This window comes from Clostridium sp. CM036 (genome assembly GCF_055081135.1).
This window is the reverse complement of sequence record NZ_CM143652.1, coordinates 3000001-3057671: the sequence shown is the minus strand read 5'-3', so window position 1 is coordinate 3057671 and position 57671 is coordinate 3000001. Positions and strand designations below refer to the sequence as shown.

General features: G+C 35.6%; 62 protein-coding genes, 6 tRNA genes, 6 rRNA genes and 1 other annotated feature (2 of these 75 only partly in view). Of the genes, 4 read left to right on the top strand and 70 right to left on the bottom strand.

What is annotated here, in order from left to right; translation table 11 throughout:
* From ACWJKE_RS14525 to ACWJKE_RS14255, 55 genes are all read right to left on the bottom strand, one after another.
* A protein-coding gene (locus ACWJKE_RS14525) for a DNA-directed RNA polymerase subunit alpha (protein WP_216302374.1) crosses the window boundary here: on the bottom strand, positions 1–49 show its beginning. 899 nt of this gene lie to the left of the window's left edge; the window shows 49 of its 948 coding nt (coding positions 1–49); its start codon is at positions 47–49; the stop codon falls past the left edge of the window.
* 63 nt (positions 50–112) lie between these two features.
* Complete coding sequence (gene rpsD / locus ACWJKE_RS14520; protein ID WP_165414261.1) at positions 113–733, bottom strand: 30S ribosomal protein S4; 621 nt, start codon at positions 731–733, stop codon at positions 113–115.
* A gap of 57 nt (positions 734–790) precedes the next feature.
* Positions 791–1183, bottom strand: a complete 393-nt coding sequence (rpsK, locus tag ACWJKE_RS14515) for a 30S ribosomal protein S11 (RefSeq protein WP_165414260.1) — start codon at positions 1181–1183, stop codon at positions 791–793.
* Between the two features lie 15 nt (positions 1184–1198).
* A complete protein-coding gene (gene rpsM / locus ACWJKE_RS14510; RefSeq protein WP_216302373.1) occupies positions 1199–1567 on the bottom strand; it encodes a 30S ribosomal protein S13 in 369 nt (122 codons plus the stop codon).
* Between the two features lie 129 nt (positions 1568–1696).
* Positions 1697–1810: a 50S ribosomal protein L36 gene (gene rpmJ, locus ACWJKE_RS14505; protein ID WP_021122033.1), complete on the bottom strand. Its 114-nt coding sequence runs from the start codon at positions 1808–1810 to the stop codon at positions 1697–1699.
* 15 nt (positions 1811–1825) lie between these two features.
* Complete coding sequence (gene infA / locus ACWJKE_RS14500; RefSeq protein ID WP_125002904.1) at positions 1826–2044, bottom strand: translation initiation factor IF-1; 219 nt, start codon at positions 2042–2044, stop codon at positions 1826–1828.
* A gap of 7 nt (positions 2045–2051) precedes the next feature.
* Positions 2052–2333, bottom strand: a complete 282-nt coding sequence (locus ACWJKE_RS14495) for a KOW domain-containing RNA-binding protein (protein ID WP_216302372.1) — start codon at positions 2331–2333, stop codon at positions 2052–2054.
* 14 nt (positions 2334–2347) lie between these two features.
* A complete protein-coding gene (gene map / locus ACWJKE_RS14490; RefSeq protein ID WP_216302371.1) occupies positions 2348–3094 on the bottom strand; it encodes a type I methionyl aminopeptidase in 747 nt (248 codons plus the stop codon).
* The gene (locus ACWJKE_RS14485; RefSeq protein ID WP_216302370.1) at positions 3091–3744 is read right to left on the bottom strand and encodes an adenylate kinase; all 654 of its coding nucleotides are present in this window, start codon (positions 3742–3744) and stop codon (positions 3091–3093) included. Before ACWJKE_RS14485 ends, map begins: the two co-directional genes overlap by 4 nt.
* A gap of 22 nt (positions 3745–3766) precedes the next feature.
* On the bottom strand, positions 3767–5047 hold the full coding sequence (secY, locus tag ACWJKE_RS14480; RefSeq protein ID WP_220286293.1) for a preprotein translocase subunit SecY: 1281 nt from the start codon (positions 5045–5047) through the stop codon (positions 3767–3769).
* Positions 5048–5488, bottom strand: a complete 441-nt coding sequence (gene rplO / locus ACWJKE_RS14475) for a 50S ribosomal protein L15 (RefSeq protein WP_165414254.1) — start codon at positions 5486–5488, stop codon at positions 5048–5050.
* An 18-nt stretch (positions 5489–5506) separates the two neighbouring features.
* Positions 5507–5686: a 50S ribosomal protein L30 gene (gene rpmD / locus ACWJKE_RS14470; protein WP_216302368.1), complete on the bottom strand. Its 180-nt coding sequence runs from the start codon at positions 5684–5686 to the stop codon at positions 5507–5509.
* Positions 5687–5698: 12 nt separating this feature from the next.
* Positions 5699–6196 carry a 30S ribosomal protein S5 gene (gene rpsE / locus ACWJKE_RS14465; RefSeq protein WP_165414252.1) on the bottom strand — a complete coding sequence of 166 codons (498 nt, stop codon included), beginning with the start codon at positions 6194–6196 and terminating at the stop codon, positions 5699–5701.
* 17 nt (positions 6197–6213) lie between these two features.
* Complete coding sequence (rplR, locus tag ACWJKE_RS14460; RefSeq protein ID WP_165414251.1) at positions 6214–6576, bottom strand: 50S ribosomal protein L18; 363 nt, start codon at positions 6574–6576, stop codon at positions 6214–6216.
* A gap of 20 nt (positions 6577–6596) precedes the next feature.
* Positions 6597–7136: a 50S ribosomal protein L6 gene (rplF, locus tag ACWJKE_RS14455; protein WP_216302367.1), complete on the bottom strand. Its 540-nt coding sequence runs from the start codon at positions 7134–7136 to the stop codon at positions 6597–6599.
* Between the two features lie 201 nt (positions 7137–7337).
* Complete coding sequence (gene rpsH / locus ACWJKE_RS14450; RefSeq protein ID WP_165414249.1) at positions 7338–7736, bottom strand: 30S ribosomal protein S8; 399 nt, start codon at positions 7734–7736, stop codon at positions 7338–7340.
* A 32-nt stretch (positions 7737–7768) separates the two neighbouring features.
* Entirely contained in the window at positions 7769–7954 is a 186-nt protein-coding gene (locus tag ACWJKE_RS14445) for a type Z 30S ribosomal protein S14 (protein ID WP_165414248.1), read from the bottom strand.
* 15 nt (positions 7955–7969) lie between these two features.
* Positions 7970–8512, bottom strand: coding sequence for a 50S ribosomal protein L5 (gene rplE / locus ACWJKE_RS14440; RefSeq protein ID WP_165414247.1), 543 nt, complete (start codon positions 8510–8512; stop codon positions 7970–7972).
* Positions 8513–8534: 22 nt separating this feature from the next.
* The gene (rplX, locus tag ACWJKE_RS14435) at positions 8535–8858 is read right to left on the bottom strand and encodes a 50S ribosomal protein L24 (protein ID WP_216302366.1); all 324 of its coding nucleotides are present in this window, start codon (positions 8856–8858) and stop codon (positions 8535–8537) included.
* 17 nt (positions 8859–8875) lie between these two features.
* On the bottom strand, positions 8876–9244 hold the full coding sequence (gene rplN, locus ACWJKE_RS14430; protein ID WP_165414246.1) for a 50S ribosomal protein L14: 369 nt from the start codon (positions 9242–9244) through the stop codon (positions 8876–8878).
* Positions 9245–9280: 36 nt separating this feature from the next.
* Positions 9281–9535 carry a 30S ribosomal protein S17 gene (rpsQ, locus tag ACWJKE_RS14425; RefSeq protein WP_165414245.1) on the bottom strand — a complete coding sequence of 85 codons (255 nt, stop codon included), beginning with the start codon at positions 9533–9535 and terminating at the stop codon, positions 9281–9283.
* Positions 9536–9556: 21 nt separating this feature from the next.
* Positions 9557–9769, bottom strand: coding sequence for a 50S ribosomal protein L29 (rpmC, locus tag ACWJKE_RS14420; RefSeq protein WP_165414244.1), 213 nt, complete (start codon positions 9767–9769; stop codon positions 9557–9559).
* The gene (gene rplP / locus ACWJKE_RS14415; protein WP_165414243.1) at positions 9759–10202 is read right to left on the bottom strand and encodes a 50S ribosomal protein L16; all 444 of its coding nucleotides are present in this window, start codon (positions 10200–10202) and stop codon (positions 9759–9761) included. The genes rpmC and rplP overlap by 11 nt, the downstream gene beginning before the upstream one ends.
* Positions 10203–10227: 25 nt before the next feature.
* Complete coding sequence (gene rpsC, locus ACWJKE_RS14410) at positions 10228–10893, bottom strand: 30S ribosomal protein S3 (RefSeq protein ID WP_216302365.1); 666 nt, start codon at positions 10891–10893, stop codon at positions 10228–10230.
* Positions 10894–10909: 16 nt separating this feature from the next.
* Positions 10910–11245, bottom strand: a complete 336-nt coding sequence (gene rplV, locus ACWJKE_RS14405) for a 50S ribosomal protein L22 (RefSeq protein ID WP_165414241.1) — start codon at positions 11243–11245, stop codon at positions 10910–10912.
* A 20-nt stretch (positions 11246–11265) separates the two neighbouring features.
* Positions 11266–11547 (bottom strand): 30S ribosomal protein S19, encoded by a 282-nt coding sequence (gene rpsS / locus ACWJKE_RS14400; protein WP_165414240.1) that lies wholly within the window; start codon positions 11545–11547, stop codon positions 11266–11268.
* A gap of 63 nt (positions 11548–11610) precedes the next feature.
* Entirely contained in the window at positions 11611–12444 is an 834-nt protein-coding gene (gene rplB, locus ACWJKE_RS14395) for a 50S ribosomal protein L2 (protein WP_165414239.1), read from the bottom strand.
* 56 nt (positions 12445–12500) lie between these two features.
* Positions 12501–12794 (bottom strand): 50S ribosomal protein L23, encoded by a 294-nt coding sequence (rplW, locus tag ACWJKE_RS14390; RefSeq protein ID WP_165414238.1) that lies wholly within the window; start codon positions 12792–12794, stop codon positions 12501–12503.
* A complete protein-coding gene (gene rplD, locus ACWJKE_RS14385; protein ID WP_216302364.1) occupies positions 12794–13414 on the bottom strand; it encodes a 50S ribosomal protein L4 in 621 nt (206 codons plus the stop codon). Before rplD ends, rplW begins: the two co-directional genes overlap by 1 nt.
* Positions 13415–13437: 23 nt before the next feature.
* Positions 13438–14067, bottom strand: coding sequence for a 50S ribosomal protein L3 (gene rplC, locus ACWJKE_RS14380; RefSeq protein WP_165414236.1), 630 nt, complete (start codon positions 14065–14067; stop codon positions 13438–13440).
* A gap of 119 nt (positions 14068–14186) precedes the next feature.
* Positions 14187–14495 carry a 30S ribosomal protein S10 gene (gene rpsJ / locus ACWJKE_RS14375; protein ID WP_071614633.1) on the bottom strand — a complete coding sequence of 103 codons (309 nt, stop codon included), beginning with the start codon at positions 14493–14495 and terminating at the stop codon, positions 14187–14189.
* A gap of 409 nt (positions 14496–14904) precedes the next feature.
* Complete coding sequence (tuf, locus tag ACWJKE_RS14370) at positions 14905–16098, bottom strand: elongation factor Tu (protein WP_216302359.1); 1194 nt, start codon at positions 16096–16098, stop codon at positions 14905–14907.
* Between the two features lie 45 nt (positions 16099–16143).
* Entirely contained in the window at positions 16144–18207 is a 2064-nt protein-coding gene (fusA, locus tag ACWJKE_RS14365; protein WP_216302363.1) for an elongation factor G, read from the bottom strand.
* Positions 18208–18281: 74 nt separating this feature from the next.
* Positions 18282–18752 (bottom strand): 30S ribosomal protein S7, encoded by a 471-nt coding sequence (rpsG, locus tag ACWJKE_RS14360; protein WP_165414408.1) that lies wholly within the window; start codon positions 18750–18752, stop codon positions 18282–18284.
* A 143-nt stretch (positions 18753–18895) separates the two neighbouring features.
* Positions 18896–19276 carry a 30S ribosomal protein S12 gene (rpsL, locus tag ACWJKE_RS14355; RefSeq protein ID WP_165414407.1) on the bottom strand — a complete coding sequence of 127 codons (381 nt, stop codon included), beginning with the start codon at positions 19274–19276 and terminating at the stop codon, positions 18896–18898.
* A 117-nt stretch (positions 19277–19393) separates the two neighbouring features.
* Complete coding sequence (locus ACWJKE_RS14350; protein ID WP_165414406.1) at positions 19394–19636, bottom strand: ribosomal L7Ae/L30e/S12e/Gadd45 family protein; 243 nt, start codon at positions 19634–19636, stop codon at positions 19394–19396.
* 121 nt (positions 19637–19757) lie between these two features.
* The gene (gene rpoC / locus ACWJKE_RS14345) at positions 19758–23291 is read right to left on the bottom strand and encodes a DNA-directed RNA polymerase subunit beta' (RefSeq protein WP_216302362.1); all 3534 of its coding nucleotides are present in this window, start codon (positions 23289–23291) and stop codon (positions 19758–19760) included.
* 20 nt (positions 23292–23311) lie between these two features.
* Positions 23312–27025 (bottom strand): DNA-directed RNA polymerase subunit beta, encoded by a 3714-nt coding sequence (gene rpoB / locus ACWJKE_RS14340; RefSeq protein WP_165414404.1) that lies wholly within the window; start codon positions 27023–27025, stop codon positions 23312–23314.
* A gap of 258 nt (positions 27026–27283) precedes the next feature.
* On the bottom strand, positions 27284–27643 hold the full coding sequence (gene rplL, locus ACWJKE_RS14335; RefSeq protein WP_165414403.1) for a 50S ribosomal protein L7/L12: 360 nt from the start codon (positions 27641–27643) through the stop codon (positions 27284–27286).
* A gap of 117 nt (positions 27644–27760) precedes the next feature.
* The gene (gene rplJ, locus ACWJKE_RS14330) at positions 27761–28261 is read right to left on the bottom strand and encodes a 50S ribosomal protein L10 (RefSeq protein ID WP_165414402.1); all 501 of its coding nucleotides are present in this window, start codon (positions 28259–28261) and stop codon (positions 27761–27763) included.
* A gap of 34 nt (positions 28262–28295) precedes the next feature.
* Positions 28296–28432, bottom strand: a sequence feature (ribosomal protein L10 leader region).
* Between the two features lie 37 nt (positions 28433–28469).
* The gene (rplA, locus tag ACWJKE_RS14325; RefSeq protein WP_216302361.1) at positions 28470–29159 is read right to left on the bottom strand and encodes a 50S ribosomal protein L1; all 690 of its coding nucleotides are present in this window, start codon (positions 29157–29159) and stop codon (positions 28470–28472) included.
* Positions 29160–29217: 58 nt separating this feature from the next.
* On the bottom strand, positions 29218–29643 hold the full coding sequence (rplK, locus tag ACWJKE_RS14320; protein ID WP_071614644.1) for a 50S ribosomal protein L11: 426 nt from the start codon (positions 29641–29643) through the stop codon (positions 29218–29220).
* Positions 29644–29719: 76 nt separating this feature from the next.
* Positions 29720–30241 carry a transcription termination/antitermination protein NusG gene (gene nusG, locus ACWJKE_RS14315; protein ID WP_216302360.1) on the bottom strand — a complete coding sequence of 174 codons (522 nt, stop codon included), beginning with the start codon at positions 30239–30241 and terminating at the stop codon, positions 29720–29722.
* A gap of 46 nt (positions 30242–30287) precedes the next feature.
* Entirely contained in the window at positions 30288–30512 is a 225-nt protein-coding gene (gene secE, locus ACWJKE_RS14310; protein WP_165414399.1) for a preprotein translocase subunit SecE, read from the bottom strand.
* A gap of 38 nt (positions 30513–30550) precedes the next feature.
* Positions 30551–30700, bottom strand: coding sequence for a 50S ribosomal protein L33 (gene rpmG, locus ACWJKE_RS14305; protein ID WP_125002828.1), 150 nt, complete (start codon positions 30698–30700; stop codon positions 30551–30553).
* 191 nt (positions 30701–30891) lie between these two features.
* Positions 30892–32085 (bottom strand): elongation factor Tu, encoded by a 1194-nt coding sequence (gene tuf, locus ACWJKE_RS14300; protein WP_216302359.1) that lies wholly within the window; start codon positions 32083–32085, stop codon positions 30892–30894.
* An 81-nt stretch (positions 32086–32166) separates the two neighbouring features.
* Positions 32167–32242: transfer RNA gene (locus tag ACWJKE_RS14295), tRNA-Thr, on the bottom strand.
* 9 nt (positions 32243–32251) lie between these two features.
* A tRNA-Gly gene (locus ACWJKE_RS14290) sits at positions 32252–32326 on the bottom strand.
* A gap of 69 nt (positions 32327–32395) precedes the next feature.
* Positions 32396–33013 carry an RNA polymerase sporulation sigma factor SigH gene (gene sigH / locus ACWJKE_RS14285; RefSeq protein WP_165414377.1) on the bottom strand — a complete coding sequence of 206 codons (618 nt, stop codon included), beginning with the start codon at positions 33011–33013 and terminating at the stop codon, positions 32396–32398.
* A 99-nt stretch (positions 33014–33112) separates the two neighbouring features.
* Positions 33113–33622, bottom strand: coding sequence for an NYN domain-containing protein (locus tag ACWJKE_RS14280; protein ID WP_216302358.1), 510 nt, complete (start codon positions 33620–33622; stop codon positions 33113–33115).
* Between the two features lie 8 nt (positions 33623–33630).
* On the bottom strand, positions 33631–34416 hold the full coding sequence (gene rlmB, locus ACWJKE_RS14275) for a 23S rRNA (guanosine(2251)-2'-O)-methyltransferase RlmB (protein WP_258280778.1): 786 nt from the start codon (positions 34414–34416) through the stop codon (positions 33631–33633).
* 312 nt (positions 34417–34728) lie between these two features.
* Positions 34729–35535: an FAD-dependent thymidylate synthase gene (gene thyX, locus ACWJKE_RS14270; RefSeq protein ID WP_462959363.1), complete on the bottom strand. Its 807-nt coding sequence runs from the start codon at positions 35533–35535 to the stop codon at positions 34729–34731.
* Positions 35535–35957 carry a Mini-ribonuclease 3 gene (locus ACWJKE_RS14265; protein ID WP_216302356.1) on the bottom strand — a complete coding sequence of 141 codons (423 nt, stop codon included), beginning with the start codon at positions 35955–35957 and terminating at the stop codon, positions 35535–35537. The genes thyX and ACWJKE_RS14265 overlap by 1 nt, the downstream gene beginning before the upstream one ends.
* A gap of 548 nt (positions 35958–36505) precedes the next feature.
* Positions 36506–37612: a PIN/TRAM domain-containing protein gene (locus ACWJKE_RS14260; RefSeq protein WP_216302355.1), complete on the bottom strand. Its 1107-nt coding sequence runs from the start codon at positions 37610–37612 to the stop codon at positions 36506–36508.
* 117 nt (positions 37613–37729) lie between these two features.
* Positions 37730–38203, bottom strand: a complete 474-nt coding sequence (locus ACWJKE_RS14255; RefSeq protein ID WP_462958907.1) for a CarD family transcriptional regulator — start codon at positions 38201–38203, stop codon at positions 37730–37732.
* 146 nt (positions 38204–38349) lie between these two features.
* On the opposite strand from ACWJKE_RS14255, the gene ACWJKE_RS14250 reads away from it, so the two are divergent.
* Complete coding sequence (locus ACWJKE_RS14250; protein WP_216302353.1) at positions 38350–38754, top strand: nucleoside triphosphate pyrophosphohydrolase family protein; 405 nt, start codon at positions 38350–38352, stop codon at positions 38752–38754.
* Between the two features lie 37 nt (positions 38755–38791).
* On the opposite strand, the gene disA is transcribed toward ACWJKE_RS14250, so the two are convergent.
* Positions 38792–39856: a DNA integrity scanning diadenylate cyclase DisA gene (disA, locus tag ACWJKE_RS14245; RefSeq protein WP_216302352.1), complete on the bottom strand. Its 1065-nt coding sequence runs from the start codon at positions 39854–39856 to the stop codon at positions 38792–38794.
* 14 nt (positions 39857–39870) lie between these two features.
* Positions 39871–40023, bottom strand: coding sequence for a hypothetical protein (locus ACWJKE_RS14240; RefSeq protein ID WP_258875989.1), 153 nt, complete (start codon positions 40021–40023; stop codon positions 39871–39873).
* Positions 40024–40606: 583 nt separating this feature from the next.
* On the opposite strand from ACWJKE_RS14240, the gene ACWJKE_RS14235 reads away from it, so the two are divergent.
* From ACWJKE_RS14235 to ACWJKE_RS14225, 3 genes are read left to right on the top strand one after another with little or no spacing between them, the layout of a single operon-like run.
* Positions 40607–41503 carry an ABC transporter permease gene (locus ACWJKE_RS14235; RefSeq protein ID WP_220319770.1) on the top strand — a complete coding sequence of 299 codons (897 nt, stop codon included), beginning with the start codon at positions 40607–40609 and terminating at the stop codon, positions 41501–41503.
* Complete coding sequence (locus ACWJKE_RS14230) at positions 41466–42221, top strand: ABC transporter ATP-binding protein (protein WP_216302349.1); 756 nt, start codon at positions 41466–41468, stop codon at positions 42219–42221. The genes ACWJKE_RS14235 and ACWJKE_RS14230 overlap by 38 nt, the downstream gene beginning before the upstream one ends.
* A gap of 13 nt (positions 42222–42234) precedes the next feature.
* On the top strand, positions 42235–43194 hold the full coding sequence (locus ACWJKE_RS14225) for an ABC transporter substrate-binding protein (protein ID WP_220286291.1): 960 nt from the start codon (positions 42235–42237) through the stop codon (positions 43192–43194).
* Between the two features lie 277 nt (positions 43195–43471).
* Here ACWJKE_RS14225 and ACWJKE_RS14220 read toward each other — a convergent pair whose 3' ends face one another.
* From ACWJKE_RS14220 to ACWJKE_RS14160, 13 genes are all read right to left on the bottom strand, one after another.
* Positions 43472–45913, bottom strand: coding sequence for an ATP-dependent Clp protease ATP-binding subunit (locus ACWJKE_RS14220; protein WP_462952676.1), 2442 nt, complete (start codon positions 45911–45913; stop codon positions 43472–43474).
* Between the two features lie 299 nt (positions 45914–46212).
* Positions 46213–46449, bottom strand: a complete 237-nt coding sequence (locus ACWJKE_RS14215; protein ID WP_216302346.1) for a hypothetical protein — start codon at positions 46447–46449, stop codon at positions 46213–46215.
* Between the two features lie 280 nt (positions 46450–46729).
* The gene (gene fusA / locus ACWJKE_RS14210; protein ID WP_462958906.1) at positions 46730–48808 is read right to left on the bottom strand and encodes an elongation factor G; all 2079 of its coding nucleotides are present in this window, start codon (positions 48806–48808) and stop codon (positions 46730–46732) included.
* Between the two features lie 276 nt (positions 48809–49084).
* Positions 49085–49159, bottom strand: a tRNA-Asn gene (locus tag ACWJKE_RS14205).
* 5 nt (positions 49160–49164) lie between these two features.
* A 5S ribosomal RNA gene (rrf, locus tag ACWJKE_RS14200) occupies positions 49165–49281 on the bottom strand.
* An 89-nt stretch (positions 49282–49370) separates the two neighbouring features.
* Positions 49371–52296 (bottom strand): 23S ribosomal RNA (locus tag ACWJKE_RS14195).
* 292 nt (positions 52297–52588) lie between these two features.
* A 16S ribosomal RNA gene (locus ACWJKE_RS14190) occupies positions 52589–54106 on the bottom strand.
* A gap of 686 nt (positions 54107–54792) precedes the next feature.
* Positions 54793–54868, bottom strand: a tRNA-Ala gene (locus ACWJKE_RS14185).
* Between the two features lie 5 nt (positions 54869–54873).
* Positions 54874–54950: transfer RNA gene (locus tag ACWJKE_RS14180), tRNA-Ile, on the bottom strand.
* A 6-nt stretch (positions 54951–54956) separates the two neighbouring features.
* Positions 54957–55073, bottom strand: a 5S ribosomal RNA gene (gene rrf / locus ACWJKE_RS14175).
* A gap of 39 nt (positions 55074–55112) precedes the next feature.
* Positions 55113–55187: transfer RNA gene (locus tag ACWJKE_RS14170), tRNA-Asn, on the bottom strand.
* A 5-nt stretch (positions 55188–55192) separates the two neighbouring features.
* Positions 55193–55309, bottom strand: a 5S ribosomal RNA gene (gene rrf / locus ACWJKE_RS14165).
* 89 nt (positions 55310–55398) lie between these two features.
* Positions 55399–57671: ribosomal RNA gene (locus ACWJKE_RS14160) — 23S ribosomal RNA — on the bottom strand; it runs 653 nt beyond the window's last position.
* Together the 16S, 23S and 5S rRNA genes with 4 tRNA genes alongside form the textbook arrangement of a ribosomal RNA operon.

The following is a 57671-nucleotide window of genomic DNA, read 5'->3' as shown; positions in this document are numbered from 1 at the left end:
CTTCAGCTGTTTCTACACATTCTATTTTTGGCTTTTCTATCTCTAACATAATAAACCCTCCTCTTTTTTAATTGGCAACCTATTATGAGGGCAACTGATTCTATATTAATGACTATTTGCTGTATAACTCGACGATTAACGTTTCATTAACAGGAACATCTATATCTTCCCTAGTTGGTTGTGCTAAAACTTTTCCTTCAAATTTCTCTAAGTTAGCTTCTAACCAATTTGGTAAAGCTTTAGGATTTTCAATGAAAACCTTAAACTTCTCAGTAGCTCTGCTCTTTTCACATGCAGATACTACTTCATTTGCTGTTAAACTGTAAGAAGGAATATCTACCTTTTTACCATTAACTAAGAAATGTCCGTGAGTTACTAGTTGCCTAGCTTCTTGTCTTGAATTTCCGTAACCCAATCTATAAACTACATTATCAAGTCTAACTTCTAAAAGTCTTAATAAGTTTTCACCTGTTATTCCTCTTAACTTGTCAGCTTTTTCATAGTATCTTCTAAATTGACTTTCAAGCACTCCGTATATTCTCTTAGCCTTTTGTTTTTCTCTCAATTGTAATCCATAATTAGACATTTTTTTCTTACTCTGTCCATGTTGTCCTGGTGCATAGCCTCTTCTGGCAAATGCACATTTATCTGTAAAGCATCTATCACCCTTAAGGTTTAGCTTCATGCCTTCTCTTCTACAAAGTCTACAAGTAGCTCCAGTATATCTTGCCATTCAAATTACACCTCCTATTTACTCTACTAATTAATCTACTAATTACTATATTAAGTACTATACTCTTCTTCTTTTCGGTGGTCTACATCCATTATGTGGAATTGGAGTAACGTCTTTGATTAATGTAATTTCTAATCCAGCCGCTTGAAGTGATCTAATTGCCGCTTCTCTACCTGCTCCTGGTCCTTTAACGAATACGTCAACACTCTTTAATCCGTGCTCCATAGCTGCTTTTGTAGCAGCTTCTGCTGCCATTTGAGCTGCAAATGGAGTACTCTTTCTTGATCCTCTAAAACCTAATCCACCTGCACTTGCCCAAGATAAAGCATTACCAGCTGCATCTGTAAGTGTAACGATGGAATTATTGAAAGTAGACTTTATGTGTGCACAACCGTGCTCAACATTTTTTCTTTCTTTTTTTCTTCTACTTCTTTTAACTTTTTGAGCCATTACATTCCCTCCTTACTATTTCTTCTTACCCGCCATTGTTTTCTTAGGGCCTTTTCTTGTTCTAGCATTAGTTTTAGTTTTTTGTCCTCTTACTGGAAGACCTTTTCTATGTCTTATTCCTCTATAACATCCAACTTCCATTAACCTTTTTATATCTAGTGCAACTCTTCTTCTTAAGTCACCTTCAATAATAAAGTTCTTAGTGATGTATGTTCTTAATTCATTAACTTCTTCTTCAGTTAAGTCCTTAACTCTTGTGTCAGGATTTACTCCTGTTGTTTTAAGGATTCCCTGTGATTTAGTTAAACCAATACCAAATATATATGTTAAACCTATTTCAATTCTTTTTTCCCTTGGTAGGTCAATACCTGCTATTCTTGCCATTTACTGTTTACACCTCCCACGTAATTGTTGTTATAATTTATCACATCTATAATTAAAAACGATATGATAAACATTTATTAATATATTAGCTTTGATATTTAATTCAATATCATTTGTAAATAAAACCGATTAACCTTGCTTTTGTTTATGTTTAGGATTTTCACAGATAACCATTACTCTTCCTTTTCTCTTTATAACCTTACATTTTTCACACATAGGTTTAACTGATGGCCTTACTTTCATAGCTAACCCTCCTTATTACTTGTCTCTCCAAGTTATTCTCCCACGAGTCAAATCATATGGGGAAAGTTCTACTGTAACCTTGTCTCCTGGTAATATTCTTATGAAATTCATTCTTAACTTTCCTGAAATATGAGCTAATATTTTATGCCCACTCTCAAGCTCAACTTGAAATATTGCATTGGGCAAAGTTTCTAATACCACACCTTGCATTTCAATTATATCATCTTTTGACATAAGGTAATTAAACCTCCTTACCAATATCTGCAGACTGCAAAAATATTTTAATTTTAGAATTAGTAACCTCTTTATTAGATAAAATTATATCTCTAATTTCCTCAGCTACTGTGTGAGTAAATTTTAGATGTTTAACCTTCTTTTTCTTAGGCTTCTCAATCTTTCTTAACTCTCCATCAGAAATATACACATATTCGTTATTTAGTATTCCTACCACAATAAAATTTCTATGCATATCCCTTCCCGCTTTAGAATGTACTACCTTACCTATAAGGCTATTTTTCTCCAAATCATTCACCTCTATTAGTTCAAAGTTAATATTTCAGGACCATTTTTTAAAATAGCAACAGTATTTTCATAATGTGCAGATAAACTGCCATCTCGCGTTACTACCGTCCACTTATTAGACTTTACTTTGACATAATGCTTTCCTATATTTATCATAGGTTCAATTGCAAGTACCATACCATGAACTAACTTAGGTCCTCTATTTGGAACACCATAATTAGGAATTTCTGGTTCCTCATGCATTGACTTACCAATTCCATGACCTACAAAATCCCTAACCACAGAATATCTATGGCCTTCAGCATAACACTGAATTTGCGCAGATATATCTGATAATCTATTACCGATTATAGCTTTTTCAACACCCTTAAAGAAACTGTTTTTAGTGACCTCAATGAGCATTGTAGCTTCATTGGATACTTTTCCTACTGGAAAAGTTCTAGCAGCATCTCCATGATAGCCATTTAATATGGCACCACAATCTATGCTAATTATGTCTCCTTCAAGTAAAATACGGTTAGATGGAATCCCATGAACCACTTCATCATTAACAGATGTACATATGGAAGCTGGAAATCCACAATAACCCTTAAAAGATGGTTTAGCACCTTGTTTTACTATGAACTCTTCAGCTAATTTATCCAGTTCTGCAGTGGTTATTCCAGGTTTTATTACCTGTTCAATTATTACAAGAGCTTCTGAAACCACTTTACCCGCACTTCTCATGTATTGAATTTCCATATCACTTTTTATGTTTATCATTTTTTTATTTCTTCTAAGATACCACAGATACTTTCAAACACGCTGTTAATTTCTAGCGTCCCATCAACTACTGATAGTAAGTTTTTATCATCATAGTACTTTATCAATGGTTGTGTTTGAGCCTCATATATGTCTATCCGTTCATTAACGGTTTCTTCAGTGTCATCAGCTCTTTGTACAATATCACTTCCACACAAATTACATTTTCCGTCCACTTTCGGCGGATTGAATGTAATATGATAGCTAGCACCGCATGTAAGACAAACCCTTCTACCAGTCATTCTACCTAGAATAAATTCTCTAGGCACCTTTATTAATAACGCTGTATCAAGGGTGTTACCCTTTCCGTCTAATAAAGTTTTTAAGGCTTCACCTTGATTAACAGTTCTAGGATAGCCATCTAGTAAAAATCCATTACTACAATCTTCATTATTTAACCTATCCTTGATTATATCTATAGTCAATTCATCTGGGACTAAGTGCCCCTTATCAATATGTTTCTTAGCTTCAATTCCAAGAGGGGTTTTTTCTGAAATATTCTTCCTGAATATGTCCCCTGTTGATATATGTGGTATGGAAAATTTATTACTTATGGATTTTGCTTGCGTTCCTTTTCCGGCTCCCGGAGGACCTAACAAGATTATTCTCATAGTATCATCTCCTGGTAATAATTTATTTAAGGAATCCTTGGTAATGCCGCATTACTAATTGTGATTCAAGTTGTCTTAAAGTCTCAAGAGCAACATTCACCATAATTAATAACATTGTACCTCCAAAATATATTCCCTTAAAGTGAGTATATCCCTCTATAAAAATAGGGAATATTGCTATAACAGCGGCAAAAGTTCCTCCCAGTATCGAAATCTTAGTCAATACCTTATCGATATAAGTTGCTGTATTCTCACCCGGTCTAATTCCTGGTATGAAACCTGATGATTTATGCATATTTTCAGCCATTTCATCTGGTTTAAATGTTACCTGAGTATAAAACCATGTAAAGAATACTATTAATACAAAATACACCAATGAATACTTCCAACTGTTTCTTTCAAATATGCTCCAAGGACTTCCTACAATGAACTTTGCAATTGAAGATGTCGGTTTAATCTGTGCTATTGTTTCTGGGAATGTCATTACTGACATTGCAAAAATTATACCGATAACTCCAGATGCAGTTACACCAATTGGAATATGAGTTGATTGTCCTTTAAAAACCTTGTTTCCAACAGCTTTTCCAGCATATTGAACTGGAATTCTTCTTTCACCTAAACTTGCTATTACTACTGCAACTAATAATGCTATAGCAACTACAATAAACATCATAACCTCTACAAAATTTACAGTGCCTGCCTTCTGAAGTTCAGCAATTTTATACACCGTTGAAGGTAATCCAGATACAATATTAATAAAAATTATTAATGAAATACCATTACCTATACCTTTACCTGTGATTTGTTCACCTATCCACACCAAAAATGTTGATGCAGTAGTCATCGTTAGTATCACTAAAAATATGGCTAAACTAGATGTATCTGAGAATGCTCCAGTACCTGCAATAACTGCATACATACCGAGGGCCTGTAAAGCACCCAGCACTATTGAAACATATCTAGTAAGATCTTGTATTCTCTTACGTCCTTCAAGCCCTTCTTTAGAAAGTTGCTCTAAATACGGGACTGCTATTACGAGTAACTGCATTATAATTGATGCGTTTATGTATGGACCAGCACCCATAGCAAAAATGCTAAATTTACTTAATGCACCACCTGACATCATATCATAAAAACTAATTAAAGTTCCACCATTACTAGTTAAGTCTACAAGTTTGCTAGCATCTACACCAGGAACAGGAATATAAATACCCATCCGCATAATTGCAACCATAAGTAGCGTGAATATCATACGCTTTTTTAAATCAGGAACTTTCCAGGCATTACGTAGGGTTGATAACATTTATATCACCTCAACTTTTCCTCCAGCTGTTTCAATTTTCTCAGCTGCTCCTTTAGAAAATCTTGATACTTTTACAGTTAATTTCTTTTCTAAATCACCATTTCCAAGTATCTTAACTCCGTCATATGCTTTTCTTATGACTCTTCTCTCTAATAGCAATTCTGTTGTAACTTCTGTACCATCTTCGAACATATTCAGTCTATCTACATTTATACAAGAATATTTTTTCGCAAAAATATTTGTGAACCCTCTTTTAGGTAATCTTCTGTATAAAGGCATCTGACCTCCTTCAAATCCTGGTCTTGTTCCTCCACCTGATCTAGAGTTTTGTCCATCTTGACCTCTTCCTGCAGTTTTTCCCCATCCTGAACCAGTACCTCTACCGATTCTCTTAGGAGATTTTTTGGAACCTTCCGCAGGTCTTAAATCTTGAAGTTTCATGTCAACACCTCCTCTTTTTTATACTTGCTCTACTTTTACTAGATATATAATTTTGTTTATCATACCTTTGATCTGAGGAGTTTCCTCGTGCTCAACACTATTTCTTATTTTTTTTAATCCTAAAGCATTAACTGTAGCTATGTGTTCTTTCTTTCTACCTATTAAGCTTTTAACCAATGTTATTTTAACTTTAGCCAAGGTTTTCCCCTCCTATCTTAAAATTTCTTCTACGGTCTTGCCTCTTAATTTAGCAACGTCTTCTACTGTTCTTAAACCTGCTAAACCTTCGATAGTAGCATTAACCACATTTCTTGCATTACTAGAGCCTAAAGATTTAGCTCTAACATCCTTTAATCCTGATAATTCTAGAACTGCTCTAACTGGACCACCAGCTAAAATTCCTGTACCTTCAGCACCTGGCATTATGTGTATAACCGAAGTACCAAACTTTCCATCAATAGTATGTGGAATAGTTGTTCCAACCATAGCTACATTTATTAAGTTCTTTTTAGCATCTTCTATTCCTTTTCTAATTGCTTCAGGAATTTCTACAGATTTACCCATTCCAACGCCAACGTGTCCGTTTTCGTCTCCAACAACAACTAGTGCGCTGAATCTGAAGTTTCTTCCACCTTTAACAACCTTAGCAACTCTGTTTATATTAACTACTTTTTCTTTAAGATCTAATGTGCTAGGATCTATTTTCATGTGTTTCCCTCCTTCTCTTAGAATTTAAGTCCAGCTTCTCTTGCTCCCTCAGCGAGAATTTGCACTCTACCGTGGTATACATATCCGCCTCTATCAAATACTACTTCTTCTATTCCTTTTTCAAGCGCTCTTTCAGCAATCATTTTTCCTACTAATTTAGCAGCATCTTTATTGCTTCCTATCTTTTGTTCAAAAGCTTTATCTACGCTTGAAGCAGAAACTAGTGTGATTCTTGCAACATCATCTATTACTTGAGCATATATGTTCTTTTCACTTCTATATACAGCTAATCTAGGTCTTTGTGCTGTACCAGAGATCTTTTTACGAACTCTAAGATGACGCTTAACTCTTGACTTTTGTCTATCTTCCTTCTTGAACACATCATTCACTCCTTCCTACTTTATTTACCTGTTTTACCTTCCTTACGTCTGACAACTTCGCCAGCATATCTAATTCCTTTTCCTTTGTAAGGTTCTGGTTTTCTCCAAGCTCTTATTGTTGCTGCAACAGCTCCAACTAATTGTTTATCAGTACCTTTTACTATAATTTTGTTAGCATCAGGTAATTCAAATTGGATTCCTGCAACTGCATCTATTTCAACTGGATGTGAATATCCAAGACTTAATGTTATTTTAGTGCCTTTTAACTGAGCTCTATAACCAACACCAACTAACTCAAGCGTTTTTTGGTATCCCTCTGTTACTCCAATAACCATATTGTTTATCAATGATCTTGTTAATCCATGAAGAGCTCTATGTTCTTTTACATCGCTTGGTCTTGTAACTACTACAGTATTATCTTCCATAGCTATATTCATTTTAGTACTCATGCTTTGAGTTAACTCACCTTTTGGTCCTTTTACATTTACAACATTCATTGGTGAAACTGCAACAGTCACTCCATTAGGTATAGCTACTGGAAGTCTTCCGATTCTCGACATACTTACACCTCCTGTATTCTTTTTAGACACATAACAATTATTAATTGCTACGTCTCGTATGTTCCTTTTAAATACTAACCAATTCTTAATTGTTTAGTCTCTATCTTACTTTAGGCACATAACAATTTTGTTTTTCCATGAATTATCTATTATTACTATGTACATAATAACTCAATACTGTTATGCATCAAAATTATTATATTACCAAATGTAACAAATAACTTCTCCGCCTAAACCTAATTTTCTAGCATCTCTATCTGCTACTAGACCTTTTGAAGTTGATATTATAGCAACTCCTAATCCGTTTAGTACCTTTGGAATATCCTCATTTTTAGAATATACTCTTAAACCTGGCTTAGATATTCTCTTAAGTCCAGTGATAACTCTTTCCTTGTTTTGACCATACTTCATTGCAAGTCTCATCATTGGAACAACGCCATCATTATACTCTTCAATGTTTTTAAGATATCCTTCTTGAAGCAATATATTTGCAATTTCCTTCTTTATAGTTGAAGAAGGTATTTCTACTATTTCATGTCTAACAACATTTGCATTTCTTATACGTGTTAGCAAATCTGCGATTGGGTCAGTCATAACCATTTTTCGTGCCTCCTTTCATTAGAATGTTCTAATTACCAACTTGCTTTTCTGCAACCAGGAATTTCTCCCTTGTGTGCAAGCTCTCTAAAACAGATACGGCATATACCAAATTTTTGTAAAACAGAATGTGGTCTTCCACAAAGTCTACATCTTGTATAAGCTCTAGTTGTAAATTTAGGTTCTTTTTTCCATTTTTCTATTAAAGCCTTACGTGCCATATGTTTCCCTCCCTATTATTGAGCAAATGGCATTCCAAGGAATCTTAATAACTCTCTTGCTTCCTCGTCTGTCTTTGCTGTAGTAACAAATATTATATCCATTCCTCTAATTTTATCAATTTTATCATAATCTATTTCAGGAAATATAAGTTGTTCTTTAATCCCTATAGCGTAATTCCCTCTTCCGTCAAATGCTTTAGAAGAAGCTCCTCTAAAATCTCTAACTCTAGGTAATGCAACGTTCATTAATTTATCTGCAAATTCGAACATTTGAGTTTTTCTTAATGTAACTTTACAACCTATTGGAGTATTTTCTCTTAACTTGAAGTTAGCTATTGACTTCTTCGCTCTTGTTATAATTGGTTTTTGACCCGCTATAATCTGCATATCGCTAAGAGCTGCATCTAAAACTTTAGAATTGTCTTTAGCTTCTCCAACTCCCATATTTAAAACAATTTTTTCAAGCTTTGGTACTTCCATTATATTTTTATAACCGAATTTTTCCATTAGCGCTTGAACTACTTCATTATCATATTTTTCTTGTAGTCTTGAACTCATATGTTAAACCTCCTTTCAGGAATTAAAATGTTTCTACACATTTCTTACAAACTCTTACTTTAGTTCCATCTTCTAGAATTTTGCTACTTATTCTTGTTACATTTTTGCATTTTGTACAATATAACATAACTTTTGAACTATTTATAGCTGCTTCTCTGTGAGTTATTCCACCTTGCATATTTTGTTTGCTTGGTTTTTGATGTTTTGTAATTACACTAACATCTTTCACTAAAACTTTACCAGTTTTAGGGTATACAGCTAAGACTTCGCTTATTTTGCCTTTGTCTTTACCTGATATAACCATTACTGTATCTTTTTTTCTTACGTGCATTTTTTTAACTGCCATGTTAGACACCTCCTATCTTATAGAACTTCAGGCGCTAATGATAAGATCTTACTGAAGTCTTTATCTCTTAACTCCCTTGCAACAGGTCCGAATATACGAGTTCCCTTTGGGGTTTTGTCGTCTTTTATGATAACAGCTGCATTATCATCAAATTTAACGTATGATCCATCCGCTCTTCTTAATCCTTTTACTGATCTAACTATAACTGCCTTAACTACTTCACCTTTTTTAACAACTCCACCTGGTGTTGCACTTTTTACGCTAGCAACTATTGTATCGCTGATGTTTCCCCATTTTCTCTTAGAACCACCTAATACTCTAATACACATAATTTCCTTTGCACCAGAATTATCCGCAACTTTTAATCTCGATTGCTGTTGTATCATATCAAATACCCTCCTTTCAGTTGTTAGACCGAAATACTATTTAGCTTTTTCAACTATTCCAGTAATTCTCCATCTTTTATCTTTAGACAATGGTCTAGTTTCCATAATTGTAACTTTATCATTGATTTTAGCTTCATTTTTTTCATCATGAGCTTTAAATTTTGTTGTTGTGTTAAGTATTTTTCCGTATAGTGGGTGACGAACTTTTGTTTCAATTGCAACAACTATTGTCTTATCCATTTTATCAGAAACTACTTTACCTGTTCTTGTTTTTCTATTATTTCTTTCCACAAGAGCAACCTCCTTTCAGTTTTACTGTTCAAAAGCTTTTATTTCTTCTTGCCTAAGAATGGTCTTAATTTGGGCTATAGATTTTTTCACTTGTTTAATTCTCATAGGGTTTTCTAGTTGCCCTGTAGCTAACTGAAATCTAAGGTTAAATAATTCTGCCTTTAGATCAGACATTTTCACTAGCAAATCTTGAGGATTACTTTGTCTTAATTCTTTTAATTCATTAGCCTTCAATGACTTCACCACCCATTTCCTCAAAATCTTTTCTAGATACAAACTTAGTTTTAATTGGAAGTTTGTGTGAAGCAAGTCTCATTGCTTCTCTAGCAGCTTCTTCTGTTACTCCTGCAATTTCAAATAAGACTCTACCTGGTTTAACAACTGCTACCCAATATTCTACTGATCCTTTACCAGATCCCATACGAGTTTCAGCCGGTTTTTCAGTTACTGGCTTATCAGGGAAGATTTTTATCCAAACCTTTCCGCCTCTTTTTACTTCTCTATTGATAGCAACTCTGGCAGCTTCTATTTGATTACTTTTAACCCAGCCACATTCCATAGCTTGTAATGCATACTCACCATATGCAATAAAGTTTCCTCTTGTAGCTTTTCCTCTCATTCTACCACGTTGAACCTTACGATGTTTAGATCTCTTAGGCATTAACATGTCTTATTCCTCCTTCCTTACACTTCTACGCTTTTATTTCTTCCTTAACGATTTTCTTTGTAGGAAGAACTTCGCCTCTATATACCCAAACTTTTACGCCAATTTTACCATATATTGTATCTGCTTCTGCAAATCCATAGTCTATATCAGCTCTCAAAGTTTGTAATGGTATTGTACCTTCATGATAGTGTTCAGTCCTAGCTATTTCTGCTCCGCCAAGTCTTCCTCCACATGAAATTTTAACACCTTTTACGCCAGATCTCATAGCTCTTTGAATTGTTTGTTTCATTGCTCTTCTAAAAGAAATTCTCTTTTCTAATTGCGAAGAAACATTTTCAGCCATTAATTGAGCGTTGTTTTCAGCTTGTTTTACTTCTACTATGTTAATTAAAACATTCTTATCTGTTATAATTTTTTTCATGTCTAACTTTATAACTTCAATTCCAGAGCCACCTCTACCAATAACCATTCCTGGTTTAGCAGTGTGTATGTTGATTTTAACTCTTTTAGCAGCTCTTTCAATTTCAATTTTAGAAATTCCAGCTGTGTAAAGTTTACTTTTTAAGAATTCTCTAATCTTAAAATCTTCAACAAGATTATCTGCAAAATTCTTTTTATCTGCATACCATTTAGAACTCCAGTCTTTTATTACACCAACCCTAAAGCCGTGTGGATGTACTTTTTGTCCCACGCTAAAACCCTCCTTCTTATGATCTTTCCGTAACTATAATAGTTATATGGCTAGATCTTTTTCTTATTCTATAAGCTCTTCCTTGTGCACGCGGTCTAAATCTCTTAAGTGTTGGACCCTGACATGCATAAGCCTTAGCAACGTATAGTCTATTGATATCTAAATTTAAATTGTTCTCTGCATTTGCTACAGCTGATTTTAGTACTTTAGTTACTACTTCAGCTGCATTTTTTGGAGTGTATTGTAATATAGCAAAAGCTTCATTTACATTTTTATCTCTTATTAAATCAAGAACAATCCCGATTTTCATTGAGGACGTTCTCACATATTTAGCTATAGCTTTAGCCTCCATGATTGTCTCCTCCTTCCACACTATTTTACTCTGCTTGTTTTTTCTCTAACAATGTGTCCTTTAAATGTTCTAGTTAAAGCAAATTCGCCTAATTTATGTCCTACCATATCTTCTAAAACATAAACTGGTACATGTTTTCTTCCATCATGTACTGCGATAGTATGCCCTATCATTTGCGGGAAAATAGTAGAACTTCTTGACCAAGTCTTTATTACTTTTTTCTCGCCATTTTTATTCATTTCGTTAATTCTGTTTAACAAAACTTCTTGTACATAAGGTCCTTTTTTAACTGATCTACTCATTTTTGTGGCCTCCCTTCATACACCGTAACCATTGTTTTAAAAAGAATTTAAATTCTCTTCAAACTATTTTCTATTTTTTCCCTTGACAATAAATTTGTCAGAGTATTTTTTGGTTTTCCTAGTTTTATATCCTAGTGCCGGTTTACCCCATGGAGTCATCGGACTAGCGTGACCTATAGGAGATTTACCTTCTCCACCACCATGTGGATGATCGCAAGGATTCATTACTGAACCTCTGACTGTAGGTCTAAACCCTAAGTGTCTTTTTCTTCCTGCTTTACCTATGTTAACAATACCATGAGTTACATTAGAAACCGTTCCTATAGTAGCTCTACAATTTACTCTAACATATCTTACTTCACCACTTGGAAGTCTTACTTGAGCATATTCTCCTTCTTTAGCCATAAGTTGCGCTGAAGAACCTGCTGATCTTACAAGTTGAGCACCTTTTCCAACCTGTAGTTCTATATTATGAATCGTAGAACCTGTTGGTATATTAATTATTGGAAGAGTATTCCCAACTTTTATATCAGAATCAGCACCGGATACAATTACATCTCCAACTTTTAATCCAACTGGAGCAATTATGTATCTTTTTTCACCATCAGAATATGCAACAAGAGCTATGTAAGCAGATCTATTTGGATCGTACTCAATTGTAGAAACTTTTGCTGGAATATTATCTTTAGTTCTCTTGAAATCTATTAGTCTGTAACTTTGTTTTGCTCCACCACCTCGGTGACGAACAGTTATTTTACCTTGATTATTTCTACCACCTGATCTTTTTGTGCTTACAAGAAGTGATTTTAATGGCTTATCTGTTGTTATTTCTGCGAAATCAGCCATAGTCATATTTCTTCTTGAAGGTGTGGTCGGTCTAAATTTCTTAATTCCCATGTGACTTTCCTCCTTCTTTCTCGCTTATCTGGCCTCTGCCAATACCTGCTTAATAATTACATTCCATCAAAAAACTCAATTGTCTTGCTTTCTGTTGTTAAAGTAACAATAGCTTTTTTGAAGTCAGCTCTTTTTCCAATGTGAACCCCAACTCTTTTAGTTTTACCTATATTTCTTAGTGTTCTTACATTTTCAACTTTAACTCCAAATACTTCTTCTACTGCTTTTTTAACTTGAGTTTTATTTGCATGAATATCAACTATAAAGGTGTATTTTTTTTCCGCCATTACAGCCATACTTTTTTCAGTAATTATCGGTTTTCTTATAATATCATGGCTAGTTAGCTTCATTATATATACACCTCCTCAATTTTAGATACAGCATCCTTTGTAACTATGAATTTTTCATACTTTAGTATGTCATAAACATTCAAATTATTTACTGGTGATACTTGTACTCCAGGTATGTTTCTTGCTGATTTATAGATATTTTCTTCTGACTTTTCAACAACTATTAAAGTTTTTTTAGCATCAAAAGCTTTTAAAACCTCTAACATTGCTTTAGTTTTTGGTGAGTCAAATTCTAAACTATCTATAACTATCATTTCATTTGAAGCTACCTTAGCTGATAAAGCTGATTTGAAAGCAACTCTTCTCATTGTCTTCGGTACAGACATACGGTAATCTCTTGGCTTTGGAGCAAATACTATACCACCATGTATCCATTGTGGTGCTCTTATAGAACCTTGTCTTGCTCTACCAGTTCCTTTTTGTCTCCAAGGCTTTATACCACCGCCTCGAACCTCAGCTCTAGTTTTAGCTGATTGAGTTCCTTGTCTTTTATTTGCAAGTTGTGCTACTACAACTTGATGCATAGCATCTGTGTTGACTTCAACTCCAAATATATTTTCATTTAGTTGAATATCTCCAACCTTTTGTCCTTCTTTACTAAATAAATCTAATGTAAGCATTCTGCATCCTCCTTTCTTTAAAGTTACGCTTTAACAGCATTTCTTATTACAACTGTGCCTTTGTTAGGTCCCGGTATACCACCTTTAACTAATATAATGTTCTTTTCAGGCATTACTTTAACTATTTCAAGGTTTATTACTGTTCTACTAACATTACCCATATGACCTGGCATACGTTTGTTTTTAAACGTTTTTGATGGATCGGAAGATGCTCCCATTGATCCAACTGCTCTATGGAATTTAGATCCATGACTCATTGGTCCTGTATGCTGATTCCATCTTTTAATACAACCTTGGAATCCTTTTCCCTTAGATATTCCTGATACGTCAATTTTATCTCCAGCAGCAAATATATCTGCCTTAAATTCTTGACCTACTTCATAAGCACTTATATCTTCCATTCTAAATTCTTTTACGAATCTTTTTAAAGATGTTCCTGCTTTAGCAAATTGTCCTTGCATTGGTTTGTTAACTAACTTTTCTCTTATGTCACCAAATCCAACTTTAATTGCATTGTAACCATCATTTTCGATAGTTTTCTTTTGAATAACAACACATGGACCTGCTTCAACAACTGTTACTGGAACAACTCTTTTATTTTCATCAAATATTTGAGTCATACCAAGTTTTTTACCCATTATTGCTTTTTTCATGAAAATACACCTCCTACTTATTAGCGGACCACATTAGTGATCATAACAGTTAGTAATATTAATTTAATGCTTACGTACAGTAATTATACTTATACGCTTAATCGCACTTATATGTACGCTTATAGTTTTATTTCGATATCAACACCAGCTGGTAAGTCTAATCTCATTAAGGCATCAACAGTTTTAGGTGATGGACTAATTATATCTATTAGTCTCTTATGAGTTCTTATTTCAAATTGTTCTCTTGAATCTTTATACTTGTGTGGAGCTCTCAACACTGTAATTACATCTTTTTCTGTAGGTAGCGGTACTGGACCAGCTACTTTAGCTCCTGTACTTTTAGCTGTTTGAACAATTTTCTCAGCTGATTGATCTAATATGTTGTGATCAAAAGCCTTTAATCTAATTCTGATTTTTTGTTTTATCATTATTATTTCCTCCTTTTCATCGCACGCTCTACTTCTTACGTGCAACAGCGGATGTTCTGTAAACTGCTCCGGGTGTTTCATGTAATAAATGCATGAAACAATCGTAGGAACCCCGTCGTCCGATTCAAGATCAGGACATGCTCGGTGAAGAATTACCCGGAAGTCCGGCAACCTCTTACCTCATCACTGTTACCACAATACAACTTCTAAAGTATACAACACTTCTTTTGCTTTGACAAGTATTTTTTCACTATTATTTCATAATTTTTATATTTGTGGTTCCTGCTTATATTTATACAAAAGTTTTATTGTATTTAAAAGGAGAAGAGCGTCCTCTTCTCCTTAATAATAAAAGCTTTTATTATTATTGAAATTCATCAATTGATGGTTATAAATACATTGTAAATTATTATTTAACTATTGAAGTAACAACTCCTGAACCTACTGTTCTTCCACCTTCTCTGATTGCGAATCTTAATCCCTCATCCATTGCTACTTGAGTGATTAGTTCAACATTCATGTCTATGTGATCTCCTGGCATTACCATTTCCATTCCGTCTGGTAATTTTATTGATCCAGTTACATCAGTTGTTCTGAAATAAAATTGTGGTCTATATCCGTCGAAGAATGGAGTATGTCTTCCGCCTTCTTCTTTTTTAAGTACATATACTTGACCTACAAATTTATCATGTGGATGTATTGAACCTGGCTTAGAAAGTACTTGACCTCTTTGAATATCTGTTCTTTGTACTCCTCTTAGTAATGCTCCGATGTTGTCTCCGGCCATTGCTTGATCTAAAAGTTTTCTGAACATTTCAACTCCTGTACATACAACTTTTCTTTTATCTTCGCTAAGTCCTACGATTTCTACTTCTTCTCCAACCTTAAGTATCCCAGCTTCAACTCTTCCTGTAGCAACTGTTCCTCTACCTGTGATTGTGAATACATCTTCTACTGGCATTAAGAATGCTTTATCTGTTGCTCTTGTTGGTGTTGGAATGTAGCTATCTACTGCTTCCATTAATTCAGCTATGCATTTTGATGCTTCTTCATCAGTTGGGTTTTCTAATGCTTTTAATGCTGATCCTGTTACTACTGGAATGTCGTCACCAGGGAAGTCATACTCACTTAATAATTCTCTTACTTCCATTTCAACAAGTTCTAATAATTCTGGATCATCTACCATATCTGCTTTGTTTAAGAATACTACTATATATCCTACTCCAACTCTGCTTGCTAATAGTATATGCTCTCTTGTTTGAGGCATTGGGCCATCTGCTGCACTAACAACTAGAATTGCTCCATCCATTTGTGCTGCGCCTGTGATCATGTTCTTTACATAATCTGCATGTCCTGGGCAATCAACATGTGCATAATGTCTATTATCTGTTTCATACTCAACATGTGATGTATTTATTGTAATTCCTCTTTCTCTTTCCTCAGGTGCTTTGTCAATTTGGTCAAACCTAGATACTTCTGCTAAACCTTTAGTTGCGAGTACTGCTGTTATTGCAGCTGTTAATGTTGTCTTGCCGTGATCTACGTGCCCTATTGTTCCAATGTTTACGTGTGGTTTGCTTCTTTCAAACTTTGCCTTTGCCATTTTGTATTCCTCCTTATATTTGCATATTATCTTATATTTTGCTTGTTATTTACTTCCTATAACTTGTTCTTGAATACCCTTTGGAACTGGTTCGTATGCAGCAAATTCCATACTGTATACTCCTCTACCCTGAGTTCTTGATCTAAGCGTCGTAGCATATCCAAACATTTCTGATAATGCAACCATTGCTCTAATTACTTGAGCGCCTGATTGAGCTTCCATTCCTTCTATTCTACCTCTTCTTGAATTAATGTCTCCCATAACGTCTCCCATGTACTCTTCTGGCACTGTTACTTCGACCTTCATTATTGGTTCAAGCAAAACTGGATCTGCTTTTGCCATACCGTTCTTGAATGCCATTGAACCAGCAACCTTAAATGCCATTTCGTTTGAGTCAACATCATGGTATGATCCATCAACTACTTTAACTTTAAAGTTAAGAACTGGGTATCCACCAAGAATACCATTCTTTGATGCTTCTTTAATTCCGTTCTCAATTGGAGATATAAATTCTCTTGGAATAGATCCACCAACCGTACAATTTTCAAATGAGTAAGGTTCAGTAGTTGGTATTAACTCTATCCAACAGTGACCGTATTGTCCACGTCCACCTGATTGTTTAATGTATTTACCTTCTGCTTTAACTGCTTTTCGTATTGTTTCTTTATAAGCTACTTGTGGTTTTCCTACATTACATTCAACCTTAAATTCTCTTTGAAGTCTATCAACAATAATTTCTAGATGAAGCTCGCCCATACCACCAATTATTGTTTGACCTGTTTCTTGATCAGTATAAGTTTGAAAAGTAGGATCTTCTTCAGAAAGCTTTGCAAGAGACATACCCATTCTTTCCTGACCAGCTTTTGTTTTTGGCTCAATAGCTACATGGATAACTGGATCTGGGAAGTCCATGGTTTCAAACAATATTGGATGATCTTCATCACATAAAGTTTCTCCAGTAGTTGTGTTTTTAAGTCCAATTACTGCACCTAATTCTCCTGAACGTAATTCTTCAACTTCTTCTCTGTGATTAGCATGCATTTTAACTAGTCTACCAACTCTTTCTTTTTTACCTTTGTTAGCATTTAATACATATGTACCAGTTTTCATTACGCCTGAGTAAACTCTTGTAAACGCAAGTCTGCCAACAAAGGGATCTGTAGCTATTTTAAACGCTAATGCTGCCATTGGCTCATCATCACTTGGGTGTCTTTCCATTTCTTCACCAGTATCAACATCTTGTCCTTTGGTAGCTGGTATATCAAGTGGTGACGGCATGTATTCTATAACAGCATCTATCATCATTTGAACGCCTTTATTTTTATATGAAGAACCACAAATTACAGGTACTATTTCATTCTTAATTACACCTTTTCGTAATGCTGCTTTTAATTCTTCTTCACTTATTTCTTCACCATCAAGATATTTCATCATAAGCTCTTCATCTAGTTCAGCTATTGCTTCAACCATAGCCGATCTGTATTCTTCTGCTAACTCTTTCATATCTTCTGGAATTTCTATTTCTTCTATTTGTGTTCCTAAATCATCTCTATAGACTTCTGCAACATTTCTAACTAAATCTATAATACCTAGGAATCCTTCTTCTTTACCTATTGGAAGCTGTATTGGAACTGCATTAGCATGAAGTCTTTCTCTCATCATGTCTACAACGTGATAGAAGTCTGCACCCATTATATCCATTTTGTTAACATATGCCATTCTTGGTACCTTATATTTAGTCGCTTGTCTCCATACTGTTTCTGATTGTGGTTCTACTCCGCCTTTTGCACAGAATACAGAAACTGCACCATCAAGTACTCTTAAAGATCTTTCAACTTCAACTGTGAAATCTACGTGCCCTGGTGTATCAATGATATTTATGTTATAACCCTTCCAGAAACAAGTTGTAGCCGCAGAAGTTATTGTTATACCTCTTTCCTGTTCTTGTACCATCCAGTCCATAGTAGCTCCACCATCATGAACCTCACCAATCTTGTGTGTTTTTCCTGTATAGAATAATATACGCTCAGTTGTTGTTGTTTTACCAGCATCAATATGAGCCATAATACCTATATTACGGAATTTTTCTAAAGAATATTCTCTACCCACTATTTGCGCCTCCTGTCAACGAGTGATTTTAAATTTGACAAAACTGTCTTGGCAAAGCCAAAACAGTTTTAATATTAATACCTGTAATGAGCAAAAGCCTTGTTAGCTTCAGCCATTTTATGAATATCTTCTCTCTTCTTTACTGCTGCTCCAGTATTGTTTGCAGCTTCGAGTAATTCGTTAGCAAGTTTTTCTCTTGCATACTTCTCTCCTCTATTATCTGCAGCAATAAGCAACCATCTTAGTCCTAATGTCTGTCTTCTCTCAGGTCTAACCTCGATAGGCACTTGATAATTAGCTCCACCTATTCTTCTAGCTTTTACTTCAAGTAATGGCATAACATTATTTAATGCTTCTTCAAAAACCTCTAAAGGTTCTTTGCCTGTTTTTTCTTTGATTATGTCAAAAGCCTCATAGCATATTTTTTGTGCTACTCCTCTTTTACCATCCTCCATTACATTGTTTATTAACTTTGTAACGACTTTGCTGTTGTACATAGGATCTGGTAATACATCTCTTTTTGCAATATATCCTTTTCTCGGCACTTTACTTCCCTCCTTAACAATTTTAATTAACTCATAGGTACTCGATATCTCTACCGCAAAGTACTCTGTACTCCTGCAAATGTATGTAAATATAAATTTTCATATATATAAATGCTGAAGACATTGCACCTTAATTCAAAGCATTATTTTTTTTGCTTTGGTCTCTTAGTACCGTATTTAGATCTACTTTGTAGTCTGCCCGCAACTCCAGCAGAGTCTAATGTCCCTCTGATGACGTGGTATCTAACTCCTGGTAAATCCTTAACTTTTCCACCTCTTATAAGTACAACACTATGTTCTTGTAAATTGTGGCCTACACCTGGTATATAAGCAGTAACTTCGTATCCGTTTGTAAGTCTAACTCTTGCTACTTTTCTTAATGCTGAGTTTGGCTTTTTAGGAGTTGTTGTTTTAACTACTGTACAAACTCCTCTTTTTTGCGGACAGTTCTTCAATGCTGGTGCAGCTGATTTTGTTGCTAATGTCTTTCTGCCTTTTCTTACTAATTGATTGATAGTTGGCATGATTTCACCCCCTCATTTTTGTAAGCTGTTCTTCATTTATATCAATGCAGCGTAACATAACTAAATGGCAATGTTACCGCATGGATATATCTATATTATTTAGTTGCTAGCATTAATTTAATCTTCGAAACGCAATGCTGTTGCTGATGCAACATCTATATCACAAAGATTTCCTAATTCTTTCATTGTGTCTACAAATATTATTTGTAGGGAATTAACCTTGGCTAGTTTTAGAATAGGATCAGTAATACTACTATCAGCATCTTTGGCTATATACAAAACTTTACCCCGACTATTCTTTAACGCTTTTAGGGTTTGTTTAACTCCAACGACTTTCTGACCTACAATTTTACCTACCATTTCTAACCCCCTTCACAATTATAATCAAAAGATTTACCTAATTAAGATGCATCTACTCGATTTAAATCACACACAAGGTGTATTTTATCATTTTACTATCACCCTGTCAACTAGTTACAACCTATACTTCCAAATCATTTTCAATTTCTACCTTTTCATCATCTTCAGTATTGATTTTTATTGTTCTATATCTTGTCATTCCAGTACCCGCAGGTATCAGTTTACCAATTATTACATTTTCTTTTAATCCAAGCAATGGATCAATTTTACCCTTAATAGCCGCATCAGTAAGTACTCTTGTTGTCTCCTGGAATGATGCTGCTGACAAGAATGATTCCGTTGCAAGTGCCGCTTTAGTTATACCTAATAGAGAAATTTTCCCCTGAGCAGGTACGCCACCTTCAGCTTCAATTTTTGCATTAGCATCTTCAAAAGCAAATATATCTACTAAGTTCCCTGGAAGTAGTTCAGTATCTCCAGATTCCTCAACCTTTACTTTTCTTGTCATCTGTCTCACAACAACCTCTAAATGTTTATCATTTATATCAACACCTTGAAGTCTATAAACTTTCTGTACCTCTGACGATAAATAATTTTTAACTCCGTTAACGCCTTTTATTCTTAAAATATCGTGCGGATTAACTGAACCTTCAATTATCTCATCTCCGGCCTCAATTCTATCACCATTTGCAACTTTTAATCTTGATCCAAAAGGTATATCATAACTTAGTTCTTCCCCTGCATCACCAATTACAATGACAACTCTCTTTTTCTTAGTATCTTCCATTTTAACGCTACCGCATACATCACTTACTATTGCGAGTCCCTTTGGTTTTCTAGCTTCAAATAATTCCTCAACTCTTGGAAGACCTTGGGTTATATCTGATCCTGCTACTCCACCTGTATGGAATGTTCTCATTGTAAGTTGTGTACCCGGTTCTCCTATAGATTGAGCTGCAATTATGCCTACGGCTTCGCCAATGTTAATCTTTTGAGACGTTGCCATATTCATTCCATAACATTTAGAACAAACTCCAATTTTAGCCTTACATGTAAATACCGATCTAATCATAACTTTTTTTACACCAGACTTTTGAACTTCTTCTGCTAACTTAATATCCATATACTCATTCTTAGGAACTATTACTTTGCCTGTTTTTGGATGAATAATATCTTCAGCGGAATATCTTCCAGTCAATCTTTCAACTAACTGTTCAATTACTTCACTTCCATCACGAATTTCTGAAACTTCAAAACCTTCATCCGTTCCACAATCTTCGTGTCTTACGATAACATCCTGGCATACATCAACAAGCCTTCTTGTTAAATAACCTGAGTCAGCTGTTTTAAGTGCTGTATCTGCGTTACCTTTTCTAGCTCCATGTGTTGAAATAAAGTACTCTAATACACTTAGTCCATCTCTAAAGGATGCTCTAATAGGTAACTCAATTATCTTACCAGATGGATTAGCCATAAGGCCTCTCATACCTGCTAATTGTTTGATCTGACTCTTAGACCCTCTGGCACCTGAATCTGCCATCATGAATATCGGATTGAATTTATCCAAACTATCCATTAGTGCATTTGCCACATCTTCTGTAGTTTTAGTCCATTTTTCTATTACTCTTTGGTATCTTTCTTCCTCGGATATAAATCCTCTTCGATACATCTTCTCAATTTTTTCAACAGTTTCATCCGCATCTTTTAACAATGCTTTTTTAGCCTCTGGAACCACCATGTCAGATGTAGCAACCGTAATTGCTCCAATTGTTGAGTAATGATATCCCTTAGCCTTTATTTTGTCTAGCATCTTAGAAGTTTCTGAAGGCCCATATTTTAAGTAGCATTTATCAATAATACTACCAAGATTCTTTTTACTTACCAAGAAGTCTATCTCAAATTTCAATTCATTTCCAGGAATGCTTCTATCAATAAACCCTAAATCTTGAGGTATAGTTTCATTGAAAATTAGTTTCCCAGGTGTAGTTTCTATAATTGAAGTTATACTTACACCATCAACGGTGCCAAATAACTTAACTTTAATTTTAGCATGAATATCAATATCCTTTACTTGATAAGCCATTATTACTTCATCTGGCGATGAGAATGATCTTCCCTCACCTTTAGCACCATCTTTATCAATAGTTAAATAGTAAGCTCCTAAAACCATATCTTGAGTAGGTACACAAACCGGTTTACCATCTGATGGTTTCATAATGTTATGTGCAGCAAGCATTAAGAACCTTGCTTCAGCTTGAGCTTCAACAGATAGAGGTACATGTACCGCCATTTGATCTCCATCAAAGTCAGCATTATAAGCCGTACATACAAGCGGATGTAGTTTAATAGCCCTACCTTCTACAAGTATAGGTTGGAAAGCTTGAATTCCTAGTCTATGAAGTGTAGGTGCACGATTTAATAGTACTGGGTGATCAGCTATTACTTCTTCAAGTACATCCCATACTTGAGGCATAACTCTCTCTACCATTCTCTTAGCACTCTTAATATTATGCGCTACTCCACTTCCAACTAGCTTTTTCATAACAAAAGGCTTAAATAATTCTAAAGCCATCTCTTTTGGAAGACCACATTGATACATTTGTAACTCTGGTCCAACAACTATAACTGAACGGCCTGAGTAATCAACACGTTTTCCAAGTAAATTTTGCCTGAATCTTCCTTGCTTTCCTTTTAACATGTCAGATAGAGATTTTAAAGGTCTGTTCCCTGGTCCCGTAACTGGCCTTCCTCTTCTTCCATTATCAATTAATGCATCTACAGCTTCTTGGAGCATTCTTTTTTCATTTCTAACAATTATATCTGGAGCACCTAAATCTAGAAGTTTTTTTAGCCTATTGTTACGGTTTATTACCCTTCTATACAAATCATTTAAATCAGATGTAGCAAATCTTCCTCCGTCTAATTGTACCATCGGTCTTAAATCAGGAGGTATAACTGGTATTACATCGATTATGATCCATTCAGGTTTGTTTTTAGATTTTCTAAATGATTCTGACACATCTAGTCTTCTTATACTTCTGATTCTTTTTTGTCCTGTACTCGTTTTTAGGTCTTCTTTTAATTCCTTAGATAATTCTTCTAAGTTTATATCTTGTAAAAGTACTTTCACAGATTCTGCACCCATACCAGCTACAAAACTATCATTTCCAAATTTATCAATAGCTTCTCTATACTCTTTTTCACTAAGGATTTGTTTTTTAAGTAGTGATGTTTCTTTTGGATCTAATACTACATAAGAAGCAAAATAAAGAATCTTTTCTAGAGATCTAGGTGACATATCTAAAATAAGTCCCATACGAGATGGTATTCCTTTAAAATACCAAATGTGAGATACTGGGGCAGCAAGTTCGATATGCCCCATTCTTTCACGTCTTACTTTAGATTTTGTAACTTCAACACCACATCTATCACAAACTATTCCCTTATATCTTACTCTCTTGTATTTTCCACAGTGACATTCCCAATCTTTAATTGGTCCAAATATTCTTTCACAAAACAACCCATCTCTTTCAGGTTTTAAAGTTCTATAGTTTATAGTCTCTGGTTTTTTTACTTCACCTTTTGACCATTCTCTGATCTGTTCCGGTGATGCTAATCCTATTTGAATAGCATCAAAATTATTAAATTCAAACAAGGGTTCATCCTCCCTTCATATTAATGTTCATCATTAAAATCATTTAATTCTAAGTCTTCACCAAATTCTTCTGCCGGTATTTCATCATAATTTATATCAATGTCCAGTTCTTCATCTTCATCGATAAGCTCAATGTACTCTTCCGTTGGTGCTTCAGGAATTATATCTTCTGATCCTTCTATGTTAACATTTAAATTTAATTCTTCCATTTCATCATCAACTGATTCCTTCAGTTTAATTTCTTCTAATTCATCAGTAAGAACTTTAACATTTAAACACAACGCTTGTAATTCCTTTATAAGAACTTTAAAGGATTCAGGCACACCAGGTTCTGGAATATTCTCGCCTTTTACTATTGCTTCATATGTTTTAACTCTTCCTACAACGTCATCGGATTTAACTGTTAAAATCTCTTGTAATGTATGAGCTGAACCATAAGCTTCTAATGCCCAAACTTCCATTTCTCCAAACCTTTGGCCACCAAACTGTGCTTTACCACCTAATGGTTGCTGAGTTACGAGAGAATATGGACCTGTAGATCTAGCATGTATTTTGTCATCTACTAAATGATGTAACTTTAAGATATACATATATCCAACAGTAACTCTGTTGTCAAATGCTTCTCCTGTTCTTCCATCATATAAATCAGTTTTTCCATCTGTATTATATCCTGCTTTTTCCAAGCACGCTTCAATTTCTTCTTCAAGCGCACCATCAAATACTGGCGTTGCAATATGCCAACCTAATTCACTAGCTGCCCATCCTAAGTGGACCTCTAATACCTGGCCTATATTCATACGAGAAGGAACACCTAGTGGATTTAAGCATATTTGAAGTGGCCTTCCATCAGGTAAAAACGGCATATCTTCTACTGGTAATACTCTAGATATAACCCCTTTATTACCATGTCTTCCTGCCATCTTATCGCCTACAGATATCTTTCTCTTTTGAGCTATATAACATCTAACTAGTTCATTTACACCTGGTGGAAGTTCATCACCATTTTCTCTAGTGAACACTTTAACGTCAACTATTATTCCAGCTTCGCCATGTGGCACTCTAAGTGATGTATCTCTTACTTCTCTTGCCTTTTCTCCAAATATTGCCCTTAATAATCTTTCCTCTGCGGTAAGTTCTGTTTCTCCCTTTGGAGTTACTTTTCCAACTAGAATATCTCCAGATCTTATCTCAGCACCTATTCTTATTATTCCGCCCTCATCTATATCTTTAAGTGCATCTTCGCCAACATTAGGAATATCCCTAGTTATTTCTTCTGGTCCAAGCTTTGTATCTCTTGCATCTGATTCATATTCTTCAATGTGCACCGATGTAAATATATCATCACGAACAAGTTCTTCAGATATTAACATCGCATCCTCATAGTTATAACCTTCCCAAGTTACAAACCCAATACGGATGTTCTTACCTAATGCTATTTCTCCAAGGTCAGTTGAAGGTCCATCTGCTAAAACAGTATTTACTTCAACTTTTTCGCCTTTATTAACTATAGGTTTTTGATTTATACACGTACCCTGATTAGATCTTTTAAACTTTAGAATTTTATAAACATCTAATCCACTATCTGAATCTCTTCTTACCTTAATTTCGTTAGCACTTACATACTCAACTGTGCCGGCGTTTTTAGCTTTCGGAAGTACACCAGAATCTACTGCAGCTCTATATTCTATTCCAGTAGCTACAATTGGCGATTGTGATTTAAGTAGTGGTACTGCTTGACGTTGCATGTTGGAACCCATTAGCGCACGACTAGCATCATCATTTTCAAGGAATGGAATCATTGCTGTAGCAACAGAAACTATCTGTCTTGGCGATATATCCATAAGATCTACTTCTTCTTTTGGAACAACCATTACTTCTTCTTTAGCTCTTACAGTTACTTTTTCATCTACAAAAGTACCATCTTCGCTAATTGGTTCACTTGCCTGTGCTACTAGATATGCATCTTCTTCATCCGCAGTCATATACACAATTTCGTTTGTAACTACTGATGTTTTCTTATCTACAATCCTATATGGTGTTTCAATAAACCCATATTCATTAACTTTAGCGTAACTCGCAAGTGAATTAATAAGTCCTATATTGGGTCCTTCTGGAGTTTCTATAGGGCACATTCTGCCATAATGCGAGTAATGAACATCTCTAACCTCAAACCCAGCTCTCTCCCTAGAGAGACCGCCTGGTCCTAGTGCAGATAATCTTCTTTTATTTGTAAGTTCTGATAATGGATTTGTTTGGTCCATAAACTGAGAAAGTTGTGAACTTCCAAAGAATTCCTTTATAGCTGCGGCTACAGGCCTTATGTTTATAAGCGCCTGAGGCGTTATTCCTTCTTGGTCTTGGATTGTCATTCTTTCTTTGACAACTCTTTCCATTCTAGATAAACCAATTCTAAATTGATTTTGTAAAAGTTCACCTACAGATCTAATTCTTCTGTTTCCTAAATGATCAATATCATCAATATAACCGATATCGTAAGTTAGTCCTAACTCGTAGCTCACTGTAGCATACATATCATCTTTAATTATATGTTTAGGTATTAATCTAGTTTTATTAGCTTTTATTTGTTCTTTAATTGATTCTTCATCACTAAAATTATCCAATATCTCTTTTAATGTTGGATAATGGACCATTTCCCTAATATTAAGATCAGAAATATCAAAGTTAACTACTTTATTAATGTTAACAAAGTGATTTCCTATAACTCTTAACACCTTATCCTCTACTTGAAGATCTACTACATTAATTCCTAAGTTTTGAATTTCTAGAGCAACTTCTCTATCTATCTTTTGACCTTTTTCAACTATAACTTCGCCAGTTGTAGGGTTAACAATATTTTCAGCAGCAATTTTGTTTGCAATTCTGTGATTAATTGATAACTTCTTATTAAATTTATATCTACCAACTCTTGATAAATCATATCTCTTAGCATCAAAGAATAGTGAATCAATAAGAGATACCGCACTATCCACTGTAGGTGGTTCGCCTGGCCTTAATCTCTTATATATTTCTATCAAAGCTTCTTCTCTTGTTTTAGTATTATCTTTTTCTATTGTAGCTTTTAGTCTTTCTTCTTCACCTAATAATTGATGTAAGTCTAAATCGCTACCATTATCCATCATAGCTCTGGCCAAAATACTTATAGGCAGTTTTCTTGTCTTGTCAATTCTAATATATACAATTTCATTAGAATCTGTTTCATACTCGAGCCATGCTCCTCTGTTTGGGATTACCGTTGCAGAGTAAAGTTTTTTTCCAGTTTTATCAACAGAATAATTGTAATAAACCCCTGGTGATCTAACCAATTGACTTACTATAACTCTTTCTGCTCCATTTATAACAAATGTTCCTTGTGGTGTCATCAGTGGGAAGTCTCCCATAAAGACTTCTTGTTCCTTAATTTCACCTGTTTCATTATTACGCAATCTAACCTTAACTTTTAACGGTGCTGCGTAAGTTGTATCTCTTTCCTTACATTGTTCTTCAGTATACTTAATGTTATCTGTATCAAGTTTGTATCCTACAAACTCTAGAACAAGATTCCCAGTATAGTCTTGAATAGGATTTATATCGTCAAAAACCTCTTGAAGTCCTTCTTTTAAAAACCAATTATAAGAGTCTAACTGTATCTCAATTAAATTTGGCATATCAGTTACTTCACCTATTTTTGAAAAACTCATTCTTGTTCTTTTACCTAATTGGACAGGATGTACCATCAGCTTTCACCCCTTGTATAAACTAAAATAACCAAAAACACACTTTCCCCTAGGACCTTATGCTTTTGGATTCACATATTTATTATGTTATTATAACCATTTTTGTTAATTCAATTCACATTAACCAGTAATTTCTTTTTTAACGTTAAACTACTAGTTTTAATGCATTACGCTATATTATCATAAGTATAATTCTATGTCAACATAACATTTTAAAAAAGGGCACTCTTATCTAAAAGTACCCTGTTTATGATAAAATTATTTTATTTCTGCTGCGCCGCCAACTTCTTCTATTTTAGCTTTTAATGCTTCTGCATCTTCTTTGCTTATAGCTTCTTTAATTGCCTTAGGTGCTCCATCAACTATATCTTTAGCTTCTTTTAATCCTAATCCAGTTATTTCTCTAACAACTTTAATAACTTTAATTTTGCTAGCGCCTGCACTAGTTAAAATTACGTCAAATTCAGTTTTTTCTTCAACAGCTGCTGTAGCAACTCCTGCAACTGCAACTGGTGCAGAAGCACTCACTCCAAATTCTGTTTCACACTCTTTTACTAATTCATTTAATTCTAAAACACTCATATCTTTTATAGCTTGAATAATTTCTTCTCTTGTCATTATAAATGCACCTCCGAATTTTTTTCATATAAATATTGTTTTGTACTTACCTTTTAAAAAAGGCATGATTTGAATCAATTAAAAATCGCTATGTAGTTCAGCTTAATATTTGAAATATTATTGAGCTGATTCCTTTTGCTCTTTAACTGAATTCAATAGGTATGCAAGATTTGATAATGGAGCTTTGAAGCTTCCAAGTAATTTTGCAATAAGAACATTTCTTGGTGGTATTGATGCAAGAGCATTAACCTCGGCACCATCGAATATTTTACCTTGAATTATGCCTGCTTTAAGCTCTAATTTTTTATGAGTTTTTGCAAATTCATTTAAAACTCTAGCTGCAACAGTTGCATCTTCATATCCAAATGCCATTGAAATAGATCCTTGTAGGTGAGTTTCTATACCTTCAATTCCTAATTCCCTAGCCGCTAGAATAACTAAAGTGTTTTTATAAACTTTATATTCTACCCCAACTTCTCTAAGGTTTTTTCTTAGTTGCGTATCTTCTTCTACATTTAGACCTTGATATTGACTAAATACTACACCTTGAGCTTTTGCTAATTTTTCTTTTATTTCTGCTACTTTTGCTTCTTTTACTTGTCTATTATTGCTTAACACTATATATCCACCTCCTAACAGTTTTTAACTGCTTTATAAAAAATTAAAATCTCTCCGTAGACACGAAGAGACCTAATATATGTATACAAGTATACTTATAGGAATCCTCGGTAGGCATGTTGTCTTTTACGCTTTCGCACCTACTATCTACGGAATATCATTTATTTCACTCTGGAAATTGTATCATGTTTAACCCTATTTGTCAATACTAGTCTAATACTTTAGCTTGATTGACTTTTATTCCAGGTCCCATAGTGCTTGAAACTGATACTGATTTTAAGTATTGTCCTTTAGCTGCTGATGGTTTAGCTTTAACTACTGCTTCCATTAAAGCATGAAAGTTTGCAACTAATTTGTCAGCACCAAAAGATTTTTTACCAAGCGGTACATGAATTATAGAAGTTTTATCAACTCTATACTCAACTTTACCAGCTTTTATTTCATTTATTGCTCTAGCAACATCAAATGTAACTGTTCCTGACTTTGGATTTGGCATTAATCCCTTAGGTCCAAGTACTCTACCTAATTTACCAACAACACCCATCATATCTGGAGTAGCAACAACTATATCAAATTCAAACCAATTTTCTTTTTGTATTTTTTCAACTAATTCATCAGTTCCAACGAAGTCTGCTCCTGCAAGTTCCGCTTCTTTAGCTTTCTCGCCTTTAGCAAAAACTAAAACTTTAACTGTTTTACCTGTTCCATGAGGAAGTACTACTGCACCTCTAACTTGTTGGTCTGCATGTCTTGGATCAACACCAAGGCTTACAGCGAGTTCTATAGTTTCATCGAACTTAGCTTTAGATGTTTTCACCACAAGTTCCATAGCTTCTGTTGGTGTATATAGAGCATTTTTATCTATAAGCTTAGCGCTTTCTATGTAATTTTTTCCCATAATAGTATCCTCCTTCGTGGTAATAACGGTTTTTACCTCCCACGTAATTAATTTAAAATTATTCTTCTACAACTATTCCCATACTTCTTGCTGTTCCAGCTATCATACTCATTGCAGATTCAATTGATGCTGCATTTAAATCTGGCATCTTAAGTTCTGCTATTTCTCTTACTTTAGCTTTAGAAACTGTAGCAATTTTGGTTTTGTTTGGAACACCAGAACCGCTTTCTAATCCAACTGCTTTCTTTAACAATATTGCTGCTGGTGGAGTTTTCAGTATGAAACTAAAAGATCTATCTTGATATACTGTTATTACTACTGGTATTATCATACCTGCTTGATCCGAAGTTTTCGCGTTGAATTCTTTACAGAATCCCATGATATTAACTCCGTGTTGTCCAAGTGCTGGTCCAACTGGTGGTGCTGGGGTAGCTTTTCCTGCAGGAAGTTGAAGTTTTATCATCCCTGTTATTTTCTTAGCCATGAATTTATACCTCCTATATTGTGGTAAACGGATTAAAAATCCTCCCACTTACTAAAACTTTCGTTTTATTAAGTATCTAGTCTAGTTTTTGTATTTGATTGAATTCTAGTTCAACAGGAGTTTCCCTGCCAAACATATTTATAAGTGCTTTAATTTTTTGCTTTTCCAAATGAATTTCTTGTATTAAAGCAACAAATCCTTCTAATGGTCCAAATGTCACCTGAATATTCTCACCTATTTCGTAGTCAACAACTATAGTTTTTTCTGCTATACCCATAGTTCTAACTTCATCTTCAGTAAGAGCTACCGGTTTAGAACCCGGCCCTACGAACCCAGTTACACCTCTGGTATTTCTAACTATATACCAAGATTCATCTGTCATAAGCATTTTAACCATAACATAACCTGGAAACACCTTTTTTAAAGTTATTTTCTTTTTTCCATCCTTTACTTCAACTACTTCTTCCATAGGTACTTGAATATCATGTACATATTCTTCAAGATTTCTATTTTCGATCGCTTTTTCTAGGTTGACTTTAACTTTATTTTCATAACCAGAATATGTATGTACAACATACCATTTAGCTTTATCTGCCATAGCTCAAGGGGTGGAGTATTCCGTCCCCCTACCTCCTTCCTTTACCTTATTTAAAGATTAGTTTATAGAGGTTCTTAAAACCATAATCCAACAAACCTATTAAAATCACAAAAATAAAACAAAAACTTGTCACTGCAAAAGTTGCCTTTTTAACATCTTGTTTTGAAGGCCAAGTTATTCTTTTCGCCTCTGCCTTAAGTTCATTGAAAAACTTCACTATACCTTTTTGGTTTGATTTTTCCTTTACTTTAACATTCCCAGTAACAGCCATTTTATTCACATCCCTACTGTTTTGTGTTTAATGCTGTATTATTTTGTTTCTTTATGAAGTGTATGTTTGTGGCAGAACTTACAGTATTTCTTCATTTCTATTCTGTCTGGGTTATTTTTTTTGTTTTTCATTGTATTGTAATTTCTCTGTTTGCAATCAGTACAAGCTAAAGTTACTTTTACTCTCACAATCTACACCTCCCGGTTTTCCATCTATTTAAGAAAGCTCATACTTATTAAGCGCTAAGCTATCTTTAGCATTTTTGTTATACTTAAATAAGTTATCACAATTTAATACATATGTCAATGAATTAGTTCAAGGTGTTTTTTTATTAAACAATTTTCTTTCTTCTAATTCATAATGCATTTTTTTGTTTGTATTATTTAACTATTGAAGTAACAACTCCTGAACCTACTGTTCTTCCACCTTCTCTGATTGCGAATCTTAATCCCTCATCCATTGCTACTTGAGTGATTAGTTCAACATTCATGTCTATGTGATCTCCTGGCATTACCATTTCCATTCCGTCTGGTAATTTTATTGATCCAGTTACATCAGTTGTTCTGAAATAAAATTGTGGTCTATATCCGTCGAAGAATGGAGTATGTCTTCCGCCTTCTTCTTTTTTAAGTACATATACTTGACCTACAAATTTATCATGTGGATGTATTGAACCTGGCTTAGAAAGTACTTGACCTCTTTGAATATCTGTTCTTTGTACTCCTCTTAGTAATGCTCCGATGTTGTCTCCGGCCATTGCTTGATCTAAAAGTTTTCTGAACATTTCAACTCCTGTACATACAACTTTTCTTTTATCTTCGCTAAGTCCTACGATTTCTACTTCTTCTCCAACCTTAAGTATCCCAGCTTCAACTCTTCCTGTAGCAACTGTTCCTCTACCTGTGATTGTGAATACATCTTCTACTGGCATTAAGAATGCTTTATCTGTTGCTCTTGTTGGTGTTGGAATGTAGCTATCTACTGCTTCCATTAATTCAGCTATGCATTTTGATGCTTCTTCATCAGTTGGGTTTTCTAATGCTTTTAATGCTGATCCTGTTACTACTGGAATGTCGTCACCAGGGAAGTCATACTCACTTAATAATTCTCTTACTTCCATTTCAACAAGTTCTAATAATTCTGGATCATCTACCATATCTGCTTTGTTTAAGAATACTACTATATATCCTACTCCAACTCTGCTTGCTAATAGTATATGCTCTCTTGTTTGAGGCATTGGGCCATCTGCTGCACTAACAACTAGAATTGCTCCATCCATTTGTGCTGCGCCTGTGATCATGTTCTTTACATAATCTGCATGTCCTGGGCAATCAACATGTGCATAATGTCTATTATCTGTTTCATACTCAACATGTGATGTATTTATTGTAATTCCTCTTTCTCTTTCCTCAGGTGCTTTGTCAATTTGGTCAAACCTAGATACTTCTGCTAAACCTTTAGTTGCGAGTACTGCTGTTATTGCAGCTGTTAATGTTGTCTTGCCGTGATCTACGTGCCCTATTGTTCCAATGTTTACGTGTGGTTTGCTTCTTTCAAACTTTGCCTTTGCCATTTTGTATTCCTCCTCAATATAAATAATTACACTTTTGTGCAAGTAAACTCATCCTAGTGTATTGTACGGATTTAATAGTTATGGAGCCCATAACCGGAATTGAACCGGTGACCTCCACCTTACCAAGGTGACGCTCTGCCGACTGAGCTATATGGGCATTAAATTTTGGAGCGGGAAACGGGTATCGAACCCGCGACACCCAGCTTGGGAAGCTGGTGCTCTACCACTGAGCTACTCCCGCCGACGTACAACTTAAAGCTATACACCAATTATTGATTATACTACTGTTTATTTTTTTGTCAATGTATTTTCACCTTTTGCTTAGACATTTTTCTAATTTTCTTTTTACTCTTTGTAGCGCATTATCAATAGACTTTGCATGCCTATCTAAATCACAAGCAATCTCTTGATAAGATTTACCATCTAAGTATGACATCAACACTTCCATCTCTAGTTCTGAAAGAACTTCCCCAATTTCATTTTGAATGCTTATTACTTCTTCACGGCTTATAACTAGCTCTTCGGGATCAGTAATTTTAGCACCTGATAACACATCCAATAATGTTCTGTCTGATTCCTCGTCATATATTGGCTTATTTAAAGATATATATGTATTAAGGGGAATGTGTTTTTGGCGAGTAGCTGTTTTTATTGCTGTAATTATCTGTCTTGTAACACAAATTTCTGCGAAAGCCCTAAAAGAAGATAATCTATCTGCCTTAAAATCTCTAATGGCCTTATAGAGACCTATCATTCCTTCTTGATAAATATCTTCTTTATCAGCCCCAATCAAAAAATACGACTTAGCCTTGGCTTTAATAAAATTCCTGTATTTATTAATTAAATATTCTTGTGCTCTAACATTTCCATTTTGTGCTTCAATGACTACTTCTTCATCCAATCTTTCTTCAAAGCATGAAGTATCCATACTAGCTCTAATGATTTTTTCCAACAAATATCCCCTCCACACCAAACATGTGTCATATAGATGATTATACCTTAGTGCAATTTCTATAGTCAAGAAAATTCAATGGCTCCTGCGTATTTTTTCAAGTTTTTTTAATGTTTTTTCATCTATTCTCTCTTCTAACCAATTTCTTTTTCCTAAATGCTTTTTTTCGATATTTATTTGAATCTCTTTTTGTGTACTAATTACTTCGTGATAAAATTCAATGGAAGACATTCGAGTGGCCCCTCTTTGAAAGGTAACTTGCTGCTCTAGCGAGTCTGACGTGACAACGCAGACTTCGGATTTTCGTCCTATATTATTGACCATTCTCTCAATATAATCATCTGCCGTTTCGCCCTCTTTTGTAAAAATCACAACTAAATTTCCTTGTCTTTCTTTTTTTTGAAGGCTACCTTTAACCATTTGTGCATCAAAAACTATAAATATTTTATACCCTTTAAATCCCGAGTGATTTTGAAGAGTGTCAATAAGCTGCAGGCGTGAAGATTCGTAACTAAAATCTTTAATCTTTTTAAGATTTGGCCAGCTATTTATAACATTATACCCATCAACAAAAACTGTTTTCACTTTTTACCTCATTTAATCTTTTGCTTCATAATTTCATACATTATTATACCACCTGCAACCGATGCATTTAAAGATGTTATTTTCCCTGCCATGGGTATTTTTACTAGAACATCACATTTTTCTTTTGTAAGTTTAGAAATGCCTCTACCCTCACTTCCAATAACAAGGGCTACCGCACCAGTTAAATCAGTATTAAAAACATAATTTTCGGCATCCATATCCGCACCATAAACCCATACTCCGAGTCCTTTTATTTCTTCAATAGTTGCATTTATATTAGTTACTTTTACTATTTTCATATGTTCAATTGCACCAGCTGATGTTTTATACACTGTTGGTGTAACTCCCACATTTTTTCTCTTAGGTATAATTATTCCGTGAGCTCCGCATACCTCTGCAGTTCTTATGATAGACCCAAAGTTATGTGGATCTTCAATTTCATCTAGTATAATTATAAAAGGCTTTTCTCCTCTTTCTCGCGCATATTCAAATATGTCATTTAATTGAAAATATTTGTAAGGTGTTACTATAGCAATAACTCCTTGATGTGATGAAGTTTGTGATATTTCATCTAGTTTTCTTCTATCTACTTCTTTCGTAACAATTCCTTTTTCTTTGGCTAATGCTAGTACCACGCTTATAGATCCTACCATATCACCTTTGGCAATAAGAATGTACTCTATGGTTCTATCTGATTTTAGCGCTTCTATAACTGCATTTCTTCCTTCAACTAAATCCTCTCTAATGATTTTAGTCTCAACTTCTTTATTAACATTGCTATTCTTAGGGCTTATTTCAGTTCTTTCCCTAGCAAATTTTTTGTTTTCTGGTGCATTCTCTTCACTTTGTTTGTTTCTTTTATTACCTACTCTGCCTTTATCTTCTCTACTTTCTTTTGTACCCTGCTCGTCACCTCTAAATCTTCTGGAAGACGCTCCACCTTTATCATATTTACTACTTGAAAACCCTCTACTTTCTTTCGCACCTTTTTCGCTCGTCCTAACCCTTTTAGACCCTGTTCCAGTTTTCTCTTCCCTACTACTTCCAAATCCACTATTTCCTTGATATTTTTTATTATCGCTCATTTCAAATACCTCTCTCTTTATCTATTTAACTTCATATTCTTTTCTTATTTCCATCATTTTTCCACAACTCATACCGCCTTCAGGGCATGGTCCACTAACACAACTTGGCCCTGCATATTTAAAAAGTACAGGTGCTACACTCCTCGCTTGCATCAGCATTGTTTTTGCCATTTGACGTATTTCCCATTGAGCTCTAGTACAACATCTCTGATTAAAGAAATGAATTAATTCTCTAGCATTCATAGTAACTATCATTTTAGTTTCACAAGCATTTGGAAATACATATCTCGCATCTTCGATAGCCTTTTTCTCAGCTTTGCCCTTAATAATTGTATATTGTTTTTTCTCAATTTCTTCAGTATTTATTAATTTTTCATCCTTTAAATATTCTTTTAAAAGATTAGCCAATTCATTTCTACACAATATCTCTACTAACTGATTATACTCCTCTTGAATGCGCTTCATAGATTCTATGAATATTATTTTTGCTTCTTCATCTTTTTCAATATTGGGAGGAATTATATATTCAAATTGTTCAAGCTTTACATATCTCTGACTCTGTTGAGAATATGATGCCACCCTATGTCTCACTAATTGATGGGTCAAACTTCTAGATATGCCCTCAATTGCAAAAGTAAAGCTCACATGTTCTATTGGCGAATGATGGCCATAAGTCATTAACATGTCTAACAACTTTTGTGTTTTTTGTTCATTCAAATCTTCTAGTATTTCATCAACCCCAACTTGACTATAACAAAGTTTAGCTGCCGCTGCTATAATTTTTTCTGGATTAGGCGTATGTTCAATTAATTTAACCTTAAGCACAATTACTCAGCCCCCAAATCGTGGTTTATAATCTTCTCGAAAATATAGTTTAGTCTTTCATTCTTTTCACTTAAATATAGAAATCCCACTAAAGCTTCAAACCCCGTAGCCCATTTATATTCATTTAAATCTCCATTTTTAGGTGTTGTGCCACTTTTAGAGTTTCTAGCTCTTTTAAATATACTGAGCTCTTCTTCATTTAAATTTTCTATAAAGAATTTCATATACTCACTTTGCGCATGTGCTTTTACATGTTCAACTGTTTTAATATGAATTTTATGAACATTCATATTTCTATTTTTTTCCACAAGATAGGTTCTAATAAATACCTCATAAACTGCATCTCCAACTAATGCAAGCACTAGTGGATTTATCTGTTTAACTTGTTCTACTGTAAATTTACCCTTTAGCATATTAAATTCCATGCTTATTCTCCTTTTTAATTATTAGACATTTCTATGATAAAAGGTAGTAGCCATTGTATGGTGGCTTATAACACGGCTACTACTTTTTATCGTTATAGGTATTTCTATATCAATGTACTTACTAAGGTCCTGCCCATCTTTACCGCTTATATCTTTTATCCTTGAATTTATTATTTACATGATACACATTTAAAATAAAAAACATCAAAAAAATGATAAAGCTCACCCTGTTTTAGGGCGAGCTTTATCACGGTACCACCTAAATTTGTACTCATTTTTTAACGGTTATGCTACCGGTAGTTTTGCTACAGCTCCGAAACGGGTTAAAAACTTTGAAAGTCTCTCAACCTACTATTTAATTTAGATTTAATATTTTTTATAGTTATTAATCAATATACACATTAAATATGCTACTGTCAATAGTAAAACCATCATCTAAGTTGTCACTAATAGCTTATAACATATTCGTTTATAAATGTTCTAGACCCATCATTAATAAGTACAATAGCATCGTTTTTACTTATAAAAAAGTTACTCACACAATATGACTAACTTTTTACCAAAGAATCCTTATTTTTAGCAAAAATCATTCTACCTGCTGCCGTCTGAAGTACTGATGTTACAATAACAACTATATTTTCACCAATATATCGTCTTCCACCTTCAACAACAATCATTGTGCCATCATCTAAATAAGCTATCCCTTGGCCCGATTCTTTTCCATCTTTCATCACTTGAATTTTCATTTCTTCCCCTGGTAGAACTACTGGCTTTACTGCATTTGCAAGTTCATTAATATTTAAAACTGGAACTCCTTGGAATTCAGCTACCTTGTTAAGATTAAAATCGTTAGTAATTACTTTACCATTCAAAACTTGAGCTAACTTAAGAAGTTTGCTATCTACTTCTGCAATATTGGGAAAGTCTTTCTCCCAAATTTCAACTTCTATATTTAATTCCTTTTGAATTTTGTTTAGTATATCTAATCCTCTTCTGCCTCTATTCCTTTTAAGCCCATCTGATGAATCAGCTATATGCCTAAGCTCCTCCAATACGAAAGTTGGTATTACTAGTGGCCCTTCAACAAAACCCGTTTGACAAATATCAAATATTCTACCATCAATTATTACTGATGTATCTAGCACCTTAGGATTTTCATTAGTAAATCCTTTGATTTTCTTATCTTTGAATCCATCTTTCCTTTTAATGCTTGTAAAGAAGGATAATATTTCATCTCTTTTTCTAGCGCAAATATCTGCTCCTAAAGCTGCCATTATAACAGTAAAAATAACTGCAATAATATTCCATATAAGAGATTGGTACTTAAATAATCCCGCAAACAAAGATGCTATTACAAGCCCTATTATTGCCCCTCCTGTACCAAAAATAATTTGAGAAGTCGGCATTTTTTGTGTGCTTTTCTCCACATGATCCATAAACTTCATTATAAAAGATACGATTATAGGAGATATTAGAAATAAAATAACTCCAAAAATTAAAGTAGAAAAAATAATGAATATTATTCCTTGAATTGTACCATTTTTTAAATAATTAAGCCCACCTAAATAGCTTGTGCTTAGAAGCATATCTCCTATTAAGTACCCCAAAATTAGTCCTATGATTGTAAAAAGTCCTCTTAAAATTTTTTTTAACAAAAAATTTCACCTCCTTCTAAATTATTAACACTTATTTGGATTTATATCCTGTTATTATCTAATATATACTATAAAGTTGTGCATTTCAATAAAATGCACCCTATAATTAACAATTTGTTAAATGAAATCCCTTATTTTGTTTAATGCTTGTTCCATATTAAGTTCAAACACTAACATTATTTCACTGGCTACCATCCCTTCAACTCTTTCTAGAATCTTTAACTCACCCGGTGGAAGCATATCTTTCTTCTTTAAATAATATAAATCCCTAAGTACCTCGCACATTTTTAGAGCATTACCACTTTGGATTTTTTTCTTGTTAAATCTATATCTATTATTCCAATTACTTTCTATACAATTGGACCTATTTGATATTGTATTTAAAACTGTTTCTAATTCTACTTTATTTGAAATGTTTCTTATTTTATGTTTCTCTATTTTATCTATCGGAATCATAAAATTCATATTATCTAATAAAAGATATATATTTATATATTTACATTTTATATTATACAATTCTTCACTGTTTATATTCTGTACATACCCAGCACCATAATATGCTACAAATATTTTTTGGCCAATATTTAACATAACACGCCCCCTATTAATAAAACTCCTGTTGCTTTATTATATATTCATAAGGTTAAATGCGTACTTAATTTATTGACAAAAACGTAATGTAAATCCTATAATAAAGATAGTATAGCTACTTAAATGATTAAAAGGAGTTGAACTTAATGAAAGATTGTATTTTTGATAATTTTCAAAACTCTGTGGATGAGTCCCTATTACGACACAAAAGTATTTTGGATATAATCACCAAACTTCAAGAGTCTCAGGCTAGAGTTAACAGAGCTGTTGCAAAGTCTGTTACCAATTGTGGTTGTATTGGCGTGGAAGCAAAGAAGCAATACACTCCTGCTGATATAGATGATTTAGATTTGGATACTCTTAGTGCTTCACTTGATACCCACATGCTAGGTAATCTTTGTGAAAACTGTAGAGAAGTCTTAGAAAAAGAATTAGGAAACAACCTTTTTTATATTGCTTCTTTATGTAATCTTGTAGACTTAAACTTATATGATATTCTTTTAAAAGAGTATAACAAAATAAGTACCTTAGGTAAATATACTATGCGTTAGTAAATATAGCATAAAATAAGTTAAAACTTATTTTATGCTATATTTGCTTATCTAACATAAATTGCTCTTTTAACCTTCTTAACCCATTTTTAATAGCTTTAGCCCTTGCTTCCCCAATACCTTCTACGCTATCAAGTTGTTGATAAGAAGCTTCCATTGTAGTTTTTAATTCTCTAAAGTGCTTAACTAAATTTTCTATAACATTTACAGGTATTCTAGGTATCTTACCAAGCATTCTATATCCTCTTGGAGAAATTAGAGTATCTACTAACGGAACACCTATATATCCAATAATCCTAGAAATAAAATCTAAATCCATGAGCTCTTCAGAACTCATATTTTCTATTTGGCTATATATTTGCGTATAATCCATACCACTTTGACAATAATCCCTTATTAAGAGTATCCCATCCTCCTCAACACTTCTAATTAACTCATTTAGTTGCATTGAAATTAGTCTACCCTCATTCCCTAGTTCACATATATGCCTTTCAATTTCACCAACTATCCTCATAACCATTTCTGTTCTTTGTATTGCTGATATTACATCAAACAAGGTTGCTAAATCTTGAAATTCTAAAAGATTTAGATTACTTACTACTCGCTCAAGAACTGAAACATACTTTTCTAATGTCTGAATAGCTTGATTTGCCTTCGCTAAAATAATACTACTATCTCTTAAAACATATTTTATATCATCTTTGTATACAGTTATGATGGTTCTTCTTTGTGATATTGCAACAACAGCATACCCAGTCTGCTTAGCTATTCTTTGAGCTGTCCTATGCCTTGTCCCTGTTTCAAAAGTGGGTATTGTAGGGCTTGGCATGAGCTGAGTATTAGCATATAATATTTTTTTCAAATCACTGCTTATTACTATGGCTCCATCCATCTTTGCTAGTTCATATACATAAGCAGGGCTATAGTCCGCATTTATTCGAAATCCGCCATCTACGATGTCTAATATTTCCTTACTGTCTCCTAAAACAATAAGCCCTCCCGTTTTAGCTCTTAAGATATTTTCAAGTCCTTCCCTAAGCGTCGTTCCAGGGGCCATTCTTTTTAATATATTCATAAGTTCCTTGCTTTTTTCTTCTCTCATCTTTTTCTCCCTACTTAATAAATAGTGCCATTAAAAAATCTTATAATATCTTTTAATGAAGCCGTCCCTATAATATTAATATCCTTAGCATTAATTTTCTTTTCGCACTTATACAATAATTGTTTGTCGAGCTTTATTTCCTTACTTTTCACGCTAGACAATACCAAGCCCTAACTCTCCAGAAGTCCCATCTAAATTTAGTCGCCCTACTACATTAACATAAATATCACAATTATAAAAAGTAACCCTTTATTTTTTTCTAAACTAGTCTCTTAAATAAAAAAACTAGAAGCATTTAATATTTGAGTAGGCCTTCTTGTCTCATTATAATATTATACAAGATTAAATAAATTCTTACAAATAAAATAAATTATATTATTTATATTTGCATAAGGTTGTACACCCTATAAAACCGAAATAATAAAATAGTTTTAACGAAAAAATATTCTTGATTATTAAAGATAAGAATGGTATTATAAATATAATATTTTTTTAAGGAGAGATTAATTATGAAAAACTTATTAAATCAAAAAATACAATTTGTCTTTAGTCGCCAATTTACATAGGATTTGTACCTAAAAATTAAACATAGGTACAGGTCCATTGATGCTTGCATCAAATGATTTGTATCTATGTTGACTATGATTATAAGTTTTTCATAAGTTATATGAAAAAAGTCACATAGATATTCTATGTGGCTTTTTTTTGTATTTTAAATATCTTTTCTTAATTTTACAAAGGAGGATTTTGATGGAAGTCGCAACAGGAATATTAGTACAAAGCTTAATTTTATCAATCATGGTATTGGGGGTGTATATAAGCTATAAAATTTTGGACTTTCCGGACTTATCTGCTGATGGAAGTTTTTCCTTAGGGGCAGCAATAATAGCTGTAACCTTAAAAAGTGGAATTTCTCCTATTTTAGGCTCAGTGCTTGCGCTAGCTTCTGGGTGTATAGCGGGGTTATTAACGGGAATACTCCATGTTAAATTTAAAATATCAAACTTACTTTCAGGCATTCTAGTAATGGGGATTTTATATTCTCTAAACCTACGGATTATGGGAAAGGCAAACATTGCCCTCTTTAATGATGAAAATATTTTTTATGATTTCAACCCTTTAATTGTAGCTTTAATCTTAGTTGTAATATTTAAAGTTGCTATCGATATGTTTTTAAAAACAGGATTAGGATATGCATTGAAAGGTGTGGGCGATAACCCACAAATGATTAAATCTTTAGGCGTAGAAATAGGTAAAATAAAAATATTAGGACTTATGATATCTAATGGACTTATAGCTTTTTCTGGAAGTATGATGGCTCAATATCAAGGATTTTCGGATATATCTATGGGCATAGGTACATTAATTTTAGGTATAGCTTCTATAATCATTGGATCATCTATTATTAAAAACGGCAAGTTTATAAAACAGACAAGTAGTGTAATTATAGGCACTCTAATCTACCAAATTACCATATATTTAGCTATGAATTTTGGACTTACACCTGTGGATTTAAAAATGGTCACATCTTTTGTAATAATTTTATTTATAACAGTTGGTGGTAGAAGTAATAGTGAAAGTAACAAATCTATACGGGGGTGGTTATTAAATGTTAAAAATACAAGATTTATCAAAAATTTTTTATAATTCTTATTTAGGTGAAAATGTGTTATTTAAGGGCATTAATTTAGACATTAACGAAGGGGATTTTATAAGCATAATTGGTAGCAATGGAACAGGTAAGTCCACATTATTAAATATAATTTCTGGATTAGTTAAAGAAAGCTCAGGTAATATTTTTCTTGAAGGAAATGATTTAACTAAAATGCCTGAACATAAAGTAACAAGAATTGTAAGCAGGGTTTTTCAAAACCCATCCTTAGGAACATGTCCATCCATGACCGTTAGAGAAAATTTATCTCTGGCTTTAAATAAGGGTAAATTAATTAATTTTAAATATTGCCTTAGATATAAAACTAAAGAACTGGAAGCTCTTTTAAATGGAATATCATTAGATCTAAAGAAGCTTTTAGATGTGAATGTAAATTATTTATCAGGGGGACAAAGACAAGCTCTATCATTGATAATGGCAAGCCTATCTGCTCCTAAGTTACTGTTGTTAGATGAACATACTGCAGCATTAGATCCAAAGACATCTAATGAGATAATGGAGTTAACTCAAAAGATTGTAAAAGAAAAAAATATTACTACATTAATGATAACTCATAATTTAAAGGATGCACTTCAGTATGGTAATAGGCTAATAATGCTACATAAAGGTGAAGTTATTTTAGATTTAAATGAATCCGAAAAGAAAAAATTAACAATAGAAAGTATATTGAAAAAATTTGAATACGCGGTATAAAGGAGGTATTATTGTGAAAAAAATGTTAGCTACTACACTAATAATTACATGCATATTAACCGGATGTACAAAAACGAATGAAAAGAAGAAAGTTATAAAAATAGGTATAAGTCAAATAGTAGAGTATGTTGCACTAGATCAAAGTAGAGAAGGATTTATAAAAGCACTAGAGGATAATGGTTATAAGGAGGGAGACAATATAGATATTGATTATCAAAACGCCCAAGGAGATATAACTACGACCCAAACTATCGGCAAAAAGTTTGCATCTGGAAAGAAGGATTTAATTTATGCAATAGCTACCCCTTCAGCACAGGGGTCATATAATGCTACAAAAAAAATTCCAATAATAATTACGGCCGTTACTGATCCTGTGCAAGCTGGAATAATAAAGTCTTTAGATAAGCCAGAAACTAATGTTTCTGGGACTTCAGATTATTTACCAGTGAAAAAACAATTGGAGTTAATAAAGGAATTGATGCCCAATGCTAAAAGAATAGGAATTTTATATAATACAAGTGAAGTAAATTCACAAGTACAGGTAAATGAGCTAAAAAAAGCAGCTAAAGGTTATGAAATTGTTACTTCCGGAGTAACAAGCACTAATGAAGTTAATAGTGCCATAAGTAGCTTACTTACGAAAATAGACGTTTTATATGTACCAACTGATCAGTTAATAGTGTCATCCATGCCTATAATAGTAAAAAATACATTGGAGGCAAAAATACCTGTTATAGCATCGGAAAAAGGCTCCGTAGAATCTGGAGCATTAGCTACTGTAGGAATAGATTATTATAAGTTAGGATATGAAGCAGGTAACATGGCAGTTGATGTACTAAAGGGTAATGATATATCTAATATGCCAATTAAAATCTCTGAAGAAACAGAAGTGTATATAAATAAAGATACATTAAAATCATTGAATATATCTATGCCAGAGATTAAAAATGTTAAATATATAGATAATAAATAAGCATTTTTATATAAAATATTAATGTGCCTATGTTGTTTATGAAAAATCTTTTATTATTTAAATTGTAGAATTACATTACCATAATCCAATAGTTAGCGATACAACTGATTCACATGTTGTGTATAACAGAATATAATTGCATATCCTGAATAAAACTAAGAAAAACCGTATACCTCTTGTGTGCAGTTTTCCTTAGTTTTATTTATTTGTAAGTTTAGTTATAAACTGAAAGTAAAAAAAATTATGTTTTTTAAGCATATCCTACACATAAACAACATTAAATATGTAAAGTCTTAAAAATCAATTCACTATTTTTCATAAGAACACTTACATTATCACCTTTATTAATATTACCCTTAAGTATTTCTTCAGAAAGCTTATCTTCCACAGTATTAGTTATTTCTCGCCTTAGTGGTCTAGCTCCATAAGTAGTATTAAGTCCCGCCTTAGCTAAATGCTTCTTAGTTTCCTCATCAAAAGTAATATTAATTTCAAGATCTTTAAGACGCTCTTTTACTACCTTAAGCATTAATCCTACTATTTTATATAAATCTTCATGTTCTAGCGAATGAAATACGATAATTTCATCTATTCTATTTAAAAATTCAGGTCTAAATGAATGTTTTAGCTCTTCCATTATATTTTCTTTCATCTTTTCATATTTAGAGCTTGCTTCATTATCCTTTATATCGAAACCTAGAGACCTCTGTTTTTTTATACTAGACGCGCCTACATTTGATGTCATTATAATTACTGTATTTTTAAAATCTACTGTTTTCCCTTTTCCGTCTGTTAGCCTTCCATCCTCTAATATCTGTAACAAAATATTAACTACGTCTGGATGAGCTTTTTCAATTTCATCAAAAAGTATAACTGAATAAGGGTTCCTCCTCACCTTTTCCGTTAATTGACCACCTTCATCAAAACCTACATATCCTGGTGGCGAACCCATAAGCCTTGAAACAGTGTGCTTATCCATATATTCTGACATATCTATTCTTATCATGTTATTTTCATCACCAAACATGGCATCTGCTAAAGCTTTAGACAATTCTGTTTTTCCTACACCAGTGGGACCTAAAAATATAAAAGATCCTATAGGTCTCTTTGGATCCTTTAACCCTACCCTTGCACGTCTTACAGCTCTTGAAATAGATTTCACTGCCTCACCTTGTCCTATTACTCTCGTGTGGAGTACCTCTTCTAACTTTAGTAGCCGTTCCGATTCTTTTTCAGTCAATTTTTCTATAGGTATATTAATCCACCTTGATACCACATTAGCAATTTCAAGCTCTGTAACTATTAGCTCATCCGCTTGATTTTGAGTTTTCCAATTGTTTTTTGAATTATACAATTTATCCTTTAATTGTTTTTCGATATCTCTAATCTTAGCTGCTTTTTCAAAGTCCTGCACTGATATAGCATCAGCTTTCTCTTTACAAATTCCATCTATTTTTTCTTCTAAATTTTTCAAATTTTCTGGAGCAGTTAAATTTTGAATTCTTACTTTTGCACCAGCCTCGTCTATAAGATCTATTGCTTTATCAGGTAAGTATCTATCTGATATATATCTATGTGATAAGCTAACAGCTGCTTCTATTGCACTATCCGTAATCTTTACTCTATGATGTGCTTCATACTTATCTCTTAATCCTTTTAATATTTCAACAGCTTCATTTTTGCTTGGTTCTCCTACAATTATAGGTTGAAATCTCCTCTCGAGTGCTGCATCTTTTTCAAAATGCCTTTTGTATTCATCTATAGTTGTTGCCCCTATGCATTGAAGTTCTCCTCGAGCGAGGGCCGGTTTTAATATATTAGATGCATCAATAGCTCCTTCAGCTCCTCCTGCCCCAATGATAGTATGAATTTCATCTATAAATATAATAACATTTCCTGCGACGACTATCTCTTGCATAACCTTTTTAAGCCTTTCCTCAAACTCTCCCCTGTATTTAGAACCTGCCACCATTGAGGATATATCCAAAGTTATAACCCTTTTGTCTTTTAAAATTTCAGGAATGCTACCGGAAGCTATTCTTTGTGCTAGTCCCTCTGCTATAGCTGTTTTCCCTACGCCTGGTTCTCCTATAAGGCATGGATTATTCTTCATTCTTCTGCATAAAATTTCTAAAAGTCTTTGAGTTTCATTACCTCTACCTATAACAGGATCAAGTTTACCTTGTCTTGCCATCTCAGTTAAGTCTTTACCAAAACGTTCTAAGTTTGGAGTACCCTGTTTTTGCTTTTCTTTTGATAAACTACCTTTTGGAGTATCTTCAGAACACCAATTATTTAGTATACCATTTCTAAGTTTATTAAAGTCCGCTCCTAAATTAGCCAAAATTGTATATGCAACACCTTCTTCTTCTCTAATCAAGGCTAACAAAATATGCTCTGGACTAATATAATTATGATTCAAATTTCTAGCTTCCAGAAGACTTAGTTCTAGTAGCCTTTTTGTTCTTGGAGTTAGAGGTATCTCGCTACTTCGCATTTCTATGTCTCCTTCTCCCTCATACTCCATTACTAATTTCTTTACTCCCTCAGACGAAATTTTCATATCATCCAATGATTTTTTACATACTCCGTCTTCATCCTTTAGAATTCCTAGCAATATATGCTCTGTCCCTACATAACCATGCTTTAATTGCTTTGCCTCCTCTTGAGCATATACTAAAATCTTTTGTGATCTTTCTGTAAATTTATTAAACATCATGTTAAAACACCTCACTTGCAATGGATTTACTTCTTCCTTTAATTATGACCAATTGCACCCAGTTTTATCCTAAAAATACCAATATCGAAGTGAGTTTCATACTTTACTATCTATAAGAATAAAAAATAAGCATAAATAACACAGTACTCTATTTAATAACTCCTATAAAATCAAAAACAAATTTCGGAAAGTTTTATTTCCTAATTTGTTTTTTTAAAATATTCAAACATTAATAGTGATGGCCTTCTTAAATATATTATGCAAATAGCTCACTTACATAATTGCTCTTAATTTCCTCTTTACCTTCCCTTTTGTGATGTGATGTAATATTTGCCATTTTCTTTATCTCCTTGTGTTACAACGGTAAAAGAATTATTTTCCAACATTTCACATAATATTTTCATTTCATCAGCATTTTTCATTTTTGAAATAATTGTGAACTTATCATTTCGCTCTATTATGCCCATATAATCATGAATGCTGCTGTAATCACTTAAGTTAATTTCTCCAGGAATGTCTAATTTATATTCAGACATTTAATTCTCCCCTCTTTACTATATTTCACATTAGGTTTTGTAATTTTGAGCAAAATATGCGCATTTATTATAATTTACTTTTATTCTTTTTCTATACCTAAAAATTCATAATTAAATCATCTCCTGCGGAGCTGCACAGCTTCGAAGAAGATGAATTGACGACTTCAGAAGGAGATTTATACCCTCACTTATATGAGTTGGGAGACTTTCCTTCTGAAATGTCGTTAAAACAAAGAAATAAAACCGTAGCTACCTATGGTTTTATTTCTTTATTTTATTTCTATTCCAGGTTCTTGCTAGCTTCAATTATTTTATCAATTCCATCCTGAGGCACTTCTTCATATCTTTCAAACTTGACTCTAAAATTTGCCCTAGCACCAGTCATTGAGCGTAAATCTGTTGCATAATCAAATAATTCTGATTGAGGTACTTCTCCTATGACTTTCTGACCTCTTTCAACAGACTCCATCCCCAAAATTCTACCTCTTTTCTTGCTTATATCCGTAATAATATCGCCCATATAGTCCTCTGGACATGTGACCTCCACATGCATAATTGGTTCTAATAAAACAGGATCTGATTCCTTAAGGCCCTTCTTGTAAGCTAACGACGCTGCCATTTTAAATGCCATTTCAGAAGAATCTACAGCATGATACGAACCATCATGTAACGTTGTTTTAAGTCTTATAACTGGGAATCCTCCAAGTACACCATGCCTAATGCATTCCCTTAACCCTTTTTCAACAGCAGGTATATACTGCCTTGGAACTGTTCCACCAACCACCGCATCAATAAATTCTAAATCATCTGCACCGTCTATTCTAGGCTCAAATTTAATCTTTACATCACCATACTGGCCATGTCCTCCGGATTGCTTTTTATGTTTTCCTTGGACATCAGAAGTTCTTTTAATTGTTTCTCTATAAGCAATCTTTGGAATTTCTAATGATACTTCAACTCCAAATTTATTTTTCAATTTACTAACTATAACCTGCAAGTGGGTAGATCCTAATCCTGAGATTATAGTTTGTGCATTTTCTGCGCTCCTAGATATTGAGAATGTAGGATCTTCTTCTAACAATTTTGTTAATCCATTAGATATTTTATCTTCATCACCTTTAGCTTTAGTTACAATAGCTCTTGAAAAAACTGGTTGTGGGAACTCCATAGTATCAAACATTATTAGTTTCGCTCTATCACAGAGAGTATCTCCAGTAGTCGTGCATTGAAGTTTTGCAACTGCACCTATATCCCCTGCCGCAATTTCTCGAGTTTGAAATTGTTGTTTTCCTTTTAAAAAATACATAGCACCTATTTTTTCTTCTTTATTTTTATTAGTATTATATACTATTGTGTCACTTTTAGCTTTTCCAGTAATAACACGGAACATAGATAATTTACCTACAAAAGGATCTGCAATAGTTTTAAATACTAATGCTGAGAATGGACCCATATCATCAATTTTGACTTGCGTATATTTATTGTTTTTCATACCTTTTGCAATGTACATAGTTGTTTCAATTGGAGAAGGGAAGCATTCAACCATATCTTCTAGCAACGTATTCATTCCTATACCAAGTAAAGCAGATCCACACATTATAGGTGTAATTTCTCCCATAGAAGCTCCTTTTATAAGACCTTGATATATTTCTTTTTCACTTATAGAACCCTCATTGAAATATTTTTCTAATAGAACTTCATCTGTTTCAGCAACTGCTTCCATAACCATCTGTTTACACTCATCCACTTTATCTATTAATTCTTCTGGAATATCACTATCTTCCATCCCATGTGTTTTAGGATTAAATATTTGAGCCTTTCTAGATATGACATTTATTACGCCGCTAAAATTTTCTTCACTACCTATAGGATATTGAATTGGTACTGCGGATATTCCAAATGTTTCTTTTATCTGTTGCAAAGCAACTTGAAAATTACTATTTTCCCTATCTAGCTTATTAATAAAAAATGCTCTAGGTAGCTTATGATCATTGATATATTCCCAAGCCTTCTCAGTTCCAACTTCTACACCTGATACCCCACAAACAGTTATCATTGCCATATCTACAGCTCTTAGCCCCTCAATCATTTCTCCTTCATAATCAAAATATCCAGGCATATCTACTAAATTTAATTTTATATTTCCCCATTCACTTAAAGCCACTGATGTAGAAATAGACGTTTTTCTTTTCTTTTCTTCAATATCGTAATCACTAATTGTAGTACCATCATTAACTTTTCCGAATCTATCTATAGCTTTAGTGTAATATAATATTGATTCCATTAATGTGGTTTTTCCTGAACCACTATGTCCAACAATTCCTATATTTCTTAGATTTTTGCTTATATATTCTTTCATATACGATACCTCCTAGCTTTTCGTTAGATATATATTCATATATTCTACCTTTAAATAAAAAGCCTTTGTATATAGCTGAATTTTATAATTATTACTTTCTAAAAAAGATAAAAGTATCAATAAAATAAATTTATTGATACTTAATTATATATTTAAACTAAATATAAGTTATTACTAAAGCTCATATCTATTTTTTAAAATTTGTATATTATTTATTATAATTTTTCAAAAAATAAAAAAAAGCTAATAATTAGCTTTGTATACTTTAAATAAAAATGGCTCCGCGAAAAGGATTTGAACCTTCAACCTATCGGTTAACAGCCGAGTGCTCCACCGTTGAGCTATCGCGGAACATTACCTAGCGACAACCTACTCTTCCACAAGGTCACCCCTGCAGTACCATCGGCGCATTGAAGCTTAACCTTCGTGTTCGGTATGGGAACGGGTGTTACCTTCATGCCATAATCACTAGATTGAGAAAATAAATATTCTCTCAAAATTGCACAGTGAACTAGTCTTCTCGCTTACGCTTGAAGTATCGCTTTATTTCTAATTATATATTTAGGTCAAGCCCTCGACTTATTAGTATTAGTCAGCTGAACATGTTACCATGCTTACACCTCTAACCTATCAACCTGGTGGTCTTCCAGGAGTCTTACTAACACCGCACTTACGTGCGAGTTATGGGAAATCTCATCTCAGGGTGGGCTTCACGCTTAGATGCTTTCAGCGTTTATCCCTTCCAAACATAGCTACCCAGCGATGCCACTGGCGTGACAACTGGTGCACCAGAGGTTTGTCCATCCCGGTCCTCTCGTACTAAGGACAGCTCCCTTCAAATTTCCTACGCCCGCGACGGATAGGGACCGAACTGTCTCACGACGTTCTGAACCCAGCTCGCGTGCCGCTTTAATGGGCGAACAGCCCAACCCTTGGGACCTACTTCAGCCCCAGGATGCGACGAGCCGACATCGAGGTGCCAAACCTCCCCGTCGATGTGGACTCTTGGGGGAGATCAGCCTGTTATCCCCGAGGTAGCTTTTATCCGTTGAGCGATGGCCCTCCCACGAGGTACCACCGGATCACTAAGCCCGACTTTCGTCCCTGCTCCACTTGTAAGTGTCGCAGTCAGGCTCCCTTCTGCCTTTGCACTCTTCGCGCGATTTCCAACCGCGCTGAGGGAACCTTTGGGCGCCTCCGTTACTTTTTTGGAGGCGACCGCCCCAGTCAAACTGCCCACCTAACAATGTCCTGTGACCAGATTCATGGCCTCCAGTTAGAACCTCAGTACTGTCAGGGTGGTATCCCAAGGATGACTCCACACAGGCTGACGCCCATGTTTCTCAGTCTCCCACCTATCCTGTACAGACAATACCGAAATTCAATGCTAAGCTACAGTAAAGCTCTACGGGGTCTTTCCGTCCAATCGCGGGTAGCAAGCATCTTCACTTGCACTACAATTTCGCCGGATGTGTTGTTGAGACAGTGCCCAAATCATTACGCCATTCGTGCGGGTCGGAACTTACCCGACAAGGAATTTCGCTACCTTAGGACCGTTATAGTTACGGCCGCCGTTTACTGGGGCTTAAGTTCATACCTTCGCTTGCGCTAAGTAATCCCCTTAACCTTCCAGCACCGGGCAGGCGTCAGCCCCTATACATCAGCTTTCGCTTTAGCAGAGACCTGTGTTTTTGCTAAACAGTTGCTTGGGCCTATTCTCTGCGACCTACTTACGTAGGCACCCCTTCTCCCGAAGTTACGGGGTCAATTTGCCGAGTTCCTTAACAACAATTCTTCCGATGGTCTTAGGATTCTCTCCTCACCTACCTGTGTCGGTTTGCGGTACGGGCACCAATATCCTCGATAGAGACTTTTCTTGGCAGCGTGGAATCAGATACTTCGGGAATAAATTCCCTTCCCCATCACATCTCAGCGTTAAGAGCAAACGGATTTGCCTGCTTGCTCCGCCTAAATGCTTAGACACACATCCAATAGTGTGCACATCTTATCCTCCTGCGTCATCCCATTTCTAATAACGTCCATTGGTGGTATCGGAATATCAACCGATTGTCCATCACCTACGCCTTTCGGCCTCGGCTTAGGTCCCGACTAACCCTGAGAGGACGAGCCTTCCTCAGGAAACCTTAGGTTTTCGACCGTTAAGATTCTCACTTAACTCTCGCTACTCATGCCAACATTCTCACTTCTGTACCGTCCACCACTCCTTACGGTATGACTTCAGCCAGTACAGAAAGCTCCTCTACCGCGTACACAATTGTGTACACCCATAGCTTCGGTGGTAAGTTTTAGCCCCGGACATCTTCGGCGCAGGATCTCTTGACTAGTGAGCTATTACGCACTCTTTAAATGAGTGGCTGCTTCTGAGCCAACATCCTAGTTGTCTTAGAAATCCCACATCCTTTTCCACTTAACTTACACTTTGGGACCTTAGCTGATGGTCTGGGCTGTTTCCCTTTTGACTACGGATCTTATCATTCGCAGTCTGACTGCCGAAATAAAAGTATATGGCATTCGGAGTTTGATAGGGTTCAGTAACTGTTGTCAGCCCCTAGCCCATTCAGTGCTCTACCTCCATTACTCAATTAATCGACGCTAGCCCTAAAGCTATTTCGAGGAGAACCAGCTATCTCCGAGTTCGATTGGAATTTCTCCGCTATCCACAGCTCATCCCATGGTTTTTCAACACCAACGTGGTTCGGACCTCCACGGAATTTTACTTCCGCTTCATCCTGGCCATGGATAGGTCACCCGGTTTCGGGTCTACGACATGCAACTATGCGCCCTATTCAGACTTGGTTTCCCTTCGGCTCCGTACCTTAAGTACTTAACCTTGCTACATATCGTAACTCGTTGGCTCGTTCTACAAAAAGCACGCCGTCACACATATAAAGTGCTTCGACCGGTTGTAGGCACACGGTTTCAGGTTCTATTTCACTCCCCTTCCGGGGTTCTTTTCACCTTTCCCTCACGGTACTTCTTCACTATCGGTCACTAGGTAGTATTTAGCCTTGGGAGGTGGTCCTCCCAGCTTCCCACAAGGTTTCACGTGTCTCGTGGTACTCTGGATTAGATCTGACTGTTTTTCCTTTTCATTTACAGGCCTATTACCTTCTGCGGAGCAGCTTTCCAGCTATCTTCAATTAAGGAATTGCAGTATTTATGATCTATCCTCAACCCCCAGATCAAAGACCTGGGTTTGGGCTCTTTCCCTTTCGCTCGCCGCTACTTAGGAAATCGATGTTTCTTTCTCTTCCTCCGGGTACTTAGATGTTTCAGTTCCCCGGGTCTACCTCTGCATACCTATTTATTCAGTATGCAGTACATAGTTGTTACTATGTGGGTTCCCCCATTCGGAAATCTTTGGATCACAGGCTATTTGCGCCTACCCAAAGCTTATCGCAGCTTAACGCGTCCTTCTTCGGCTCCTAGTGCCAAGGCATTCGCCATGCGCCCTTTGTAGCTTGACCTTGATTCTGTCTATTTACATAGACGGTTATATTAATTTTGCGAAATTGTATTAAATCAATTTATAAACTACTTGCGTAGTTTTAATTTTTTTAAAACAACTTTTTTCACTGTGCAATTTTCAAAGAACATTTTAAGAAAAACTATTTATTATCTAACTCCTAAGAGTTAGATAAAATTAGTCTCTCAAAATTAAACAGAGAACTAGGTACGATTAATTACAATAGATATTTTTGAAGAATAAATTAATATTCTTCTATTGCATCGACCGAAGTCAATACATCTACTCCCTAGAAAGGAGGTGATCCAGCCGCAGGTTCTCCTACGGCTACCTTGTTACGACTTCACCCCAATCATCAATCCCACCTTCGGCCGCTGGCTCCTTACGGTTACCTCACGGACTTCGGGTGTTACCAACTCTCATGGTGTGACGGGCGGTGTGTACAAGGCCCGGGAACGTATTCACCGCGACATGCTGATTCGCGATTACTAGCAACTCCGGCTTCATGTAGGCGAGTTGCAGCCTACAATCCGAACTGGGATGAGTTTTTGAGTTTGGCTCCACCTTGCGGTCTTGCATCTCTTTGTACTCACCATTGTAGCACGTGTGTAGCCCTAGACATAAGGGGCATGATGATTTGACGTCATCCCCACCTTCCTCCCGGTTAACCCGGGCAGTCTCACTAGAGTGCTCAACTTAATGGTAGCAACTAATGATAAGGGTTGCGCTCGTTGCGGGACTTAACCCAACATCTCACGACACGAGCTGACGACAACCATGCACCACCTGTCACCCTGTCCCGAAGGACTTCGCCCATCTCTGGGTTATGCAGGGGATGTCAAGTCTAGGTAAGGTTCTTCGCGTTGCTTCGAATTAAACCACATGCTCCGCTGCTTGTGCGGGCCCCCGTCAATTCCTTTGAGTTTTAATCTTGCGATCGTACTCCCCAGGCGGAATACTTAATGTGTTAACGGCGGCACCGAGGTTCGACCCCCGACACCTAGTATTCATCGTTTACGGCGTGGACTACCAGGGTATCTAATCCTGTTTGCTCCCCACGCTTTCATGCCTCAGCGTCAGTTACAGTCCAGTAAGTCGCCTTCGCCACTGGTGTTCTTCCTAATCTCTACGCATTTCACCGCTACACTAGGAATTCCACTTACCTCTCCTGCACTCTAGACACCCAGTTTCAAATGCAGCACCCAAGTTAAGCTCGGGTATTTCACATCTGACTTAAATGTCCGCCTACGCATCCTTTACGCCCAGTAAATCCGGACAACGCTTGCCACCTACGTATTACCGCGGCTGCTGGCACGTAGTTAGCCGTGGCTTCCTCCTCTGGTACCGTCATTATCGTCCCAGAAGACAGAACTTTACAACCCGAAGGCCTTCATCATTCACGCGGCGTTGCTGCGTCAGGGTTTCCCCCATTGCGCAATATTCCCCACTGCTGCCTCCCGTAGGAGTCTGGACCGTGTCTCAGTTCCAATGTGGCCGATCACCCTCTCAGGTCGGCTACGCATCGTCGCCTTGGTGAGCCGTTACCTCACCAACTAGCTAATGCGCCGCGGGTCCATCTCAAAGTGGAATTTTCCGAAGAAAAATCCTTTGATGTTTCGATCATGCGACCAAAACATATTATGCGGTATTAATCTCCCTTTCGGGAGGCTATTCCCCTCTTTGAGGCAGGTTACCCACGTGTTACTCACCCGTCCGCCGCTAATCCACCCCGAAAGGTTTCATCGCTCGACTTGCATGTGTTAGGCACGCCGCCAGCGTTCGTCCTGAGCCAGGATCAAACTCTCAATTTAAAAGTTTACACTTTTTTAGTTGAAATGATTAATCTGCGACAACTGTTAAGTTGTTACGCAAGCTCATTACATACTTTTAGTCTTACGACTAAATTTTACTTTATACTAAAGTAATTAACTGGTTTAGCGAAATATTATTTCGCTATCTTTACCTATTTCTCTGTTTAATTTTCAAAGACCAATTTGCTTTGTCATCATGTGACGACTTCTACTATTCTACTAGGTATTTCTTGTTTTGTCAACAACTTTTTAAAAATTATTTTCATTTGAAAATATATTAAATAGTTATCAACAGTTAGCTTATCGTGCCACTTGTTTGTGACGACAAGGAATATTGTATCATAATAATAAAGTTGTATATTTGTTTTTTTTGTTATATATCCACGTTATTCTCCATTTACTCATTCTTTCATTATAATCCTTTGTTTTATATATATTGACACGCATGGTCAAGTATATAAGAAATTGTTTGTATTTAAGCATTTTATTTATTTATTTATAAACGTTATTAAGAATTTTTATATTATAGAATTTCTAACAACATTAATAATCCACTTAAATCATCTCCTGCGGAGCTGCAATCTTGGAATAAAATCAACCGCTGCACAGGAGATGATTTAACCCAGTTTTTTTACTAACAACTTATTTATCTCCACAAAAAAAACAGCCCATATTGGACTGTTCTTTGGTGGAGATAAAGGGAATCGAACCCTTGACCCCCTGCGTGCAAGGCAGGTGCTCTCCCAGCTGAGCTATATCCCCACATATGGTGGACCTTCAGGGACTCGAACCCCGGACCGACCGGTTATGAGCCGGTAGCTCTAACCAGCTGAGCTAAAGATCCATATTTACCTGGCGACAACCTACTCTTCCACAAGGTCACCCCTGCAGTACCATCGGCGCATTGAAGCTTAACCTTCGTGTTCGGTATGGGAACGGGTGTTACCTTCATGCCATAATCACCAGATTTATTAATATCCGTCATATGTTATTATATTTTAAAAAATGGCTCCGCGAAAAGGATTTGAACCTTCAACCTATCGGTTAACAGCCGAGTGCTCCACCGTTGAGCTATCGCGGAACATTACCTAGCGACAACCTACTCTTCCACAAGGTCACCCCTGCAGTACCATCGGCGCATTGAAGCTTAACCTTCGTGTTCGGTATGGGAACGGGTGTTACCTTCATGCCATAATCACTAGATTGAGAAAATAAATATTCTCTCAAAATTGCACAGTGAACTAGTCTTCTCGCTTACGCTTGAAGTATCGCTTTATTTCTAATTATATATTTAGGTCAAGCCCTCGACTTATTAGTATTAGTCAGCTGAACATGTTACCATGCTTACACCTCTAACCTATCAACCTGGTGGTCTTCCAGGAGTCTTACTAACACCGCACTTACGTGCGAGTTATGGGAAATCTCATCTCAGGGTGGGCTTCACGCTTAGATGCTTTCAGCGTTTATCCCTTCCAAACATAGCTACCCAGCGATGCCACTGGCGTGACAACTGGTGCACCAGAGGTTTGTCCATCCCGGTCCTCTCGTACTAAGGACAGCTCCCTTCAAATTTCCTACGCCCGCGACGGATAGGGACCGAACTGTCTCACGACGTTCTGAACCCAGCTCGCGTGCCGCTTTAATGGGCGAACAGCCCAACCCTTGGGACCTACTTCAGCCCCAGGATGCGACGAGCCGACATCGAGGTGCCAAACCTCCCCGTCGATGTGGACTCTTGGGGGAGATCAGCCTGTTATCCCCGAGGTAGCTTTTATCCGTTGAGCGATGGCCCTCCCACGAGGTACCACCGGATCACTAAGCCCGACTTTCGTCCCTGCTCCACTTGTAAGTGTCGCAGTCAGGCTCCCTTCTGCCTTTGCACTCTTCGCGCGATTTCCAACCGCGCTGAGGGAACCTTTGGGCGCCTCCGTTACTTTTTTGGAGGCGACCGCCCCAGTCAAACTGCCCACCTAACAATGTCCTGTGACCAGATTCATGGCCTCCAGTTAGAACCTCAGTACTGTCAGGGTGGTATCCCAAGGATGACTCCACACAGGCTGACGCCCATGTTTCTCAGTCTCCCACCTATCCTGTACAGACAATACCGAAATTCAATGCTAAGCTACAGTAAAGCTCTACGGGGTCTTTCCGTCCAATCGCGGGTAGCAAGCATCTTCACTTGCACTACAATTTCGCCGGATGTGTTGTTGAGACAGTGCCCAAATCATTACGCCATTCGTGCGGGTCGGAACTTACCCGACAAGGAATTTCGCTACCTTAGGACCGTTATAGTTACGGCCGCCGTTTACTGGGGCTTAAGTTCATACCTTCGCTTGCGCTAAGTAATCCCCTTAACCTTCCAGCACCGGGCAGGCGTCAGCCCCTATACATCAGCTTTCGCTTTAGCAGAGACCTGTGTTTTTGCTAAACAGTTGCTTGGGCCTATTCTCTGCGACCTACTTACGTAGGCACCCCTTCTCCCGAAGTTACGGGGTCAATTTGCCGAGTTCCTTAACAACAATTCTTCCGATGGTCTTAGGATTCTCTCCTCACCTACCTGTGTCGGTTTGCGGTACGGGCACCAATATCCTCGATAGAGACTTTTCTTGGCAGCGTGGAATCAGATACTTCGGGAATAAATTCCCTTCCCCATCACATCTCAGCGTTAAGAGCAAACGGATTTGCCTGCTTGCTCCGCCTAAATGCTTAGACACACATCCAATAGTGTGCACATCTTATCCTCCTGCGTCATCCCATTTCTAATAACGTCCATTGGTGGTATCGGAATATCAACCGATTGTCCATCACCTACGCCTTTCGGCCTCGGCTTAGGTCCCGACTAACCCTGAGAGGACGAGCCTTCCTCAGGAAACCTTAGGTTTTCGACCGTTAAGATTCTCACTTAACTCTCGCTACTCATGCCAACATTCTCACTTCTGTACCGTCCACCACTCCTTACGGTATGACTTCAGCCAGTACAGAAAGCTCCTCTACCGCGTACACAATTGTGTACACCCATAGCTTCGGTGGTAAGTTTTAGCCCCGGACATCTTCGGCGCAGGATCTCTTGACTAGTGAGCTATTACGCACTCTTTAAATGAGTGGCTGCTTCTGAGCCAACATCCTAGTTGTCTTAGAAATCCCACATCCTTTTCCACTTAACTTACACTTTGGGACCTTAGCTGATGGTCTGGGCTGTTTCCCTTTTGACTACGGATCTTATCATTCGCAGTCTGACTGCCGAAATAAAAGTATATGGCATTCGGAGTTTGATAGGGTTCAGTAACTGTTGTCAGCCCCTAGCCCATTCAGTGCTCTACCTCCATTACTCAATTAATCGACGCTAGCCCTAAAGCTATTTCGAGGAGAACCAGCTATCTCCGAGTTCGATTGGAATTTCTCCGCTATCCACAGCTCATCCCATGGTTTTTCAACACCAACGTGGTTCGGACCTCCACGGAATTTTACTTCCGCTTCATCCTGGCCATGGATAGGTCACCCGGTTTCGGGTCTACGACATGCAACTATGCGCCCTATTCAGACTTGGTTTCCCTTCGGCTCCGTA

What these genes read in the sequence shown, in the direction of transcription:
- rpsD (WP_165414261.1), bottom strand. Translation starts at nt 733, where the DNA reads ATGGCAAGATATACTGGAGCTACTTGTAGACTTTGTAGAAGAGAAGGC.
- rpsK (WP_165414260.1), bottom strand. Translation starts at nt 1,183, where the DNA reads ATGGCTCAAAAAGTTAAAAGAAGTAGAAGAAAAAAAGAAAGAAAAAAT.
- rpsM (WP_216302373.1), bottom strand. Translation starts at nt 1,567, where the DNA reads ATGGCAAGAATAGCAGGTATTGACCTACCAAGGGAAAAAAGAATTGAA.
- rpmJ (WP_021122033.1), bottom strand. Translation starts at nt 1,810, where the DNA reads ATGAAAGTAAGGCCATCAGTTAAACCTATGTGTGAAAAATGTAAGGTT.
- infA (WP_125002904.1), bottom strand. Translation starts at nt 2,044, where the DNA reads ATGTCAAAAGATGATATAATTGAAATGCAAGGTGTGGTATTAGAAACT.
- map (WP_216302371.1), bottom strand. Translation starts at nt 3,094, where the DNA reads ATGATAAACATAAAAAGTGATATGGAAATTCAATACATGAGAAGTGCG.
- ACWJKE_RS14485 (WP_216302370.1), bottom strand. Translation starts at nt 3,744, where the DNA reads ATGAGAATAATCTTGTTAGGTCCTCCGGGAGCCGGAAAAGGAACGCAA.
- secY (WP_220286293.1), bottom strand. Translation starts at nt 5,047, where the DNA reads ATGTTATCAACCCTACGTAATGCCTGGAAAGTTCCTGATTTAAAAAAG.
- rplO (WP_165414254.1), bottom strand. Translation starts at nt 5,488, where the DNA reads ATGAAACTTCAAGATTTAAGACCTGCGGAAGGTTCCAAAAAATCTCCT.
- rpsE (WP_165414252.1), bottom strand. Translation starts at nt 6,196, where the DNA reads ATGAAAATAGATCCTAGCACATTAGATCTTAAAGAAAAAGTAGTTAAT.
- rplF (WP_216302367.1), bottom strand. Translation starts at nt 7,136, where the DNA reads ATGTCGAGAATCGGAAGACTTCCAGTAGCTATACCTAATGGAGTGACT.
- rpsH (WP_165414249.1), bottom strand. Translation starts at nt 7,736, where the DNA reads ATGGTTATGACTGACCCAATCGCAGATTTGCTAACACGTATAAGAAAT.
- ACWJKE_RS14445 (WP_165414248.1), bottom strand. Translation starts at nt 7,954, where the DNA reads ATGGCACGTAAGGCTTTAATAGAAAAATGGAAAAAAGAACCTAAATTT.
- rplE (WP_165414247.1), bottom strand. Translation starts at nt 8,512, where the DNA reads ATGAGTTCAAGACTACAAGAAAAATATGATAATGAAGTAGTTCAAGCG.
- rplX (WP_216302366.1), bottom strand. Translation starts at nt 8,858, where the DNA reads ATGGCAGTTAAAAAAATGCACGTAAGAAAAAAAGATACAGTAATGGTT.
- rplN (WP_165414246.1), bottom strand. Translation starts at nt 9,244, where the DNA reads ATGATACAACAGCAATCGAGATTAAAAGTTGCGGATAATTCTGGTGCA.
- rplP (WP_165414243.1), bottom strand. Translation starts at nt 10,202, where the DNA reads ATGTTAATGCCTAAGAGATCTAAACATCGTAAGGTTCAACGTGGTAGA.
- rplV (WP_165414241.1), bottom strand. Translation starts at nt 11,245, where the DNA reads ATGGAGGCTAAAGCTATAGCTAAATATGTGAGAACGTCCTCAATGAAA.
- rpsS (WP_165414240.1), bottom strand. Translation starts at nt 11,547, where the DNA reads ATGAGTAGATCAGTTAAAAAAGGACCTTATGTACAAGAAGTTTTGTTA.
- rplB (WP_165414239.1), bottom strand. Translation starts at nt 12,444, where the DNA reads ATGGGAATTAAGAAATTTAGACCGACCACACCTTCAAGAAGAAATATG.
- rplW (WP_165414238.1), bottom strand. Translation starts at nt 12,794, where the DNA reads ATGAAGCTAACTAGCCATGATATTATAAGAAAACCGATAATTACTGAA.
- rplD (WP_216302364.1), bottom strand. Translation starts at nt 13,414, where the DNA reads ATGCTTACATTAGATTTATTTAGTAAAGAAGGACAAAAGGTTGGAGAT.
- rplC (WP_165414236.1), bottom strand. Translation starts at nt 14,067, where the DNA reads ATGAAAAAAGCAATAATGGGTAAAAAACTTGGTATGACTCAAATATTT.
- rpsJ (WP_071614633.1), bottom strand. Translation starts at nt 14,495, where the DNA reads ATGATAAAACAAAAAATCAGAATTAGATTAAAGGCTTTTGATCACAAC.
- tuf (WP_216302359.1), bottom strand. Translation starts at nt 16,098, where the DNA reads ATGGCAAAGGCAAAGTTTGAAAGAAGCAAACCACACGTAAACATTGGA.
- rpsL (WP_165414407.1), bottom strand. Translation starts at nt 19,276, where the DNA reads ATGCCAACTATCAATCAATTAGTAAGAAAAGGCAGAAAGACATTAGCA.
- ACWJKE_RS14350 (WP_165414406.1), bottom strand. Translation starts at nt 19,636, where the DNA reads ATGGTAGGTAAAATTGTAGGTCAGAAAGTCGTTGGAGTTAAACAAACC.
- rpoB (WP_165414404.1), bottom strand. Translation starts at nt 27,025, where the DNA reads ATGGTACATCCTGTCCAATTAGGTAAAAGAACAAGAATGAGTTTTTCA.
- rplL (WP_165414403.1), bottom strand. Translation starts at nt 27,643, where the DNA reads ATGACAAGAGAAGAAATTATTCAAGCTATAAAAGATATGAGTGTTTTA.
- rplA (WP_216302361.1), bottom strand. Translation starts at nt 29,159, where the DNA reads ATGGGAAAAAATTACATAGAAAGCGCTAAGCTTATAGATAAAAATGCT.
- rplK (WP_071614644.1), bottom strand. Translation starts at nt 29,643, where the DNA reads ATGGCTAAGAAAATAACAGGGATGATAAAACTTCAACTTCCTGCAGGA.
- nusG (WP_216302360.1), bottom strand. Translation starts at nt 30,241, where the DNA reads ATGGCAGATAAAGCTAAATGGTATGTTGTACATACATATTCTGGTTAT.
- secE (WP_165414399.1), bottom strand. Translation starts at nt 30,512, where the DNA reads ATGGCTGTTACTGGGAATGTTAAAGTAAAGGAAAAATCAAACCAAAAA.
- tuf (WP_216302359.1), bottom strand. Translation starts at nt 32,085, where the DNA reads ATGGCAAAGGCAAAGTTTGAAAGAAGCAAACCACACGTAAACATTGGA.
- sigH (WP_165414377.1), bottom strand. Translation starts at nt 33,013, where the DNA reads ATGGATACTTCATGCTTTGAAGAAAGATTGGATGAAGAAGTAGTCATT.
- ACWJKE_RS14265 (WP_216302356.1), bottom strand. Translation starts at nt 35,957, where the DNA reads ATGGAATTTAATATGCTAAAGGGTAAATTTACAGTAGAACAAGTTAAA.
- ACWJKE_RS14255 (WP_462958907.1), bottom strand. Translation starts at nt 38,203, where the DNA reads ATGTTAAATATTGGCCAAAAAATATTTGTAGCATATTATGGTGCTGGG.
- ACWJKE_RS14250 (WP_216302353.1), top strand. Translation starts at nt 38,350, where the DNA reads ATGAAAGATTGTATTTTTGATAATTTTCAAAACTCTGTGGATGAGTCC.
- disA (WP_216302352.1), bottom strand. Translation starts at nt 39,856, where the DNA reads ATGAGAGAAGAAAAAAGCAAGGAACTTATGAATATATTAAAAAGAATG.
- ACWJKE_RS14235 (WP_220319770.1), top strand. Translation starts at nt 40,607, where the DNA reads ATGGAAGTCGCAACAGGAATATTAGTACAAAGCTTAATTTTATCAATC.
- ACWJKE_RS14230 (WP_216302349.1), top strand. Translation starts at nt 41,466, where the DNA reads ATGTTAAAAATACAAGATTTATCAAAAATTTTTTATAATTCTTATTTA.
- ACWJKE_RS14220 (WP_462952676.1), bottom strand. Translation starts at nt 45,913, where the DNA reads ATGATGTTTAATAAATTTACAGAAAGATCACAAAAGATTTTAGTATAT.
- ACWJKE_RS14215 (WP_216302346.1), bottom strand. Translation starts at nt 46,449, where the DNA reads ATGTCTGAATATAAATTAGACATTCCTGGAGAAATTAACTTAAGTGAT.
- fusA (WP_462958906.1), bottom strand. Translation starts at nt 48,808, where the DNA reads ATGAAAGAATATATAAGCAAAAATCTAAGAAATATAGGAATTGTTGGA.